Source organism: Bradyrhizobium sp. BRP19, from assembly GCF_020194195.1.
In the GTDB taxonomy this organism is placed as follows: Bacteria; Pseudomonadota; Alphaproteobacteria; order Rhizobiales; family Xanthobacteraceae; genus Bradyrhizobium; species Bradyrhizobium yuanmingense.
The window spans coordinates 114,560-169,577 of sequence record NZ_JADYVZ010000008.1 but is presented as its reverse complement, the minus strand read 5'-3'; the positions used below and the strand labels follow the sequence as shown (position 1 = coordinate 169,577).

The window sequence follows — 55,018 nt, the reverse complement described above, 5'->3', positions numbered from 1 at the left end:
CCGGTGACCAGGGACCGAAGTGCGGTCAAATCGAAGGGTGTCAGGCCGGATTGCATGCCGGCCCTCGAGAAGACGAGAAAGCCGGACCAGATGCAGAACACGCCGGCTGCGCTCAGGAGACCGAAAATCCGCTCGTTCGATTTGGCTACAGGTGTCAAGCCCGTGTCCGATTGCTTGAGATATCTTAGCGCACTTTAAAACACCTGCGAGTTTCAAGATGCTCTCCGCAACATGGCCCTCCAAGGTGCCGCCATGGTGAGCGATCCTTGGGAGTTTTTCTAGCCGAGAGTTCCGCAAGCCGCTGTAATCGGATCTCTGGGGTGCGGCCACGCTGTGCGATGACGGAATCAACGCCAGGAACACTTCCGGCGGCGCTCCGTTAGCGCAGCAAACGCCGGGAGTTGTCCATGACCAATTATCCAAAGCCGCCTTATCCTGCGCAGCAGCAGCTGATGCCGGGCTCGACGCGGGCCATGCAGCCGCGCCCGGATCATGGCGAGGAGAGTTACAAGGGCTCCGGCCGTCTTGCCGGAAAGAAGGCCATCATCACGGGCGGCGACAGCGGCATCGGCCGCGCGGTGGCGATCGCCTATGCGCGGGAAGGCGCGGATATCGTCATCTCCTATTTGAACGAGGAGGAGGATGCGGCCGAGGTCAAGGCGCTGGTCGAACGGGAGGGACGCAAGGCCGTCCTGATCCCGGGCGATATCAGCAATCCCGAACATTGCAGCGCCATCGTGCGTCGCACCGTCGAGGAGCTCGGCGGCATCGACATCCTCGTCAACAACGCTGCCCATCAGGCGACGTTCAAGGACATCGCGGATATCAGCGACGACGAATGGCGGCGGACGTTCGAGATCAACATCCACGCCATGTTCTATCTGGCCAAAGCCGCCGTCCCCCACATGCGGCCGGGCTCCGCGATCATCAACACGGCCTCGGTGAACTCCGACATGCCGAATCCGAGCCTGCTGGCCTACGCCACGACCAAGGGTGCGATCCAGAATTTCACCGGCGGGCTTGCGCAGATGCTGGCCGAGAAGGGCATTCGGGTCAATGCGGTGGCCCCGGGGCCGATCTGGACGCCGCTGATTCCCTCGACCATGTCGGAGGAACGGGTCAAGAACTTCGGCAAGCAGGTGCCGATGCAGCGCGCCGGCCAGCCGGCCGAGCTCGCAACCGCCTATGTCATGCTGGCCGATCCACTGTCGAGCTACACGTCGGGGGCGACGTTGCCCGTCACCGGTGGCAAGCCGTTCATCTGATCCGGGCGAGCACCGTGGCGGCACCGCACTACCGGCGTCGCCACTCTCAATCAGTAGCTTTCAATCACGCAGCGCTGGACGCCTTGGCGTTCACGCCTTTGCGCAGGGCCACCGTGTTCAGCTTGGTGTTGGCGGCCTTCTCTTCGTTCAGATTGGTGGTGAGGAAGCGCACGATGTCGTCGTGGCCGAGCTCTTCCGCCCAGGCGATCAGCGTGCCGTACCGGCACATTTCATAATGCTCCACCGCCTGTGCGTTGGCGACGATCGCGGCGTCCAGCACGGCCTTGTCCTCGATCTCGCCGGCGGTCTCGTCGGCTTCCTTGATCAGGCCGTCGATGGCCGGGCAATGCGTGCCGCTCGGCTCCTTGCCGAGCTTGGCGAAGACCTTGTCGAGGCGCTCGACCTGCTTGTTGGTCTCTTCCAGATGCGCCTTCAGCCCGGCGACGAGATCCCTGTTGGTGGCCTTGTCGATCATCTTCGGCAGCGCCTTCAGGATCTGCTGTTCCGCGTAGTGGATGTCTTGGAGCCCGTGCAGCAGCAGGTCTTCCATCGACTGGATGTCCTTGGTGAAGAATCCCATAAAAGACGTCTCCTTTTCACAATGATGGCAGTGGAACGCGGAGCGGCCGCCGCTGTTCCATTCCCGTGTGCAGATCGGGAGAGCCGAATGAGCGATGGAGTGGATCATTTTGTGGGCCTGCTCGGACGTGCGGCGATGGACGTATGGGGCGACATGCCTCGCGACATCCAGGAGGCACTGTTCGAGACCGCGATGAAGGGCCGCGACACCGAGCGTGAGGAGCTGGCGCGATTGCTGCACGAGCGGCATCCGCGCACGCTGCATCCGGCCCGGCCGGGCTGACGCCGGCGGGCTGGGAACGAACATGCGATCTCCTGATTGGTGAATCGGGTGGCGCCACACGGGCTCCAACGAGGACCGCGCGGGGCGCATCGCCCGAGCCTGTCAACCTGTGAGTCGACTGACGTGACTGAAAATATCGGCAAATGGTACGACCCGATTTCGGAGCGGTGGATCGTGCCTCGCCAACCCCACACCATCGCCGCGTTCGATCGGTCGAGCGCGGAGAACGTGCCGGAGGCGAACAAGAGAGAAGAGACGCAGCGGATCTGGAATCTGCTGGTCGATTGCTGCGCACGTGGATGATGCAGCGTCGGCGCCAAAACGAGCGACATGACGCGCTCGACGACGCTCGGGAGTGTCAACGGCCTTGAGGCTGGCATTGCGCGGGGCAGGTCAGCGTTCCCGTCAACCCTGATCTCGACGACGTCCGGAGCGGATCGGTATATTACCACCCCTGCCGACGCCGCCGGAACAAGGATCAGAGATGGACGATACGATTGGCTTCCCCGACCCCGGTCTTGACCTGTCGGACGGCTTCAAGCCGCACACCTCGCATTGGGGCGTATTCTCCGCGCGTCAGGGCGCGGCCGGGCTGGAGGTCAGGGCCTATGCAGGCGATCCCGATCCGAACGGCATCATCGACAATTTTCCCGGCGCGCTCCGCCACCAGGCGCGCATCGCCCAGCCGGCAATCCGCCGCGGCTGGCTCGAGCGCGGGCCGGGCCCCGACGATCGTCGCGGCCGTGACGAGTTCGTCTCCGTCAGCTGGGAGAAGGCACTGGATCTCCTCGGCGACGAGCTTGGCCGCATTCGCGACAATCGCGGACCCGGCGCCGTGTTCGGCGGCTCCTATGGCTGGTCAAGTGCCGGGCGCTTCCATCACGCCCAGAGCCAGGTGCATCGCTTCCTCAATATCGCGTTGGGCGGCTATGTGCGCTCGGTCAACACCTATTCGTCCGGTGCGTCCTCGATGCTGCTGCCGCAGATCCTGGCCGGCTACGAGGACATCACCAAGCGCAACGTCACCTGGGAGCAGATCGCGGCCGAGACCGACATCGTGCTGGCGTTCGGCGGCATGGCGCTGAAGAACTCCATGGTGGCCGGCGGCTCGATCAGCAAGCATGTCGAGCGCGGCGCCATGGCGGCGGCGCGGGCGCGCGGCTGCGAGTTCATCCTGGTCAGCCCGCTGCGCGACGATCTGCCGGTCGAGGCCGGCGCCGAATGGATGAGTTGCGTGCCCGGCACCGACACTGCCTTGATGCTCGGCATCGTCCATACGCTGGTCAGTGAGAAGCTGCACGACCAGGCCTTCCTCGATCGCTACACCGAGGGCTGGGCAATCTTCCTGCGATATCTCAACGGTGAGAGCGACGGGCAAGCCAAGCATGCCGAATGGGCCGCCGCGATCTCAGGCGTCAGTGCGGATGCGATCCGCAAGCTGGCGCGGCGTCTCGCCGGAAAGCGCGCGCTCGTCACCGTCTCCCATTCGCTGCAGCGCGCCGAGCATGGCGAGCAGCCGGTGTGGATGGGCATGGTGCTGGCGGCGGCCCTCGGCCAGATCGGCCTTCCCGGCGGCGGCTATGCCTATTCGCTGGGTGCGATCGGCTATTACGGGCGCCGCGTCAACGACGTGCCGGGACCGACGCTGGGGCAGGGCCGCAACGGCGTTGCCGATTTCATTCCGGTGGCGCGCATCGCCGACATGCTGCTCAATCCCGGCGCCACCTATCGCTACAACGGCGAGACGCGCACCTATCCGGATATTCGTCTGGTCTACTGGGCGGGCGGCAATCCCTTCCATCACCATCAGGATATCAACCGCCTGCGCAAGGCCTTCGCGAAGGTGGACACGCTGGTCGTGCACGAGCTCGCCTGGACCGCCACCGCCCGTCACGCCGATATCGTGCTGCCCGCGACGATGACGCTGGAGCGCGAGGACATCGGCTATTCCACCAACGATCCCCTGATGGTCGCGATGCACCGGATCGCCGAGCCGTTTGGGCTCGCGCGTGACGATTACGATATCTTCGCCGATCTCGCCGAGCGTCTCGGGGCGCGCGAGCCGTTCACCGAAGGGCGCACGTCGCGGCAATGGCTGGAGCATCTCTACGAGCCGACCCGCGCATCGCTCGCCAAGCGCGGCCTCGAAGCGCCGAGCTTCGAAGAATTCTGGGCGCGCGGCAGCCTGGTCGTGCCGCAGCAGCCCGATGACGGCGGCCGGCTGCGCCGCTTCCGCGAGGATCCCGTTAATCACGCTTTGCCGACGCCGAGCGGACGCATCGAGATCTACTCGGCCAAGATCGCGGGGCACGGTGATGCGGATTGTCCCGGACATCCGGTCTGGCTCGACAAGACCGATGTTCCCAAGCCGGGGGCACCGTGCTTCCTCGTCGCCAACCAGCCCGTGACGCGCCTGCACAGCCAGCTCGATTTCGGCGGACATTCGCTGGGCTCAAAGCATCGCGGCCGCGAGGTCGCGCGCATGAACCCGGTCGATGCACAGGCGCGCGGCATCAAGGACGGCGACATCATCCGCCTGTTCAACGAGCGCGGTGCCTGTCTCGCCGCGGTCCGCGTCACCGACGGCATCGTATCAGGCGTGGTTCAGCTGCCGACCGGCGCGTGGTACGATCCGATGGATCCGGAAGACGAGGCGCCGCTCTGCGTTCACGGCAATCCGAACGTGCTGACCCGCGACGTCGGCACCTCGTCCCTGGCGCAGGGCTGCACCGGCCAGTTGACGACCGTCGAGGTGGAGAAGTTCACCGGCAATCTACCGCCGATCCGCGCGTTCGATCCGGTTTAGGCAAACAAGGAGACCTTTAGATGATCCGCAAGGCAACAGCAGTCTGGAAGGGCACTGGTCGCGATGGCACAGGCCATCTGTCGAGCGAATCCGGCGTGCTTGCCGGGACGCCCTATTCATTCAAGACCCGCTTCGAGAACGAGAAGGGCACCAATCCCGAAGAGTTGATCGCCGCGGCCCATGCCGGCTGCTTCACCATGGCGCTCGCCTTCGGCCTGCAGATGGCGGGTTTCACGCCGGACGAGCTCTCGACCGAAGCCGCCGTCACGCTCGAGCCCGAGGGCAAGGGCTTCAAGATCAGCAAATCCGCCCTGACCCTGCGGGCGAAGGTGCCGAATCTAGATGATGCCGGCTTCGCCCGCTTCGCCGGCGAAGCCGAGAAGAACTGCCCGGTATCCAAGGTGCTCAACGCCGCCATCACGCTCGACGCCAAGCTGGTCTAGGGCGATGCACTGAGGTTAGATCGCTGCAAAGGCGGAGGTGCGCTCCCTCTCCCGCTTGCGGGAGAGGGTTGGGGAGAGGGTGTTTTCCGCAATGGGCGACCGGGTGGGCGTCAACGCGCGGCTTTCGGCCGGGCGGCCGAAAGCCTATATGATGGACAAGCTTTTGAGCGATCATTGGGAGCACATCACATGACGACGGAACGCGCAGTTTTGGCCGGCGGCTGCTTCTGGGGCATGCAGGATCTGATCCGCAAGCAGCCGGGCGTGATCTCCACCCGCGTCGGTTACACCGGTGGGCACGTCAAGAACGCCACCTACCGCAATCACGAAGGCCATGCCGAAGCGATCGAGATCGTGTTCGATCCGGCCAGGACCAGCTTCCGGACCATGCTGGAGTTCTTCTTCCAGATCCATGATCCGACCACGCTCAACCGTCAGGGCAACGATATCGGCACGAGCTACCGGTCGGCGATCTTCTACACCAGCGAGGAGCAGAAGCGGATCGCCGAAGACACCATCGCCGACGTCGAGGCGTCCGGCCTGTGGCCCGGCAAGGTGGTGACCGAGGTCGCGCCCGCGCGCGAGTTCTGGGAGGCCGAGCCCGAGCACCAGGATTATCTCGAACGTTATCCTGACGGCTACACCTGCCACTTCATCCGGCCGGGCTGGAAGCTGCCGCGGCGCGCTGCGGCAGTCGGAGGCTAGAGCCTGAAGAAGGTGGCTCGCCGGCTGTGGCGGTCCACCTCCTCATCGGTCAAAGCCGACGCGAGTCCGGTCACGCATCGACATGCAAGGTCCGGCGCTGCTCCGCGGTGACGGTCCGGGCGGTCAACGTGACGAGACCCATCAAGGCGGCCAGCAGCCAGAATGCCAGCGGCAGTCCGCCGAGCTGTGCGACGAAGCCGACGCCGGCAGGGCCCAGCAGGACGCCTGCATAACCGGCCGTCGTGATCGCCGCGACCGCAAGTCCCGTGGGCATCACCTTTTGTTGCGCCGCCCGGCGGAATAGCACGGGCACGAGGTTCGAGGCGCCGAGCCCGATCAGCAGGAATCCGGCGATGGCGACCGCCGCCACGGGCGCGGTGAGCAGCACCACGAAGCCGGCGATCGCGATGAGGCTGCCCCACAGCAATGTCGTGCGGTCTCCGATGCGCGCAACGATGGCGTCGCCGCTAAGCCGGCCGATCGTCATCGCGATCGAGAACACGATGTAGCCGATGCCGCCTTGGGCCTCGCTGACGAGCCCGGCGCCGATCACGAGCAGCGCGCCCCAATCGAGCATTGCGCCTTCGACCAGGAAGGTGATGGCGCCGAGCAGCGCCAGCAGCAGCACCGATCCATGCGGCAGCACGAACAATGGGCCTTCCTGCACCTGCACCGAGCGAAGCAGGCGCGGCCAGGTCACGAGCATCGCGATCAGCATCAGCACGGAGCAGATCAACGTCGAGGCGAGCGCGCCGAGCTGCAGAGAGAGCAGCGCCGTCATCAGCGCGGAACCGGCGAAGCCGCCGATGCTGAACAGGGCGTGGAAGCCGGACATCAGCGGGCGTCGCGCGGCGCGCTCCACTTCCACGGCGTGGATATTCATGGCGACGTCAATGGAGCCGAGTGCGGCCCCGAAGACGAACAGCGCCAGCGCGAGCGTCGCGGGCGACGCCGCGATGGCCAGCAATGGCAGCACCAACGTGAGACCAAGTCCGCCCGCGATGATAATCGGTTTGCTGCCATAGCGCGCGCTGAGCACGCCGGTCAGCAGCATCGCGATCACTGAGCCGATGCCGAGGCTGAGCAGTAGCAGCCCGAGAACGCCGTCATCGACCGCGAGCCGCGCCTTCGCGAACGGCACCAGGGGTGCCCAGCACGCGATGCCGAAGCCCGCAACGAGGAAGGCAAGCCGGGTGGCGAGGCGGGTCGCCGGCCGGTCGGCAGAAGACATGGGAACTCCGGGAAGCAGGGGAGGAGACGGTCGACAGGCCCGAGGATTGCCGCGGCTTTATGGCAGAGCCCTGCTCGAATGGTCGTGGCAGGCGCTCAACGGCTGCATGCCTCGACCTAGCCCCCGAGGATCCGCCGGCACGCCTCGACGAACACCTCTGCGCCCGTCACGATGTCGGCATCCGCCGTGTTCTCGGTCCAGTGATGGCTGATGCCGCCGATCGACGGCACGAACAGCATGCCGGCGGGCATGACGGTCGCCAGCATCTGCGCATCGTGGCCGGCCCCGCTCGGCATCCGGATGGAACGGCCGCCGGCGACGGCCTTGCTCGCGGCCTCGATCGCGTCCTGAAAGCCCGCGTTCATCATCGCGGGTGCGCCGGTGCGCAGCTTCGTCACCGTAACGGTGCAGGGGCCATTTGCGCTGGCTTCGTCCGCCATGGTCCGCAGCAGTTGCTCCAGCCGCGCGATGACAAACGGGTCGTCGTCGCGGATCTGGAACAACATCTCCGCGCCACCGGGAATGATGCTCGGTGCGCCCGGATCGAGCGTGATGCGGCCGGTGGTCCAGACCGTGCGCGGGCCGCAGGCGGCGGGGAAACGCTCGTCGATCGCCACGCAGAACTTGGCCAGCGCCAGGCCCGCATCCTTGCGCACCGCCATGCGCGTGGTGCCGGCATGGTTCTGCTCGCCGGCAAAGTTGATCTGGTACTGCCAGATGCCGACGATGGACGTCACGACGCCGATCGCCAGGCGCCCGCTTTCGAGCGTGTCGCCCTGCTCGATATGCGCCTCGAGATAACCGATGTGCCGTCCCGGCTCGGCGGTGATGCGCGGACGCTCCGCGAGCCCCATGTCGGCAAGGGCATCGCGCATGGTGCGCCCGCTTGTGCGGTCGCGCGCCGCGTCGATGTCGGCCTCCGTCACCTGTCCGACATAGGAGCGCGAGCCGAGGAAATGACCAAAATGTCCCTCCTCGTCGCACCAGGCGGCAACTTCCACCGCGCCGTTCACCGAAGCGTCGGCATTGAGCACGCGCGCCGCCTCGAGCGCATAGACGACGCCGAGCGGGCCGTCGAGCCAGCCGGCATAGTTCTGGCTTTCCAGGTGCGAGCCCGCCAGCAGTTTCGGTCCGGACTTCGAGCTCGTCCCGAACACATTGCCGATGCCGTCAATCGTCGCGGAGAGCTCGGCCTCGGGCAGCTTCTGGACGAGCCACTCCAGTGACAGCTTGTGCGGCTCGGAGAAGGTCGGCTTGTGCACGCCGGTCTTGTGGGCGCCAAAGGCGCGCAGTGCGTGGAGGTCGGCAAGAACGCGATGGCCGTCGGCGCGGGGCTGGGTGTCAGGCATGTTCGGCAACCTTGAGCGCCTCGGTCCGGATCTCCTCGACCAGCCGTTCCTTCAACTGGACGAATTCCGGCGTGGTCTTGATCTTGTAGGAGCGCGGATGCGGCAGGTCCACATTGATTTCGGCCTTGATGCGGCCGGGGCGCGCGCTCATGACGATGACGCGGCTGCCGAGGAAGATGGCTTCCTCGATATCGTGGGTCACGAACAGCACGGTCTTCTGGTCGCGTTCCCAGATCCCGAGCAGCATCTCCTGCATCAAGGCGCGGGTCTGGTTGTCGAGCGCGCCGAACGGCTCGTCGAGCAGCAGGATCTTCGGATCGTTGGCGAGCGCGCGTGCGATCGCGGTGCGCTGCTGCATGCCGCCGGAGAGCTGCTTGGGCCAATGGTTTTCGAAGCCGGACAGCCCGACCTGGCGGATGAAGGCATCGGCGATCTTGTGTCGCTCCGCCTCGGACACGCCGCGCTCGCGCAGGCCGAAGGCGATGTTCTCGCGCACCGTGAGCCAGGGGAACAGCGTGTAGGACTGGAACACCATGCCGCGATCGGCGCCTGGGCCGGTCACCTCGCGTCCATCGAGCGTGACGCGGCCGCCGGTCGGACGGTCGAGACCGGCGACGATACGCAGCAGCGTGGACTTGCCGCAGCCGGAGGGACCGAGGATGGTGACGAAGTCGTTGTTGCCGATGGTGAGATCGGTCGGCTCCAGCGCCCTGGTCGGCGCGTTGCCGTGACGCGCGGGGAAGGTGCGCGAGACCTGCTCAACCTTAAGAATGGTCATGCGAGCTTCCAGGGAAACAGCCAGGCATTGAACGCCTTGAACAGGAAGTCCGAGATCAGGCCGATCAAGCCGATCACGATGATGCCGAAGATGATCTGGCCGGTGTTGAGCAGCGCCTGGCGTCGGTGATCATATGACCGATGCCCGAGGACGAGCCGATCAGCTCGGCGACGATGACGTAGGTCCAGGCCCAGCCCAGCACCAGCCGCAGGATCTCTGCGATCTCCGGCGCGGAGGAAGGCAGCAGCACGCGGCGGATGATGCCGCGGTCGCTGGCGCCCAGCGTGTAGGCGGCCTCGACCAGATCGCGCCGCGTGGCGCCGACCGTCACCGCGACCATCAGGATGACCTGGAACACCGAGCCGATGAAGATGACGAGCAGCTTCTGCAGCTCGCCGATGCCGGCCCACAGGATCAGCAGCGGGATGAAGGCCGAGGCGGGCAAATAGCGTGCAAATGAGACGAAGGGTTCGAGGAAGGCTTCGACCGGCTTGTAGGCGCCCATCAGCACGCCGAGCGGCACCGCAATGACCGCCGCGAGTGCAAAGCCGCCGACGACGCGCCAGATCGTCATGCCGATGTCGAACAGGAAGCCGTGCTTGGTGAGCAGCTCGAGGCCTTCCTGCACCATGGTGAGCGGATTGGCGAGGAAGGTCTTCGACACATGGCCGCCGAACGTCGCCCACGACCAGAGGGCGACGAACAGCACGAAGAACGCCAGGCCATATGCCGCACGTTGCTTCGATGTCACGGGATCCAGGGGACGCATCAAACTGTATCCGAATGGTGCGCCGGCTCCGCTTGAGGCGGAACCGGCAGCTTGGAGAACGTTACTTGATGAAGCTCGCGTCGTAGAGGTCCTCGACCTTCGGCACGGCCTTGATGATGCCGATCTCGAGCAGGAGCTCGGCGGCCTCCTTGTTGAAGGTCAGGAACTCGCCTGCGAAGAACTTCTGGTTCGCCGCCTTGTCCTGCCAGCGCAGGTATTTCGCCGAGTTGCCGAACTGCTCGGCGGTCTGCTTCACGTCGGCGCCCATGATCTCGTAGGACTTGGCCTGGTCCTTGGCGATCATCTCGAGCGCCTCGAAATAGCTGTCGGCGAGCGCCTTGGCGGCCTTGGGATTGTCGGTGAGGAACTTCGGCGTGCAGCCGAACGTGTCCATGACCATCGGATAGTCCAGCGTGGTGGCGATGATCTTGCCCTTGTCCGGCGCGGCACGCACGGTCGACAAGTATGGCTCATAAGTCATCGCTGCATCGTTCTGGCCGGAGACGAAGGCCTGCGCGGCCGCCGCCGGCTCGAGGTTCACCACGGTCACGTCCTTGGTGGTGAGGCCGTTCTTCTTCAGCATCCAGGCCAGTGCAAAGTAGGGCGAGGTGCCCGGCGCGGAGGCGGCGACGGTCTTGCCCTTCAGGTCCTTGATCGCGGCGATGTCGTTGCGCACAGCCATCCCGTCGGCGCCATAGCTCTTGTCGAGCTGGAAGATCTGCTTGGTGGCGACGCCGTTGGCGTTCCAGGAGATCCAGGTCTCAACGGTGGTCGCCGCACACTGGATGTCGCCGGAGGCGATGGCGAGATGGCGGTCCTTCTGCGGGATCTTCTTGATGGTGACGTCGAGGCCGTTTTTCTTGAAGATGCCGGCCTCCTTCGCCAGCGTCAGCGGCGCGAAGCCGGTCCATCCGGAAATGCCGATGCCGACCTTGACGTCCTGGGCGAGCGCCGGAGTGGAGGCCGCGAGAGCAATGATTGTCGCAAATACTGTCGAATTACGCATGATTATCGTCCTCTTGCCGATCGATGGTTTGACGTCCTGTTGATCTCTGCCGGCCCATATGGGCGGTTCCGCGAAGCGTTGCACGATTTGTGCCGACATATCCTCTCAGCCTCCCTTGAATCGCGCGACAAGGCGGTGTGAGTCACCGGGATAGAGCAGGCGCACGGCGGTGATCGTGCGTGCGCTGCGCCAGGTATAGCGGTCGATCACGAGACAGGGGGCGCCGACGGCGATCGCGAGCGCTTCCGCCGCACGGTCGTCCGCAACGATGGCGCTGATCGTGTGCTCGGCCTCGGTCCATGGGACATGGTGAAGCAGCCAGGAGCCGGGCGGCTCGCGCGAGAAATCCGCGGTCGCGGCGTCAGGAACGGACGAGAGATCGATCAGCCTGTCCTCGACCGCGAACGGGACCTTGTCGGCGCTGTGCCGGCAGGTGATCGCGACCACCTTGTTGGCCTTCTTCACGCCGAGCCGGTCGCGGTCGGCGGCCGTCGCCGCGCGCAGCTTGCGGCCGATCAGCTCGTAGCCGTAAGAGCGCCCGAGCGCCGTGATCTCGGCGCGGATGTCAGCGATCTTGAGCACCGCCGACTGGTGCTGCGGCCGTCGCACGAACGAGCCGGCGCGCCGGCGCCGCTCGATCAGATCGGCCTGCGCCAGCTCAGACAGCGCCTTGTTCACGGTCATGCGCGAGCAGCCGTAGCGCGCCACCAGCTCATGCTCGAAGGGAATACGATGTCCGGGCGGCCATTCGCCGGTCAGGATGCGCTGCTCGATGTCGGCGCGGATGCGCTTGTAGAGCGTCGGCTTGTCGGCATCGGTGACGAGGCTCATGCAACGAGCCTCCGCATCGATGCGTTGAAGCGCTCGCGTGCGGCTTGGCGCAATCCATGCTGACCGCGCTCGACCACCTTGTTGCCCCCGGCCCAGACGCAATCGATGGCGGCGCCGCCGGCAGAAAAAATCCAGCCGTCGATGACGGCATCCTGCGCGCGTCCCGCCAGCGATGGATGCGCCGTGTCGAGCGTGATGATGTCGGCGCGCGCGCCGGGTGTGAGGCCGACCGTCGGCTGCGCCAGCGCCCGCGCGCCGCCGGCGAGCGCCCCGTCGAACAGCGAGCGTCCCGTAGAGCGACCTGCGCCGCCGGAGAGGACGTTGCGCTGGCGGTGCTTGAGCCGCTGGCCGTATTCGAGCTGGCGCAACTCGTCTGCGGCGCCGATCAACACGTTGGAATCGGTACCGATGCCGAAAGAGCCGCCGGCGTCGACGAACTCCCGCGCTGAAAAAGTGCCGTCGCCGAGGCTCGCCTCCGTGATCGGGCAAAGGCCGGCGACCGCGCCCGTCTTGGCGAAAGCCGTCACTTCCTCACTCGTCATGTGGGTCGCGTGAATGAGGCACCAGCGTTGATCGACGGGCGCATGCTCCAGCAGCCATTGAACCGGACGGCAACCCGACCAGGCGAGGCAATCCTCGACCTCCTTCACCTGCTCGGCGGCATGAATGTGCACCGGCCCGCCCTCGGCGAGCGGAAGAATCGCGGCGAGCTCGTCCGGCGTGACCGCGCGCAAACTGTGCGGCGCGATGCCGATATTGGCGCCGGGCAAGGCGCTGATCGCCTGGAGCGAGGCCGTGATCAATGCGGCGAACTGATCGACCGAGCAGATGAAGCGGCGCTGCCCGGCATGCGGCGCTGCGCCTCCAAACGAGCCATGCGCATAGAAAGTCGGCAACAACGTCAGCGCAATGCCCGTGGCTTCGGCGGCCTGTGCAATCCGCGTGGCCATCTCGGCGGGGTCAGCGTAGGGCGACCCGTCGCGGTCGTGGTGCAGATAGTGGAATTCGCCGACGCGGGTAAAACCCTGCTCGAGCATCTCGACATAGAGCAGCGTCGCCACAGCCGCGACCTCGTCAGGCGTCATCGCCAGCGCAAAGCGATACATCGTCTCGCGCCAGGTCCAGAACGTGTCGGTGGAATCGCCGCGCAATTCGGCAAGGCCTGCCATGCCGCGCTGGAAGGCGTGGCTGTGCAGGCTCGCAAGTCCGGGAAGCGCGATGGCATGGCGTTCGTCGCCGGCGGAGGGCGCCACGCCCGGCGTCACCGCGGCGATCGCGCCGGCGGCGATCACCACCTGCACGTCATTGGCCCAGCCGGAAGGCAGGAGCGCGGAAGCGAAATGCAGTCGGGTCATGATCTACACGCCGGCTGGACAGAACCGTCTTACGATTATATGTCTAGACATATAAGTCAAGCATCCCCAAGGCGAATGGATACCCGCATGGCAGAGCGCTTCGACCGGATCTGGCACAATGCCCGCCTCGCGACGATGCGGGTCGATCGTCCCGATCTTGGCGAGATCGAGCATGGTGTCATCGCCGCACGCGGCGGCCACATCGCCTATGCGGGCGCGAAAGCGGACTTTCCGCTCGACGCTGACGCGATCGAGCGGATCGATTGCGAGGGGCGCTGGATTACGCCCGGTCTCGTCGACTGCCATACCCATCTGGTCTATGGCGGCAACCGCGCGCATGAATTCGAGCTGCGCCTGAAAGGGGCGAGCTACGAGGAGATCGCGCGCGCCGGCGGCGGCATCGTCTCGACTGTGGCGGCAACGCGCAAGGCGAGCGAAGCCGAGCTCGTCGCAGGCGCGCTGCCGCGGCTCGACGCGTTGATCGGCGAGGGCGCCACCACCGTCGAGATCAAGTCCGGCTACGGCCTCGACACAGAAACCGAGATGCGCCAGCTCGCGGCTGGGCGCAGCCTCGGCCGTGAGCGGCCGGTTACGATCCGCACGTCGTTCTTGGGCGCGCATGCGCTGCCGGTCGAGGCGGGGGGCGACAAGGATGGTTACATCGATCTCGTCTGCAAGGAGATGCTGCCGGCGATCGCAAACGCGGGCCTCGCCGATGCCGTCGATGCCTTCATGGAGGGCATCGCATTCTCCGCCGAACAGACTGCGCGGGTGTTCGAAACGGCGAGGGGACTTGGACTGCCGGTCAAGCTCCATGCCGACCAGCTCTCGAATCTCGGCGGCGCCGCGCTTGCCGCGAAATTCTCGGCGCTCTCGGCCGATCATCTCGAGCACACCGACGAGGCCGGTGCCGCCGCCATGGCGAGGGCCGGCACGGTGGCGGTGTTGTTGCCCGGCGCGTTCTACTTCATTCGCGAGACGCAGAAGCCGCCGGTCGAAACGTTCCGCAAGCACAACGTTCCCATGGCGCTGGCGACCGACTGCAATCCCGGCAGCTCGCCACTGACCTCGCTGCTGCTCGCGATGAACATGGGCGCGACATTGTTCCGGATGAATGTGGCCGAGTGCCTCGCCGGCGTCACCCGTGAAGGCGCGCGGGCGCTCGGCCTGCTGCAAGAGACCGGCACACTGGATGCCGGAAAATGGTGCGATCTCGCGGTCTGGGACATCGACCGGCCGGCCGAGCTGGTCTACCGCATCGGCTTCAATCCGCTGCACCAGCGGGTATGGAGGGGGCAGTGACGGAGCAGGAGACAGCGATCGTCGTCAAGCCGGGAACAGTGAGCCTCGACGATCTCTCACGCGTGCTCGAAGGCGCCCCCGTCGTGCTCGATCCTTCGTTCTGGCCGCGTGTCGATACGGCTGCGCTGATCGTTGCGCAGGCCGCGCAGGCCGACGTCCCCGTCTACGGCATCAACACCGGCTTCGGGAAGCTCGCATCGAAGCGCATTCCGCCGGACCAGACCGCGCTGCTTCAGCGCAACCTGATCGTCTCGCACTGCTGCGGCGTCGGCCAGCCGACGCCGGAGCCCATCGTCCGCCTGATGATGGCGCTGAAGATCGTCTCGCTCGGCCGCGGCGCTTCCGGCGTGCGCCGCGTGGTGATCGAGCAGTTGCAGGACATGCTGGCCCGTGGCGTCTATCCGCTGGTGCCGCAGCAGGGCTCGGTCGGCGCCTCCGGCGATCTGGCACCGCTTGCGCATATGACGGCCGTGATGATCGGCCAAGGGCAGGCGATCATCGATGGCAAGACTGTATCCGGCAGCGAGGCACTCGCGGCCGCCGGCCTCACGCCGCTGACCCTTGGGCCCAAGGAAGGCCTCGCGCTGATCAACGGCACGCAATTCTCGACCGCCTACGCGCTATCGGGCGTGCTGCGCGCATATCGCCTCGCCCGCGCCGCACTCGTGACCGGCGCGCTGTCAGTGGATGCGGCGATGGCCTCAACGGCACCGTTCCGCCCCGAAATTCAGGCGCTGCGTGGTCATGCCGGCCAGATCGCGGCGGCCGCGACGCTGACCGCGCTGCTCGACGGCAGCGACATCCGCCTCTCTCACCTGGAAGGCGACGAGCGTGTGCAGGATCCCTATTGCCTGCGCTGCCAGCCACAGGTTGCCGGTGCCGCGCTCGATCTGATCACGCAGGCGGCGCGCACGCTGATCGTGGAGGCCAATGCCGTCACCGACAACCCGCTGGTGCTGGTCGAGACCGGGGAGATCGTCTCCGGCGGCAATTTCCACGCCGAGCCGGTGGCGTTTGCCGCAGATGCCATCGCGCTGGCGCTGTCGGAGATCGGCGCGATCAGCGAGCGGCGCATCGCGACGCTGGTCGATCCCGCGCTCAATTTCGGCCTGCCGCCGTTCCTCACCCCCGATCCCGGCATCAATTCCGGCTTCATGATCGCCGAGGTGACGGCGGCCGCACTCTATGCCGAGAACAAGCAGCGTGCGCTCGCCTGCTCGATCGATTCGACGCCGACCAGCGCCAATCAGGAAGATCATGTCTCGATGGCCGCGCATGCTGCGCGGCGCCTGTCCGACATGGCCGACAATCTCGCCGCCATCCTCGGCATCGAGCTTCTGGTCGCCGCTCAGGGCATCACGCTGCGCGCGCCGCACGCAACCAGTGCGCCGCTGGTCGCCGTCATTGACGCGTTGCGTGAGCAGGTGCCCGCACTGGGCGCCGATCGCTACATGGCCGGTGATCTGGCCAAGGCCGCTGCATTGATCGAGGCCGATGCGCTTCCAGCTGCTGCGCTCGCCCAGCTTCCCACCGATCCGTTTCCGAGACTCGTCTGAAGAGGCCCGCATGAACCGCCGTCTGGACAATGACCGTACCATCCGCGCTCCCCGCGGCAGCGACATCAGCGCCAAGAGCTGGCTCACGGAAGCGCCGCTGCGCATGCTGATGAACAATCTCGACCCTGACGTCGCGGAACGCCCGAGCGAGCTCGTCGTCTATGGCGGCATCGGCCGCGCCGCGCGCGACTGGGAGAGTTTTGACCGGATCGTTGCGGCCTTGCGCAAGCTCGAAGCCGACCAGACGCTGCTGGTGCAGTCCGGCAAGCCGGTCGGCGTGTTCCGCACCCATGCCGATGCACCGCGCGTGCTGATCGCGAATTCCAACATCGTGCCGCATTGGGCGACGCTCGATCATTTCAACGAGCTCGATCGCCAGGGCCTGATGATGTACGGCCAGATGACGGCGGGCTCCTGGATCTATATCGGCAGCCAGGGCATCGTGCAGGGCACCTATGAAACCTTCGTCGAGGTCGGTCGGCGTCATTACGGCGGCAGCCTCGCCGGTAAATGGATTCTCACGGCCGGCTTGGGAGGCATGGGCGGCGCGCAGCCGCTGGCGGCGACCATGGCCGGCGCTTCGATGCTTGCGGTCGAATGCCAGCCGAGCCGCATCGAGATGCGCCTGCGGACCGGTTATCTCGACCGGCAAGCCGCAACGCTTGATGAAGCGCTCGCGATCATGGCGGACGCCGCGAAGACGAACAAGGCGGTCTCGGTCGGCCTGCTCGGCAACGCCGCGGAGATCTTCCCTGAGCTGGTGCGCCGCGGCGTCAAACCCGACATCGTCACCGACCAGACCAGCGCGCACGATCCCATCAACGGCTATTTGCCGAAGGGCTGGACGCTTGCCGAATGGGAAGCCAAGCGCGCGTCCGATCCGAAGGCAGTGGAGCGCGCCTCGAAGACGTCGATGGTCGCGCATGTCCAGGCCATGCTGGATTTCCATGCGCAGGGCATTCCGACGCTCGACTACGGCAACAACATTCGCCAGATGGCGCAGGATATGGGCCTGAAGAACGCGTTCGATTTCCCCGGCTTCGTGCCCGCCTATATCCGCCCGCTGTTTTGCCGCGGCGTCGGGCCGTTCCGCTGGGCCGCGCTGTCGGGCGATCCCGAGGACATCTTCAAGACCGATGCCAAGGTCAAGGAGCTGATGCCTGACGACAAGCATCTGCACAATTGGCTCGACATGGCGAAGGCCCGCATCAAATTCCAGGGCCTGCCAGCACGCATCTGCTGGGTCGGCCTCGGCGACCGCCATCGCCTCGGTCTTGCCTTCAACGAGATGGTGGCGCGTGGCGAATTGAAAGCGCCGATCGTGATCGGCCGCGATCATCTCGACAGCGGCTCGGTGGCGAGCCCCAACCGCGAGACCGAGGCGATGAAGGACGGATCGGATGCGGTGTCCGATTGGCCGCTGCTCAATGCGCTGCTCAATTGCGCCAGCGGAGCGACCTGGGTGTCGCTGCATCATGGCGGCGGCGTCGGCATCGGCTATTCGCAGCACGCGGGCATGGTGATCGTCGCCGACGGCACGCCCGAGGCTGCGAAGCGGATCGAGCGCGTGCTGTGGAACGATCCCGCCACCGGCGTCATGCGCCACGCCGATGCAGGCTACGACATCGCGATCGAGTGCGCGCGCGACAAGGGGCTCGATCTGCCGAGCCTGGCGGAGTAGACGAGGCTTTAGAGCATGATCCGGAAAAGTGCGTAGCGGTTTTCCGAAAAGATTATGCTCAAACAATAACCTAAAGCGCGCATCGCGCTTTAGGCCACGACCTTGGTCCCGGTGCCGTCGAGGCGCCGGCTCTCCTTCGCAAGATGGTCGCCAATCGCATCGGCCGGCATGGGCTTGGCGAAATAGTAGCCCTGGATGAAGTCGCATCCCAGGCGGCGCAAGGTGTCGAGCTGAGCACGCGTCTCGACGCCCTCGACGACGCAGGCGATCTCCATGTCGTCGCAGAGACCGCTGAGCGATTTGATGATCTTGTGGCTGACGGGATTCTCGTTGATGTCGGAAACGAAGCTGCGGTCGACCTTGATCTTGTCGAGCGGCAACCGGTGCACGTGGCTCAACGACGAATAGCCGGTGCCGAAATCGTCCAGCGAAATGCCGCAGCCCATTGCCTTCAGCGTTGCGATCGATTGCTGTGCGCGGACGAAATCGAAGGTGACGGCGGTCTCGGTGATCTCGAAATCGATCCGGCGCGGCGGCAGCCCGCTCTTCTCGATGATCGAGATCAGCGGCAGGATGCCCTCCGCCGCACAGACATCGTGGGCTGAGAGATTGAACGACAGGCGGATGTGATCGGGCCATGTCCTGGCGATGGCGAGCGCGCGCACCAGCAGCGCTTGCGTCAGCGGCCGGATCAGTCCGATGCGCTCGGCGGCCGGAATGAAATCGGCCGGGGAGACCAGGCCGAGGCGGGCGCTGCGCCAGCGCGCCAGAACCTCGAAGCCGGCGGTGTGCTCGCTCATGGCATCGACGATCGGCTGGAACACCAGGTCCATCTCGGTGCCGAAATCGGCGGTGCGCAGCAGATTCTCGATGACTCCGCGACTGCGGATCTCGGCCTCGAGCTCGCTCGAGAAGATCACGGTGCGGCCGCGCAGATGGCGCTTGGCGTGATAAAGTGAATAGTCGGCGCACTCATAGAGTGCTTCCGCGGTCGTTGCCGATTGGGGAAACGAGGCAAAGCCGATCGAGCAGGACAGCCCGGTATGGGCGGTGTCGAGCTGGTAGGGAAGCCTGACCTGGTCGCCAATGCGCTGGCCCAGCCGCAGCAGGTCCGCATCGTCGGGGTCGCCGCAAACGACAAGGCCAAACTCGTCGCCGCCTAATCGGGCGAATTCGACCCGCTGCGGACCAAAGCCCTCGCAGACCTCGCGGATGCGCCGGCCGGCCTCGATCAGGACGCGGTCTCCGACCGAATGGCCGTAATTGTCGTTGATCGGCTTGAAACCGTCGAGATCGATGATGCCGACCGCGATCCGAACTTTCCTGCGTTCGGCATCGGTGAAGGCGCTCGACAGCTCGGCGAAGAAGCGGCGGCGGTTCGGCAGCTCGGTGAGTGAATCGAGATTGGCAAGGCGGAAGTTCTCGTCAGAGAGCGCCTGCGTCGCCGCCTGTTGCGCGAGCAGCGACTTGCGGCTGGCGACGAGATCGGCGAAGTCACGGTAGTAGATGAACAGCACCGTCACCATCGCGGCGGAAACCAGGAGGTTGTTGACCGCGATCGCCTTCAGCGTCGGCTCGCCCGTGGCAAAGAAGAACAGCACATAGGGCACGTCGACGATCAGCGTCACGATCAGCGCCGCCGAGCGCAGATGCATCAGCGAGAAGATGCAGCCGATCACGGTGACCGCCATGTAGAACGCGACCTGGCTCTTGGCGAAGGGATCGCCGTAGGGGTAGAGCGCGAAGGACCAGGCGGTGAAGCCGGCACCGATCGGCAGGGTCAGCCAGTTGGTGGCGCGCAGATTGCGCAGGATGTCGGCATCGCTGCGCACCAGCCGGCGCTGGCGTAGCCACCAGAAGGTCCGCAAGCCCGCGAGCACCGTCAGCACGGCCGGCACGATCATCGTCAGCCAGCCCGGCGCCACGTTCACATAGGTGTAGGCGACCGCAATCGTGTTGCTGATGAGGATGAAGTAGAGCAGCGGGATCTGCTTGGAGAAGGCGTCGAACTGCGCCCGCGTCAGGTCCGGATTGTCGGCGGGAACGCGAAACAATCGCATCGCGGCGGCAAGATGAGATTTCAAATCGGCAATAGGCATTGCAATACGAGCCCCAGATCCCCTGAAAAACGTGGGCAATCTTGCACGGCAGGGGTAAAGGGGCCGTTAGATCAATTCTGGCCCGGGCAGGCCAGCACTGGTTGCGCGCTGCCTTACGATTTTCCGATCGCGTGCATTGGTGAGGTCCCGTTAAGGATATCCGGCCGCAGCGTGCGCACGTCTCAGGCACAGGTCGCCCGAAATCGCTGCAGCTACCGCCTGCTATCGCCCATGCGCGACATCAGCCTAGCACATGGCCACGGTCGGATCAGGCGAGGACGGCCTGGCGCTCGCGCGCCGGTTCGCGGACGCGCTCGCTGGTCCGCGGCTCGGCAAGCTGCGTGAAGCTCCGATGGCTCGCCTGAACCGGTGCCTCGACGATCACGCCCTCACAGACGATCTGTCCGCCGAGCATCCTGAATTCCAGCTTGTCGTAGCGCGGCATTGTCTCGCCGGGTGCCGGGGGCAGCAGCCCGATGCTTCCCTGGATGTTCAGCGCGGCTTCGCCGGTGCCGTGCAGCCGCGGATTCCACATCCTGATTCCGCTCTCCGCCCAGCGCTGCCGGATCAGCGCCGCGCGGTCGGCGGGCTCTGCGGCTCTCGCGCGAACTTTCGGGACGTTGCGGATCTCTGGCGAAGGAGACGCGAGAGCCGGAGCCGGCTCGATATCGGTGACACCGCTCAAGGAGTCGTTAGTCGCCGCAGCGAGCGGAACATCGTTTGTAGGGACTTGCGGGCTTTCGACAACGAGCGCCGGTTCGCTGTCGGCGCTGGCTTCAGAGGCATCAGTCGTGACGCTATCGGCCTCGGCGCGGAGAAGCTCGACTTCTTCGACGGCGACCGGATCGACGGCAGCGGAAACGTCGGGCGAGGAGGCTGCCTCGATGATGACATCAGGGACATCAGTCAAGGCGGTCGCGACCTCCGCTGACGAAATCACAACCTCTTCTACGACGGCGGAGTCGACCTCTGTAGGAATCTCAGCAGGCGATGCATCATCATCAACGATGGCGAGATCAGAGGCTGCAACTGGCTCGCTCTCCGCACCGACCGATGCAGCCAGCACCTCCTCGGAGGCTGGCGGCGTCGCGGGCGCCTCGATTTCCGTCACGGTCTCCGGAGAGGAGTCCCCGCTGATACGGATTTCGTCGGACGGATTCTCCGCGACGACAGACACAGCCGCATCGTTCTCCGCGACCAGAGCCTGGGTGGCGGGGGCAGCGTCGTCGCGCACCGGGGCGGTGCTGATCTCGGCGCTTGGAGCTTGAGCCGGGACCGCGACGTCTTCGATGATGGCGGGCGCAGCGTCCGTGACGGTCGGCGCGACCTCAATGTTGCCGCTGTGCGGCATAGGCCGGAGTCGGGAAAACGCCCAGTTCACCGCAGGGATGCGGCGCAGCAACGATATCAGTCTCGAAAGCACTGGGAGTTGTCCAAGAGGTACTCGGCGTGAGGCAATCGCTGATTCGCCAGCAATGTGAAAACCTGCCCCGGCCGTCACATCCGTGTCAACGTAGGCAGGACCAATTGCAGAACATCCACGCATCCAGCGCGCATCCGCCCGAGTTACGCAACCCGCACAGCAGCCGATGACGCAATAATACCCCTGTTTTGCCCGACGCCGCAAGCGTGTCTTCGGCAACACCGAAATGCTCAAGCCTTTCAACCCCATCGCTACTATGCATGGGGTTGTTTTTTCACTTCTTGTTTTGCAGGCGTGCCTAGCGCGCCGGCGCGCTTTTTCTGCCAGACGAGGTGCACCGCCCGCATCAACTCTCGTTGCGATCCGAAGCTTGGGGTTCCCGCCATCCTCGCGAGCCGCTATTCAGAGCCGTCATTGTCTGGCCGAGGACGTCGCATGAGGAAGCTTGTCACCATCGCGGTTCTGCTCTGGTCCACCATCGCATCCGCACAGGATCGCACCATCACCGTGGCTTCGACCACCTCGACGGAACAGTCGGGGCTGTTCGGTCATCTGCTGCCGCTGTTCTCGAAGGCCGAAGGCATCGGCGTGAAGGTCGTCGCCGTCGGCACCGGCCAGGCGCTGGACATCGGGCGGCGCGGCGATGCCGACGTGGTGTTCGTCCACGACAGGCCTGCCGAGGACAGGTTCATGTCCGAAGGGCAGGGCGTGAAGCGCTTCGACGTCATGTACAACGACTTCGTCATCATCGGCCCCAAGAGCGATCCGGCGCAGATCTCGGGCAGCAAGGACGCGGCCGAGGCGTTGCGCAAGATTGCGACCGCAAAGGCGCCGTTCATCTCGCGCGGCGACAAGTCCGGCACGCATGCGGCCGAGCTGAGACTATGGAAGGAGGCTGGCGTCGACCTCAGTGCCGGCAAGGACATTTGGTACCGGGAGATCGGCCAGGGCATGGGTCCGGCGCTGAACATGGCCTCGTCGTCGAATGCCTACCTTCTGTCGGACCGCGGCACCTGGCTGTCGTTCAAGAACCGTGGCGAACTCGCCATCCTGACCGAGGGTGACAAGCGGCTCTTCAACCAGTACGGCGTCATGCTGGTCAATCCTGCAAAGCATCCGAACGTGAAGGCAAAGGAGGGACAGGCTTTCGTCGACTGGCTGGTTTCGCCGCAAGGGCAGCAAGCGATCGCCGGGTACAAGGTCGGTGGCGAGCAGCTATTTTTCCCCAACGCGCCCAACTAGGACGAAGGCGACGGTCGAGACCGCGACGCTGAGAGCGAGCAGGATCAGCCCGAGTCCGAGCGCCAGCGGCAGCTCGCCTTTGCTGGTTTCCAGCGCGATCGCCGTCGTCATCGTGCGGGTGAAGCCGCGGATGTTGCCACCGACGATGATGATGGCACCGACTTCCGCAATGGCGCGCCCGAACGCGGCGAGAAAGGCCGTCAGCAACGAGGTCCGGCCGAGCGCGAACAGCAGGGCCATGCTGCGCAGGGCCGACAGCCCGTCGATCCGCGCCAGGTCGCCATACTCCGCCCACAACAGGCTTGCCGGCCGGTGCACCAGCGCCACCACGATCGGCGTCGCCAGCAGCGTCTGCGCGATCACCATGGCGGCCGGCGTGAACAACAAGCCCGCCGCCCCGAACGGGCCGGACCGCGACAGCAAGAGATAGAGCGCGAGCCCGACCACGACCGGCGGAAGCCCGAGCAGGGCATTGGTCAGAATGATGATGATTTGGCGTCCCCGGAAGCGGGTGATCGCAAGCAGGGCTCCAAAGGGGGCGCCGATCAGGAGCGCCAGGATGCTGGCGGTCAGGCTGACCCGCAACGACAGGGCGACGATGCCCAATAGCTCGGTGTCGGCGTCGCCGATCAGCGCAAAGGCGGCACCGATGGATCGTGCGAAATCGTTCATCCGGTCTCGGGCAAGCCCCTGTTCCGCGGTAGCCCCGCGCCGCCCTTCTCGCTGCTGCCGCTGCCATAATCAAGGGGCCAGGGGGTGGGCAACCCCGCCGGAGCCGTTGGAGAAGGGCTCAGGATGATCGATAGACGCGGCCGGGGACCGACAATCGAGGCGCCTGGCGGCCCCGCGGGCGGCTTTCTTCCGGCCTCGGATGCGCTAAGGAACAGGATCGGGTCGCGCCGGCCCAATGGCGGTGCTAGACCCTAATGCAGGAACAATGGAGCCGGGCTGCGACTGGCGCGCCCGCAAGGATGAAGGATGTGACGCAATGATCCAGACCGTTGGCATCATCGGGGCAGGGACCATGGGGAACGGCATCGCGCAGGTCTGCGCGGCCGCCGGCCTCTCGGTCGTAATGGTCGATATTTCCGATGCGGCGGTGAACCGCGGCCTTTCGACCGTCGGCGGAAGCCTCGAGCGGCTGGTCAAAAAAGAGAAGATGTCGGCGGCCGACCGCGAGGCGACGCTCAAGCGCATCACCGGCACCACGGACCGGGCGAAGCTGTCGGATTGCGACCTCGTCATCGAGGCCGCGACCGAGAACGAGGAGCTCAAGGTCAAGATCCTGAAGGATCTCTGCGCCACCCTGTCGCCGCGCACGCTGGTCGCGACCAACACCTCCTCGATCTCAATCACCAAGCTCGCCGCCGCGACCGACCGTCCCGACCGCTTCATCGGCATGCACTTCTTCAACCCGGTGCCGGTGATGGCGCTGCTCGAACTCATCCGCGGCCTGCAGACCTCGGACGACACCCATGCCAAGGCGCTGGATTTCGCCAAGCGCGTCGGCAAAGTGGCGATCACGGCCAAGAACAGCCCGGGCTTCGCCGTCAACCGCATCCTGTGCCCGATGATCAACGAGGCGATCTTCGCGCTCCAGGAGGGCATCGCGACGGCGGAAGAGATCGACGCGGGCATGAAGCTCGGCTGCAACCATCCGATCGGGCCGCTCGCACTTGCCGATCTCGTCGGGCTCGACACCATGCTTTCGGTGATGGAGGTCTTTTACAAGGGCTTCAACGATCCTAAATATCGGCCAGCGCCGCTGCTGAAAGAGATGGTCGATGCCGGCCATCTCGGCCGCAAGACCGGGCAGGGCTTTTACACTTATTCCGCCTGACGAAGGCATTGGCGGCGGGCGCCTTAGCGTCCGCCGCCAGATCCCGCAATTTGCGCTGCGACAAAGACGCCGCGTGCGATAGGCCCGACAATGTCGAACGGGCGCCCTGCGGGGATAACGGAACGGATAGCAAAGACATGTCGGATCGACTGAAGGCCGAGCGGGAAGCTGCGGCCGCGCGCCGGAGCCTGTTGACCCAGGATGCGATCGAGCGAACCGGGATCACCGAGGAGATGATTGGAGAACTCGTCACCCGCTTCTACGGACGCGTGCGCGAGGACGCGCTGTTGGGGCCCGTCTTCGGCGTCGTGCAGAATTGGGACGAGCATCTCGCCAAGCTCAGGGATTTCTGGTCGTCGGTCGTGCTGATGAGCGGCCGCTATCATGGCTCACCGATGCGGGCACACCTGCCGCTCAGCCTGGCCTGCGGCCATTTCGATCGCTGGCTCGACCTGTTCGAGCAGACCGCGCGCGAGGTCTGCCCGCCGGCGGCGGCTGCACTCTTCATCGACAAGGCGCGTCGTATCGCCGACAGCTTTGAGATGGCGTCGGCAACACTTGCGGGCCGCATCGCTTCGCCGCGTCACGTGCTCAGGTCGTGAAGGACACGATGCCTGCGTGGGATTCCGCATCGCATCGTGGCGTCGCAGCAATCATCGGATCTGATCTGCGAAATCATCATGCCATTCGCGCAACGTGATGTAGAAATCGCGAAAACGCGCTTGAACGCATTTACTCCAACGCAATCAACGCGAGCAAAGCCATATTGATGCACTGCGGCGCCAAGTCTTCGCCTTGTTTTCGGCAGAGTTCCAGCGCCTGCTAGCGGGCATGGCTCGCGCATCGTTCGATACCCATTCATCATCTTCCGAAAATGCTACGGAACCCGACGTCCAAGCGGGCACCGAACAGACACGGCGATCCCTGCTGCTCGGTGCGATGGCGACGACGGCGTGTCTCGGCTGTTCAACCAGGGCCCGCGCAGGTGAGGATCCGCCCGGCTCGGATGAGCGGCCGCAGAAAGGCGATCTGCTCGTCTTCTCCGAAGGTGACCAGGAGGGAAAGCTCATCACTGTGGCTGATCTACGGGTCGGTGGACCGCCGATCCATGCCTGGCCGAAGGACCCCACCACATCGGTGGTGCGCAGCGCCTCGCGGCTCAACGAAATCCTGATCATCAAGCTCGATCCCGCCGACCTCGACGAGAAGACTCGCGCGCGCGCCGTCGACGGCATCATCGCCTATTCGGCGATCTGCTCGCATGCCGGCTGTCCCGTCACCGCCTGGGTGAAGAGCGATGTCGGCGACAAGGAGGTTTTCAAGTGCATGTGCCACAACTCCGAATTCGATCCCCGCGCGGGCGCGCAGGTCGTGTTCGGGCCGGCGCCGCGGCGGCTAGCAGCGCTGCCGCTGGCGCTCGCTGATGGTTCGCTCAGCGTCGCCGGCAATTTCATGGGAAAGGTAGGTGGCACACAGCCAGGATGATGGACGGTTGCGGGCTGGGCCCGCCTCACGACTAGCCGCCACCGCCGAAGGGCGGAAGACGGGACGAACGACAAGAATTCACAACAAGAATTCACAACAAGAATTCAAGCGGATGAAAAGGGGAACGTCCATGAAAACTTCCATGATCAGGAAGCAATGGTTACTGTCCGGCTTGGTCGCCTTCACGTGTCTTGCCTCAACCGCCGCTCTATCGGGGCCGATCGAGAGTTATTCTCCGGTCACCGCGCAGCGGCTGGAAAACCCCGAGCCCCACAACTGGATGCTTTACCGGCGCACCTATGACGGGCACGGCTATAGCCCGCTCGATCAGATCAACACCTCCAACGTGAAGAACCTCACACCGGTCTGGACCTTTTCCACTGGCGTGGTCGAAGGCCATCAGGCCCCGCCGATCGTCAACAATGGCGTGATGTTCGTGACGACCCCAATGGGCCAGGTGATCGCGCTGAATGCGAAGACCGGCGACGAATACTGGCGCTACAAGCGGCAGCTTCCTGACGATCTGTTCCAGCTGCATCCGACCAACCGCGGCGTTGGTCTGTGGGAGGACAAGCTCTACCTCGCCACCACGGACGACCACGTGGTCGCGCTCGATGCCAAGACCGGCAAGGTGCTGTGGGACACGAAGGTGCAGGACTACAGGAAGGGGCAGTACCTCACCCTGATGCCCTTGATCGTCGACGGTAAGGTCATTGTCGGCGGCTCCGGCGGCGAGTTCGGCGTGCGTGGCTATATCGTTGCTTATGATGCCAAGGAGGGCAAAGAGTTGTGGCGGACCTACACCATCCCCGGTGAAGGCGAGCCCGGTCATGACACCTGGCAAGGCGACGACTGGAAGAACGGCGGCGGGTCGGCCTGGATGACAGGCAATTACGACAAGGAGACCAGGACGATCTATTGGGGTGTCGGCAATGCCGCGCCATGGCCCGGCGACTCGCATCCCGGCGACAATCTCTACACAGCCTCGGTGCTCGCGCTCGATCCCGACACTGGCAAGATCAAGGCCTATCACCAATACCACCAGAACGATTCCTGGGATTGGGATGAGGTCGACGCGCCGATGCTGATCGATTTGCAACGCAACGGCCGCACCATCAAGAGCCTGGTCCATCCCGGCCGCGACGCGATCTTCTGGGTGCTGGAGCGGACTCCGACCAAGATCAATTACGTCGCCGGATGGCCGTTCGTCTTCACTGACGTCTGGAAGGGCATCGACGAGACCGGCAAGCCGATCGTGGATCCAGCGCACAAGCCGGTGATCGGCAAGCGCGTCGAGTTCTGTCCCTCGCTGTGGGGCGGCAAGGATTGGCCATCGGCGGCCTACAGCCAGAGGACCGGCCTCGTCTACGTGCCTGCCAACGAGAATTTCTGCGGCGGCTTTACCGGCGAGAAAGTGCCACTCAAGCCGGGCGAGCTCTGGCTCGGCACCAAGCCGGAAGACATCGGCCTGAAGACAAAGCCGGGCGCGGATCATTTTGGCGAGCTCCAGGCCTGGGATCCCGCAACCGGAAAGAAGGTCTGGCAGCACAACTTCCCCAAGTCGCATCTGTTCGGATCGGTCACCGCGACCGCTGGCGATCTCGTCTTCGTCGGCGGGACCAACGACCGCTATTTCCGCGCCTTCCACGCCAAGACGGGCGAACTGTTGTGGGAGCAGAAGACCAACTCCGGCATCGTCGGCATGCCGGTGTCATATGAGATCGACGGCACGCAATACATCGCGATCCAGTCGGGCTGGGGCGTCGACGCGCAGCGCATCCAGGATGCACTCGTGACCAACAATATCGGCATTGAAGCCAACGTGCCGCAGGGCGGCGTCGTCTGGGTCTTCGCGCTGAAGAAATAGCTCCGCGGGCGGATCGAAAGAAGCGGAGCAGCGGGGGGTGGCGAATGCGGCGGATGGCAACATCCGCCGCATTTGTTTGCGCAGCGCCAGATAGCTACTTCCCCTCGCGCTCGACCTTATCCTTCTCCTTCTGGTTCATCTCGCGAATCTTGGGATCCGGATTGTGCTGCCCGGTGGTCTGGTTGGTGGTGGCGGGCGGGGCATTGGCGTTCGGCAGCGAAGTCTGGTCGGGGCCGGTGGGGCGCGTCGCGGTGGTCGGCGGCGTCGTGTTGCTCTGGGCGAATGCGCCCGCGGCGGTCAAAAGAAAGGCGCCCGACAGCGAGACCGCGAGCGCCCTTGAGATGTTGGTCATCGATCTGTCTCCTGTCAGATCGATGGAAACGGCGCGAGGCGGCTTGTGTTCCGCCTCGCACTTCGGTTCCGTCTCACGCCTCCAATTGCTTGCCGATCGGAAGCGCGCGGATGCGTTTTCCCGTCGCTGCGAAGATCGCGTTGATCAGGGCTGGCGCGAACGGAGGGACGCCGGGCTCGCCGACGCCGCTCGGCGGCGTGTCGGGTCCGGGCGGCACGATGTAGACATTGGTCACCACAGGCGAGTCGTCCATCCTGACGACCTGGAAGTCGTCAAAATTCTTCTGCTGCACCTTGCCGTCCTTGAAGGTGATCTCGCCGTATTTGGCGAGACTAAGCCCCATGATCGCCGCGCCCTCGATCTGCGAAGCGATGCGCTCGGGGTTGACATAGGTGCCGCAATCGATCGCCGTGTCGACCCGCGGCACCGTCAGCTTGCCCTTGTCGTCGACGGCGACCTCGACGATGGTCGCGATGTAGCTGACGAAGCTGCGGTGCACGGCGATGCCGAGACCGTGGCCCTTCGGCACCTTTCGTCCCCATTCGCCCTTCTCGGCGACCAGCTCGACCACCTTGCGCAGGCGCGCGGTGTCGATCGGGTAGCTGTCCTGGGGCTCGCCGTAATTCCATAGGTCCTTCACGTTGGGCTTGACGATGCGAGGCGAGCCGATCAGCTCGAGCAGCATCTCTTTCTGGTCGCGGCCCGTTGCCTGCGCGATCTCGCCGACCATCGACTGGACGGCGAAGGCGCGCGGGATGTTCGAGACCGCGCGGAACCAGCCGATGCGGGTGAACGCCGCGGCTTCCGGGTTCTCGCACGAGATGTTCGCGATCTCGAACGGCATATCGACCAGGCCCATGCCGATCTCGAACGGCGCCTGATGCACCGTGCCGGCGGCAAAGGTCGAGGCGATGCTGGGAGCCACGCTGCGGTGGCGCCAGGCGATCACCTTGCCGCTCTTGTCGAGGCCGGCCTCGATCCGCTCGACCGAGACGGTGTGCAGGAAGCCGTTGTGGATGTCGTCCTCCCGCGTCCACTGCACCTTCACCGGAGCACCGAGCTCCTTCGAGAGCAGCGCGGCTTCGAGCGCAAAGTCGCATTTCGACTTGCGTCCGAACCCGCCGCCGAGCAGCGTCACGTTGACCGTGACGTTGGCCTCGGGAATGCCGAGCGTCTTGGCGACGTCCTCGCGGGTGCCGCCGGGGCTCTGCACCGGCGCCCAGATCTCGGCCCTGTCGCCCTTGACGTCCGCGACCGCCACCGGCGTCTCCATGGCGACATGGGCGAGATGCGGAAGGTAATATTCGCCGACGATCACCTTGTCGGCGCTCTTCAGGGCAGCGTCCGCATCGCCCTCCTTGCGCAGCACGAGCCCCGGCTTGCGCGAGGCCTCCTCGAGCTCCTTGCGGTAGGCGACGGAGTCGTACTTGCCGTTGGGACCGTCGTCCCAGGTCAGCTTCAGCGCGTCGCGGCCCTTGATCGCCGCGCCTGTGTTGCGCGCGATCACCGCGACGCCGCCGAGCGGCTGGAATTTCGAGGGCCACGGCCAGCCGCGCACCTGCATCACCTTCTCGACACCGGGGACCTTCAGCGCCTCCGCCGGCTCGAACTTGACCAGTTTGCCGCCGGTCACCGGCGGACGGGCGATCACGGCATATTTCATGCCGGGCAGCCGCACGTCGGCGCCGTAGTTCGCCTTGCCGGTGGTGATGTCGTGGAGATCGACGATGCCGATCTGGCCCTTGCCGAGATAGCGGAAGTTCTTGGGGTCCTTCAGCTTGAGGCCCTCGACGCTCGGCACCGATTCCTTGGCGGCGTCGGCAGCGAGCTCGCCGAAGCCGAGCTTGCGCCCGCTGGCGCTGTGCACGACCTCGTGGTTGACCGCCTTGACCTCGGTCGCCGGCACGCCCCAGCGCTTGGCCGCGGCCTGCTCCAGCATCGTGCGGGCGGAGGCGCCGATCTGGCGCATTGGGATCAGATAATGCCGCGTGCTGCGCGAGCCGTCGGTGTCCTGGTTGCCGAACTTGACCTCGTCGCCATGGGCTTGCTGCACCTTGACCCTGGACCAGTCGGCCTCCATCTCCTCGGCCACGATCAGCGGCAGGCTGGTGCGCACGCCGGTGCCCATTTCCGAACGATGCCCGACGATGGTGACGATGCCATCCGCGCCTACCGAAACGAACACGCGCGGATCGACCACGACGCCGTGCGGCATCTTGCCGGCGCCGGTCTCATAGGCGAGCGCCTGGCGCGACATCACGGGGGCGGCGAGCACGAAGCCGCCGGTGACGCCGAGCCCCTTCAGGATGCTGCGGCGCGACACCTTCTCGACCTTGATGTGCTTTTCGAAGCCGCGAAGCTTGCGGGGATTGTCGATGAAGTTCATGTCACACTCCCGTCGATGCGAGATGGACGGCATTCTCGATGCGCTGATAGCAGCCGCAACGGCAGATGTTGCCGGACATCGCCTCGCGGATCTGGTCGTGCGAGGGTTTGGGATTCTCCATCAGAAGCGCCGCGGCCTGCATGATCTGGCCGGCCTGGCAGAAGCCGCATTGGGGCACGTTGACCTGACGCCACGCCTTCTGCACCGGGTGATCGCCGTTCGGATGCAGGCCTTCGATCGTGGTGACCTCGCGTCCGGCGACGTCGTTGACGGACGTGATGCAGGCGCGCACCGCTTGCTTGTCGACGATGACCGTGCAGGAGCCGCACAGGGCCTGGCCGCAGCCGTATTTGGTGCCGGTGAGACCGGCCTCGTCACGCAGGAACCAGAGTAGCGGGAGATCCGGGTCACCGTCCCAGCTCTGTTCCTGGCCGTTGATCTTCACCTTGATCATGATCGTGCCTCGCTCTTCATAAGCATGCCAAATTCAAAGTCCGCCGACGCCGGTCGGCGACCGCTCGTGCGTCGTCTCGCCACATCCCGCCGTAGTCCCGCGCGGGCAAATCCCGGAGGGAGGCAGGAACGCAGGTAGCGATGTCTGGATGTGCTCGATACCTCCCGTTTTCTTCTTAATTGATTGTACGTCGTGCGGCATCGTGACGGCGCGACCCTAGCAGAGATCGCGCCGACCCGGCGTTCACAGCCGAGTGTTCTCACCGGGAAAAGATTGCATCGACGGTTTGTCAAAAGCAGGGCGCGTCATCCGCCACGTTGCGCATCAAATGGGCGCAACGAAAAAAGCTTCGTCCGCCGGCTGCACCGAACGGACGAAGCAGTAGGCCTCAGTCGAGGGAGGGAGAACGCAGAGCACCGCGAACTTCAAGCAGGAAGCGGACGGTCCTGCGCAGTCATTCAGAGACCAGGACTGAGGAGCCGATGGTCCTCACCCACGCGTGGTGCAGAAGCGGCGGTATCGCGCCGCGGTGGTCCCGGCAGCGGGGACCCGTGAGGCTCGCTGGCGGCAACGAACGCCAGCGAGCTCCAGATGGTGTAGCCAAGATCCGGCGGCCGGCCAGTTCAGGCGGGCGTCCAGGCAGTCTTCCTAAGCGGCTTTGGCCTTCGCGACATGGGTCGCGATCGCGTCCATCAGGGGCGGGGACAGGCAGTCATAGGGCTCGAGGCCGATCTCCTTCAGCCGCGAACGGATGCCGGCCATCTGCTCGGGCTTCACACCCGATTCGATCACGGAGGAAACGAAGGCGGCGAATTGCGGCGCCTGCGAGCCCTGCTCCTGGAACAGTTCGGGATGGATGAAGTCGAGGCCGTAGAACGGATGGTTCTTGTTCTCGATCCGGCCGTACATGTGCGTGCCGCAGACCTTGCAGGCGTAACGCTGGATCACCGCGGAGGGGTCGACGATCTGGAGCTTGTCGCCGTTCTCGAGCACGGTGACGTTCTGTCGCGGCACGACGGCGACGACGGAGAAGGTCGCGCCCTGCGGCTTCCAGCACTTGGTGCAGCCACAGGCGTGATTGTGGGCGACGTCGCCCTTGATGCCGACCTTCACCGGGTGGTCGCTGCATTTGCAGGCCAGCGTGCCGCCGGCGAAGCTGCCGCTGCCTTGCTTGATGCCGTTGTCGATCGAGGGATGGAGTGCAACAGTCATGGTCGATCCTCCTTGGTGTGACGTTTTCGAGCTAGAACACGACGACTGAACGGATGGATTTGCCCTCGTGCATGAGGTCAAAGCCCTTGTTGATCTCCTCGAGCTTGAGCACGTGGGTGATCATCGGATCGATCTGGATCTTTCCGTTCATGTACCAGTCGACGATCTTCGGCACGTCGGTGCGCCCGCGCGCGCCGCCGAAGGCCGTGCCGCGCCAGTTGCGGCCGGTGACGAGCTGGAACGGGCGGGTGGCGATCTCCTTGCCGGCCTCGGCGACGCCGATGATGATCGAGGTGCCCCAGCCGCGATGGCAGGCCTCCAGTGCCTGGCGCATCACGGTGGTGTTGCCGGTGCAGTCGAAGGTGTAGTCGGCGCCGCCGTCGGTGAGGCCGACGAGGTGCTGAACGATGTCGCCGGTGATCTTCTTCGGGTTGACGAAGTCGGTCATGCCGAACCTGCGACCCCATTCCTCCTTGGAATCGTTGATGTCGACGCCGATGATCTTGTCGGCGCCGGCCATCTTGGCACCCTGGATGACGTTGAGGCCGATGCCGCCGAGGCCGAACACGACCACGTTGGAGCCCGGCGTCACCTTGGCGGTGTTGACGACGGCGCCGACGCCGGTGGTGACGCCGCAGCCGATGTAGCAGCTCTTGTCGAACGGCGCGTCCTCGCGGATCTTGGCGACCGCGATCTCGGGCAGCACGGTGAAGTTCGAGAAGGTCGAGCAACCCATGTAGTGGTAGATCGGCTTGCCCTTGTAGGAGAAACGGCTGGTGCCGTCGGGCATCACGCCCTTGCCCTGCGTCGCGCGGATCGCGGTGCAGAGATTGGTTTTCTGGCTGAGGCAGCTTTTGCACTGCCGGCATTCCGGCGTGTAGAGCGGGATGACGTGATCGCCCGGTTTCACCGAGGTCACGCCGGGGCCGATCTCGCGGATGATGCCGGCTCCCTCATGTCCCAGGATCGACGGGAAGATTCCCTCGCTGTCGAAGCCGTCGAGCGTGTAGGCGTCGGTATGGCAGATGCCCGTCGCCTTGATCTCGACTAGGACTTCGCCGGCCTTCGGGCCTTCCAGATCGACCTCGACGATCTCGAGCGGCTTCTTGGCTTCGAAAGCAACGGCGGCACGTGTCTTCATCGGTAGCTCCTCAAGTTCTCATCAGGCGCCAAGAAGTAGTCCTGGCAGCCCTCGTAACGTTCATTTCTTGCCCATGCAGGCGTCTTCAGCCTGGGTATAGGCCTCCGTCTTCTCCTCCTTTTTCGCAGGACGCTGCCGGCCCAAGGCGTCGGTGGAGCGCGCGCGGAGATAGACGTAGAGATCGTCCATGTAGCAGGCGACGTTCGGGTTGTCGCCGAAGGCCGGCATGACGTTCTCCTGCGCGGCCGAGATGTTCTTGCGGCCGGAGGCGACCACGCCGAGGAAGTCGCCGTAGCTCATCGACTTCACGGAATCCCTCAGCGCCGGCGCGTATGTCGATCCCATGCCGTCGGGGCCGTGACACACGTGACAGTCCGAATGATAGCGGCGGTATCCGGAATAGGTGAACCAGTCCACGGTGCCGTCGGCCGAAATCTTGTAGGTCGGGTTTCCGTCCTTATCGAGCCACTTTCCGTCGTCTTCCTTCTTCACGGCGGTCGGGTCACCCGGACCCTCTGCGACCGCGCTTCCTCCGGACACAACGAAGATCATCATCACAGCAATGACAGAGCAGATTTGACGCAAGAGATTGTTCCTCGGTCGGCATTCGGTGGAGACGAGCCGGCGCGTGGAGCGATCCACGCGCCGGAGCGATGCTGACGGGTTTAGTTCGGCAGCGAGAACACGGTCAGGGTACCGCCGAGCGCCGTGTAGTTGCTGAGGGCCGCGTAGCCGCCGACCGCACCGAGGCCTGCGGTCGGGTCGGTCAGGCCTGCCGCGAGACCAATGCCGGCCCAGCCACCCACGCCGGAGAGAATGGCAATGTATTGCTTGCCATTGTTCTCATAGGTGGTGACGTTGCCGATGATGCCGGAGGGAGTCTTGAACTTGTAGAGCTCCTTGCCGGTCTTGGCGTCGACCGCCTTCAGGTAGCCTTCGAGCGTGCCGTAGAACACCACGCCCCCGGCGGTTGCGAGCGCACCCGACCAGACCGAGAACTGCTCTTTGTTCGACCAGACGATCTTGCCGGTCTTGTTGTCCCAGGCGATGAAGTTGCCCATGTGGCTTTCGCCCTGCGGCGGATACATCGAGAGCGTCGCACCCACATAGGGCTGACCCGCGGTGTAGCTCACCTTGAACGGCTCATAGTCCATGCAGACGTGGTTGGTCGGAACGTAGAACAGCTGCGTGTCCGGCGAGTAGGCTGCCGGCTGCTGGTCCTTGGTGCCGAGCGCGGCCGGGCAGATGCCCTTTGTGTTCTTGTCCTCTCCGCCGTGCTCGGTCGAGTATTGTGCGACGACCTTGGGACGGCCGTAGGTCGGCGAGTTCTTGTCCATGTCGACGCCGCTGGTCCAGTTCACCTTCGGGTCGTACTTCTCGGCGACCAGCAGTTCGCCGCTCTCGCGGTCCATCGTGTAGGCGAGGCCGTTGCGGTCGAAGTGCGTCAGCAGCTTGCGGTTCTGACCGTTGATCTGCTGATCGCTGAGGATCATTTCGTTGACGCCGTCATAGTCCCATTCGTCGTGGGGCGTCATCTGGTAGACCCACTTCGCCATGCCGGTGTCGGCATCGCGGGCGAAGATCGCCATCGACCATTTGTTGTCGCCGGGACGCTGCTTCGGGTTCCAGGTCGAGGGATTGCCCGACCCGTAATAGACAAGGTTCAGAGCGGGATCGTAGGAGAGCCAGCCCCAGGTGCAGCCGCCGCCGATTTTCCACTGATCGCCCTGCCAGGACTTCAGCGAAGAGTCCGGGCCGACGGGCTTGCCGAGCGAGGTCGTCTTCGCCGGATCGACCTTGATCTGATCGTCCGGGCCCGTGGAATAGGCGCGCCAGACCTGCTTGCCGGATTTGAGGTCGTATGCGGTGACATGGCACTGCACGCCGAACTCGCCGCCGGAGATGCCGACCAGGACCTTGTCCTTGACGACCAGCGCGGCCGACGTGCCGGTCTCGCCCTTCGCGGGATTGCCGTTGGTCGCCGACCAGGCCACCTGGCCGGTCTTGGCGTCGAGCGCGACGAGGTTGGTGTCGGCCTGATGCAGGATGATCTTGCCGTCGCCATAGGACAGGCCGCGGTTGACGGTGTCGCAGCACATAACGGGGATGACGTTGGGATCCTGCTTCGGCTCGTATTTCCAAACGATCTTGTTCTCTTGCGAAAGGTCAATGGCGTAGACCTTGTTCGGGAACGGCGTATGGACGTACATCATGTTGCCGATGATCAGCGGGCCGCCTTCGTGGCCACGCAGTACGCCGGTCGAGAAGGTCCAGGCAACTTGGAGTTTCCCGACATTCTGTGCGTTGATCTGGTTTAGCTTCGAATAGCGGGTATTGGCGTAGTCGCCCGCCGGCATCACCCAGTCTTTCGGGTTTTGCGACATCTTGATCAGCTCGTCATTTGCTGAAGCGCTGCCGACGGCGAGAGCCGCCGCCGAACCAAGACAGGTCGCCAGAAGCACCTTGCGCATAGTCATTCCTCCGTTGGTCTCGTTTATTATTTCCGAAGCATTGCTCAATCGCCGGGCTTCTCGTCCGGCGTCTGCTCGTGCAGGGCGGTCGCGTGGGGACCAGAAACGATGCTGTGCTGTTTCCTCCTCCTGATGAGAGCCACGGGTCCACGTGCAGGAGCGGCCCGTTCTTGTTGTTCCTGCCGCAATCCCTAACGGCTTCGCCATCGGGAAACTTGCCCAAGAGCGAAGGCGGTTTGCTCGACAGCGCACGGAGGTGAAGATTTTGATTTTGCAGTAGCGAATTCAGCGGCTTCGGTGCGCCCTCGAGGCCGCCTCGGCGCTCAGGTTCCCCTTGACGGCGCTGCAACTAAGGCGGAGGATTAAGTTTCAAGAGTGGCAATGGAACGATGGCGCTCGTTGCAAGAGACCGCTCAAATGCGAGGTAAACGTCACGCAATCACGGCTGAGGGCTCCGGCAGCGCTGGTTGCGATTCGCGCCGAACCTCCGGATCAAATCAGTGGCTGGATTAATGTCCGACACCATTCACACGCTCTCGACGACCGGGATGACGCCGAAGCGGCAGATCCAGAGCTGGATCGACGGGCTCACGAGCCTGTGCGGGCATTTCGACGTCGATCCGCTGGAAGCGTCCTCGCTCGAAGGTCGCATCGATTACACCACGGTCTCGCGCCTGAAGCTCTGCCAGATCGAGGTCAGCCAGCATCGCATCGCGCACACGCTGGCGCGCGCCAAGGCCAATGAACACCCGTACATAAAAATCCACTTCCAGACCTACGGCGTGTCTTATTTCGAACAAGAAGGCCGTCACATCGAGATCAATCCGGGCGACATCATCGCCTATGACGTCTCCTGTCCGCATTCGATCATCAGTCCTGCCTTTACCCGTCATGACGTGGTGATCGTGCCGAAGGCGCTGCTGCGCGACCGCGGATTCCCGTCGCAGCGGATGCCGGCGTGCAAATTGACGGCGAAGACGGGGACCGGGCGGATCGCCCACGATTTCGTCCATGCCACCTTCGACGAGGCGGCAAAGCTGTCGGCCAACAGCGCGGTCGGCGTCGCCGATTCGCTGATCGACCTGTTGCTGCTGCCGCTGCGCGAAGCCGACACGATGTTCGATCGTGTCGGGCCCGAAGCGATGTATGTGCGCGCGCAGTTCTTCATCCGGGAGCACTTGCGCGACCCGGATCTGTGCATCGACCAGATCTCGGCCGAGCTCGGTTGCTCCAAGCGCTATCTGCACATGCTGTTCTCGGAGCGCGGCACCACGGTGAGCGACTACATCTGGCAGGCGCGGCTGCAGAACTGCCGCCAGGAGCTCGAGGCCCACGCCGGCAAGACCATTACCGACGTCGCCTTCTCCTGGGGGTTCTCCAGCTCATCGCATTTCAGCCGGGTGTTCCGAAAATACTTCGGCGTGGTGCCGTCCTCGATCCACAAGGCACAGCAGGGCGCGGCGAGCTCGGGCGAGCATTAGACGCGGTTTTTCCAGAAGCGGCGAGGCCGTCCTCCTGATGCGCCCAACTTTCTGATCAGGCCGGCTCGAGGCCCAACGACTTCGCGCTCTCGATCCAGATCGGCAGCTCGCGCTGGTACAGCGCATTAGTCTCCTTGAAGCCGATTGCGGGCTCGAGCACGAAAGTCGAGAGAACCTCCTTCACTTTCGGATCGGTGTTGGCGGCGACGCAGAGCTCGGCCAGGCGGTCGACGACGGCTTGCGGCGTCGCCTTGGGCACGGCCCAGCCGGTAAATCCGCTCACGGTGAAGAATTTCGACGTCGCGCCCTGCTCGGGAAGGGTCTTGATCGCGGGGATCGCATCGACCTTCTTCGAATGCACGGCGAACACCGTGCCGCGGTCGCTTTGCAGGACCGACTGCGCGGCCGTGTAGCTGCCCATCGCGGCATCGAGGGTGCCTTCCAGCATTCCCGTCCACATCGGCGCCTCGCCGCGATAATGCACCGGCTCGATGTTGAGACCATACTGCTTGTTGAGCTCGTTGACGGTCATGTGCGGGGCCGAGCCCGCGCTGTAGGTGCCGAAATTCACCTTGCCGCTCTTGCGCGCGAAGGCGACGAAATCCTCCAGCGTCTTGACCCCGGTTTTCGGGTTCGCGACCAGCAACAGGCCCGCGCCGGGAATGACGCTGACGAGCGTCAGATCCTTGTCCATGTCGTAGCCGGGATTTTTCATCACCACCCGGTTCATGATGTAGGTGGTCGAGATCGAGCACAGGATGGTGTGGCCGTCGGGCTCGGCGCGGGCGACTTCCGCCGTCCCGATCGCGCCGGAGGCGCCGGGCTTGTTCTCGATGACGACGGTCTTGCCGACCTGCTTGGAGATGAACTCGCCATAGGCGCGCGCGAGCAGGTCGGTCTGGCCGCCGGCGGGATAGCTGCAGATCATGCGAATTTGCCGCGCCGGCCAGCCGCCCTGCGCCGATGCGCCGCGCGCGACGAACGGCATCGCCAGTGCACTGGTACCGGTGGCGATGAAGTGGCGGCGATCGAGCTTGGCGGACATGATTCTCTCCCTGATTTTTGCCGAACCTACTGCATCAGGCCGTCGCTGCCATGGGCCGCAGGCGAGACAGATTGGCGCATTGGCTCGCACTGCGTTCGGGCCGCGGGAGCCTCACCGCTGGATGATCTTCGTCCAGACATCGCCGAGGATCGCGGGCTCGCGCGGCGGCAGATAGGTGAGGCCGGCCTGCTTGCCGAATTCGGCGATCTTGCCCGAAGCCGTGAGCTCAGTCAGCGCCTTGTTGACGGCCGCGATCAGCGCGCCATCGCTGGCGAGCCCGACATAGCCGCGATTGGCTCCGATCGGATAATAGTAGCCGGACGCCGTGATCGCCGTGTCCGGGTGCGCGGCGCGATGGGCGTCGAAGCGGGCAAGATCGATCAGCGTCGCGTCATGGTCGCCGCGCTCGAGTCCGCCGAGGAGATCGTCGCGGCCGGGGACGAGATGGGTGATGTTGTCGATCAGGCGCCCCTTGTCGAAGGTCATCAGGATGGCGTCGCCGAGCGATCCGCTTTCGATGGCGAGACGAAGGCCGGCGAGATCGCCGATGTCGCCGACCTTGCGCCCGCGGGCCTTTGGCCCCAGCACCACCGTCATCGGCGAATAGATGTAGGGCTGGCTCGGCGCGAGCACGCCGAGCGGTACGCGGCGCCGCCGATCGTCGCGCGTGGCGCCGGCGAAACCCGGCAAGCGCGCCGTCTTCATCCCGGGTGCGACAAGCGAATCCTGCGTCAGCGCGTAGCCGCCGACCAGCGAGCAGCGCCCGTCCGAGAGCAACGCATTGGCCTCGAGCTGCGGGCTCGAATCCTCATCCAGCCTGCTCTCGAACCACTGGATCTTCAGCGGGCGTCCCATCCGCTCGGCGATCGCCTGCGCCAGCAGCACGTCGAAGCCGGCATCCGGCTTGTCGCGGCGATGCACCGAGAGCGGCGGCCGGTCCTCGTCGAGACAGACCTTCAGAGGATCGTCGGCTGCGAGAGCGACCGACGCCATCGCGGACAGAACGGCCGCAACGCTCCAGGCAACGCGCCGGCCCCTCATGGCTTCCTCCGGCTGGAGACGAACGCCCAGAGGTTTCCGATCTCGTCGTCGCTGAGAATGTCGGCCCAGGGTGGCATCTTGTTGTTCTTGCCGTTCTTCACCGTGGTGACGAAGCGCGTCTTGTCGTCGGGAATGGCACGCAGATCCGGCGTGACGGTGCCGGAATTCATCAGATTGGGGCCGTGGCAGTGGGAGCATTTCGAGGCGTAGGTCGACTTACCATGGTCGATCTGCGCCTGCATGGTATTGCCGGTGGTGTCATCGGCGCGGGCGGTCGCCGCATGCGCGACCGAGAGCACCGCGACGGCGGCGATCATCGCCGCCGTCTTGTGAGAGATCACTTTCAGCATCGTACCCGTGTTTACTGCTTGACCGCAAAGACCCACAGCGAGCCGCCGGGCGGCACGTTGGCAAGCCGCTCGTCGCCGGAGAACAGCGAGTAGACGCCGCCATAGCCGCTCGTCACGGCGACATACTGCACGCCGTCCTGCTGCCAAGTCACCGGCTGTCCCTCGATGCCGGAGCCGGTCTGGAACTGCCAGAGCTTCTTGCCGGTGTCGGCGTCGAAGGCCTCGAACTCGCCGGTCAGCGCGCCAGAGAATACGACGCCTCCGGCCGTCGAGAGCACGCCGGAGAAGCGCGGAATGTCGCTCGGCGCTTCCCATTTCGATTTGCCGGTCATGGGATCGATAGCCTTGAGATGGCCGCGCGGCCCGTCGCCGTATTCCCAGAGGTCGGTCAGGTCCATGCCGAGGTACCATTCGCCCTGCTTGTAGGTGACGGGCTCGGTCTTGTACCTGCCGCCGAACGCGAGCGTGTTGGCATAGGCAAGGCCGGTCTGCGGATTGAACGACATCGGCTCCCAGTTCTTGCCGCCGAGGATCGAGGGATAGACCGTCACCTTCTTGCCCTCGCGTGCGTCCTTCGAGATGTCGGTCTCGATCGGACGTCCGGTCTTCATGTCGATGCCGGTCGCCCAATTCACCTTCACGTAAGGATTAGCCGCGAGCAGCTTCCCGTTGGTGCGGTCGAGCACGTAGAAGAAGCCGTTGCGGTTGGCATTCATCAGCGTCTTGGTCGGCTTGCCCTCGATGTTCACGTCGGCGAGCACCATCTCGGCCACGGCGTCGTAGTCGAACGGATTGTTCGGCGAGAACTGGTAGTGCCACTTGATCTTGCCGGTCTTGGGATCCAGCGCCAGCACGGAGCAGGTGTAGAGATTGTCGCCGGGGCGCACCGCCGAGTTGAACGGGCCGGGATTGCCGGTGCCCCAATACACCGTGTTCAGCTCGGCGTCATAAGAGCCCGTGATCCAGGTCGAGCCGCCGCCGAGCTTCCAGGTGTCGCCCTTCCAGGTGTCGCCGCCGGGCTCGTCCGGCGAGGGGATCGAGTGGGTTCGCCAGAGATGCTTGCCAGTCGCCGGATCCCAGCCGTCGATGAAGCCGCGGGTGCCGAATTCGGCGCCGGAAATGCCGGTGATGACGACGCCGTCGGCAACGAGCGGGGCCACCGTCATCGAATAGCCTTCCTTGATGTCGGCTGCCTTCTGCCGCCACAGCTCCTTGCCGTTCTTGGCGTCGATGGCAACCACGTGGGCATCGAGCGTCGTACGGAACAGCTTGCCCTCGTGAATCGCGACGCCGCGGTTAATGATGCCGCAGCAGACGATTCGCGGCGTCTCCGCCGGATATTCGATCTTGCTCTTCCAGATCTGCTTGCCGGTCTTGGCATCGACCGCCATCGTGGCATTGTGCGAGGTGACGTAGATGACGCCCTGATAGACGATTGGCTGTGATTCCTCGCTCCGATCGTCATTGAAGCTGTAATTCCAGATTGGGACGAGATTCTTGACCGTATCCTTGTTGATCTGCTTCAGCGTCGAGAAGCGCTGGAGATTGTAGCCCATTCCGTAATTGAGAACGTTCGATGTGTCGGTCGCACCCTTGACCAGCTGCTCGGTGGTTTGTGCATTTGCACAGGTTGACGCAAGCATGACGAGGCTCGCGGCCATCGCAAAGCGTTTCATCCGTTCCTCCCAAAATGCGCGCCTTTTGACGCTGCGGCTGCAACACTCCGTCGGAAACCAAAACGCGTCAATACGAAAGTCGTAACTGCCGTGCCGATATCGTCGGCGGTCACCTGACGGAAACCTGACAAAGGCAACTCCAACTTGTGCGCAGACGCTGAGAAATTCCGCGACGCGAAGCACTATTGGGAGCAGGGCAATGCATCTCTACCGGTTGTGGCGCGCGCAAGTTGCAGGTCCGGACTTGAACCGAGAGCCGCTTGCGGGTTTATCTCGGCTCTGCCCCATTGATCTGGGGGCTATGTCAGGGAGGTCTCGATGATTTCGGCTCGCTCGATTGCCCTTGCACTTGTGATTGCACTTTCGGCCGGTCCGGCGTGGTCGGCCTCCGGCAATGCGGTCAAGTTGTTCGACACCGACAATGACGGCACGCTCGATCTTGCCGAGGTGAAGAAGGTGGCCGCCGCCTCGTTCGCAAAGCTCGATCCCGATCGCGACGGCACGCTCGATGCGCGCGAATTGCGTGGACGGTTGAGCGCGAAAGAACTCGCCGCGGCAGACCCCGACCGCGACGGGACCCTCACCCTCGACGAATATCTGTCGGTGGTCGAGCAGCGTTTCAACGCAGCCAATCCCGACAAGGATGGAACGCTGGATGCGAAGGAGCTGAATTCGCGTGCCGGGCGCGCGCTCGTACGATTGCTCCGGTGAAGCGCCGCAAGCGGAACGGGCATGACGGGCGTAACGTTTGCGATCATTCCGGCCTGACGCTCGGGAACATCGGGCTGCTCGGCCTGTTTCTCCGCATGTCCTGCCGGCGCCGGGGCTGCGCTGCGGGAGAAAAGGAGATGCAAATGAATACGAAGCGTTCCCTTCTTGCTGCCTGCGCAATCCTGACGCTGAGCGCCGGGGTTGCGGTCGCCGGTCCCTGCAACACCGGCAGCGCCAGCACCGACAAGACCGACAAGGATGCCGGTTCTGGCCCTGTCACCGTGGGCTCCGCGCAATCGCACACGTCCGGTTCGGCGAGCGATAGCAGCCAGCATCCGCCGACCAGCACGATGAACCGGGCCAGCGGTGAATCGCCGGCGTCGTCCGAGGATGCGCAGCGGCAAATGCAGAGCGAGCCGACGGCGGCTCAGCGCGCCGCGGGCGCCAAGCCGAATGCCGAAATGGCCGACAAGGACTGCTGACGGCACCGTTGTCGATTGGACGCGCGGTGCATTGCACAAGGCGGTGTCTCGCTGGTCGTGTTTGACCAGGAGGGAACTTGCTTTGTCCGAGAGAGAAATTGCGGCCGCGAAGTATCGGCACAGACGTGACGGCAGTCGAATCGAGGCTTGAACTGCACTCGACGCAGCCCTAGGTTTTTCGCCGCGCGATGTCGCGCTCAATACCTTGGGAGACCCGAATGGCTTGGAAAGCTCCGAAGATCGTGGAAGTGCCGGTCGGCATGGAAATCAACATGTACGCCTGCGCCTCGCGCAAGTAAGACCGACGACCTGCCGCGGCTTCGATGGCAAACGCCGTCGGAGCCGTGGCAGTGTCGGATCTGCGCCTCGCCGTGCTCCATGCTTTGCGGATCGCGCGAAAGCCGCACGTGGAGGGGCTTCAATTCTTTCCCCGCAAAATTTCGACCGTGCTCTGCGGCAGTGTGTTACGCTGACGCCCGGTCAGCGCTGCTGCCGCATCACAGCGGCGCGCGCCTTTGGGGCACGGGATGGGCGGCAGAGCCTGCAAGTTCTGGACGGTGATCGTGTGCGCGATCGTGCTGGCGCCGGCGCGCAGCAGCGCCGAGGCAGGTTTTGATACCGAGCACATCTTCGGCTTCATGATCGGCACCGATATCGGCAATGTCGGCGAGCGCGAATTCCAGACCCAGACGACGGGGCGCTTCGGCAAAGGCGGGGGCGCTTATCGCGCCCTTGAACATGAGGTCGAGATCGAGGTCGTGCCGCTGCCGAATTTTCGTGTCGAGGTCGGCGGCACCGCCAGCTTGCACCACATCACCGGCGTCCCTGATATAGACGACCGCCGCCAGTTCAACTTCCAGGGCATCTCGCTTGACCTGCGCTATCGCCTGCTCGACCGCGAGCGCGCACCATTCGGCTTCACGATTGCGGCCGAGCTCCACGGCGACCGCATCGACGAGACCAGCGGCGCGAAAGGGCGGATGTACGGCACCGAATTCACGCTCGCCTTCGACCGCGAACTCATTCCGAACTTCGCGATCGGCGCCCTCAACCTGATCTACCAGCCGGAATGGGCGCGCTTCGAGATTGGAGGGGCATCCGAGAAGAGCTCGACGATCGGGGCCGCGTTTGCCGGCCTGGTTCGCGTGCGGCCCAATGTGCTGCTTGGCGGCGAGATGCGCTACTTCCGGCAATATGAGGGCATCGGCCTTAGCGAGTTCTCAGGCCAGGCCCTGTTTGTCGGCCCCACCGCCTATTTCCAGCTCTCCGAGCGTTCCCGGCTCACCGCAAGCTGGAGCATGCAGGCCTGGGGGCGCCCGGCCGGCTCAGGCGGCAATCTCGACCTCGTCAATTTCGAGCGGCATCAGGCGCGATTGGTGTTTGGCGTGAACTTCTAGCACGGAAGGTCGTCATGCTCGGGCTTCTCCCGGCTACGCGGCCGAAGCCGCTTCGGCGAGGCGACGGCCCGGGCATCCACGTTCTTTGTTCCACGAGGCAAGGCGTGGATGGCCGAGCCCGGCCATGACGAGGCTTCGGCGCTATGAAACTTCCCCCTCCTTCGCGCGTAGCTTCATGTGCTAATCTCTCCATCGCCCCCTTGCGAGAGGATCCCGGCATGAACCCGATTGACCTGGTGGTGACTGTGTGCGCGGTGCTCTCGCCTGCGACCTGCGAGGAGCGGCATCTGGTGTTCCACTATTCCGGGTCGCCGCGGCAATGCGCGATGGCCGCGCCGCCCTATATCGCGCAATGGGTCGGTGAGCATCCGAAGTGGCACGCGGTGAAGTGGCGCTGCGAATATCCGCACCCGAACGACAAGGCGTGAGCTGCCAGAATCGGTTCGAACGCTACTTGGTGCAGTCCTTCAGATCCTTGTCCGCAATCGAGAACACTGCATCCGCCTTGATCTCGATATCGCGGACGACGCACTGCCGTGCATTGGGGTAGCTGACCCTGGCGTCGTAGCGGCCGGGCTCGACGCCGGTGATACGCAACCGCTCGTCGTGGTCGACCTCCTTGTCCTTGTCATTCAGGCACTGGTTCGGACCCCAGTCGGTCTTGCCGGCGGGTGCGAGCTGGAAGCCGGAGATGGTCTCCGTCGTGAGATTCCAGAGCCTGATGCCCTTGCCCTTGGTCTGCGCGGCGGCTTCGCCGGCAAGCGTCAACAACGCGATCAAAGCAAGAACCCCACGCATCAGCCAGTCCTCCCAAAGGGCGCCGTCATTCCCTGATCAGGCGCTCGCGGTTCTTTGCCTTGTCGAAATTCTTGGCGCGGTCAAGGCCGTTTGGTGCGATCAGCTTTGCCGAGACGAGATCGGCGCCGTCGAAATCGGCGTCGATGACGATGGCGCCGGTCAGATCGGCTCCGCCGAGCTGGGCGTTTTTCAGTGATGCGCCGCTCAGATCGGCGCCCCTGAGGACTGCGAATTCGAGGTCGACGCGCGACAAATCGGCGTTGCGCGCGTTCAGCCGTTCCAGCTTGGCGGATCTCAGCACCGCGCGCATCAGTCCCATCGACTGGTTGCGCATATCGGCGCCGAGATTCGCGTCCGCGATCGAGGCGCCGACCAGGCTTGCGCCGGTGAGGTCGGCAGCGATGCGCGCTCCTGACAGGTTCGCACCGTCGAGACGCGCGCGGGCCATTTGCGAGGCGAACAGATTGGCGCCCTTCAGGCTTGCGCCGGTAAGATCCGCATCCAGCAGCCACGCCTGATCGAGGATCGCACCGTCCAGCCGGGCGTCTCGAAGTATTGTCTTGTTGAGCCGCGCGGCGCGGAGAACCGTGTTGGACAGGTCCAGCCCCGAGAGATCGAGACCCGACAGGCGTTTGCCGGTGAAATCGGCAGGCTGCTTTGGGCTCGCTTTGGCCAACATGGCCTCGACCTCCGGCCTCGTCATTTCAGCCGAGACCATCGCGGGGGAGGTGAGGTCGACGCCACGCATCATGTCCTGCGCGCCCGCCGTCACCGCAACGAGTGCGAGGCTAAGCGCTGCAAGACCAAGCGTTGCGAAGGCGACTGTTCGTGTCATCATCAGCTCCGCCGCCCGCTAATCTAGCACGTCCGCCAGGCGACCGGCTATGAGGCATCTCGCTCAGTGCGGTCGCCTTGAGTTCGTTGCGCGAGGCCGGCCTTTATCGCCGCAATTTCGGCTTCGCCGCGTGTGTCGCGCGGGATGCCGATAGGCACCTCGGCCACGATCCGCGCTGGTCGCGGCGATAGGAAGAACAGCCGGTCGCCCAGGCGCACGGCATCGTCCAGGCTGTGTGTCACCAAAAGCGTCATCACCGGCCGGCTCGCGACGAGCGTTGCAATTTCATCGCGCAAGCGTCCGGCGAGAGCGTCATCGAGCGATGCCAGCGGTTCGTCGAGCACCAGAATATCCGGCTCGACGGCAAAGGCGCGGGCGAGCGCCACGCGCCGGGCCAAACCCAGCGAGAGCTCACCGGGATAGTGGTCGCGATGCGCTTCCAGCTCCAAAATCCTGAAGAGCTCGGCGAGCTTGGCATCAGCGACATCGGGCGCAGCCAGCCGCACATTCTGCTCGACCGAGCGCCACGGCAGCAGGCGCGGCTCCTGGAACACCATGCCGATCCGTGCCTCCGGCGGTCGCGCGACGTGGCCCGCAAAGTCGTGGTCCAGTCCCAGGATGATACGCAGCATCGTGCTCTTGCCGCAGCCCGAGGGGCCGATCAGCACGCCGACCTCGCCGGATTGCAGCGCGAACGTGACGGGCGCCAGCACCTCGTGCGTTCCGCCCGCGGCACTCCTGAAAGTCTTGCCCGTGATATCGACCTCAAGCCGCACGGGGCCGCCACCTGTTTGCGCGGGCTTCGAACGGCTGCACCAGCAAGGTTTCTATGACGAGCACGACGGCGGCGAAGGTGAGGGAATAGGCCAGCAGCCGCGGCGTGTCGAACAGCTGGAAGGCGACGCCGATCTCGAAGCCGACGCCGTTCGGCCGCCCCAGCAGCTCGGCGACGAGCACGATCTTCCACACCAGCGACAGGCCGGAGCGGGCCGAGGCCGCGATATAGGGCGCCAGTTGCGGCAGCACGACGTGGCGGAAGGCGCGCCAGCGCGGCATTGCGAACACGCTCGCCATCTCGTCGAGCGAACGGTCGAGCGCGCGCGTGCCCTCGCGCAGGGTGACGATGGCGGTCGGCAACTTGTTGATGGCAATCGCCGCGATCGCGGCGGCCTCGGTGAGGCCAGCCCAGATATAGGCCAGCACGATCACGACCAAGGCGGGCAGGTTGAGCAGCAGGATCAGCCAGGGATCGCCGAGCCGGTCGGCGAGCTTCACCCGGCCCATCAAATAGCCGATGGCACTGCCGAGCGACATCGCGAGTGTGAAGGCGAGCGCGACGCGCGCCAGCGTGGCGCCGAGATGCAGGAACAGCGCGCCGCTTGATGCTTCCGCGATCATCACCTGAAGCACCGCCGGCGGGGAGGGCAGCTTTGCGCCGCCGACCGCGAGCGCGGCAATCCACCAGATCGCGAGGAACAGGGCGAACGACAGCAGGCGCAGCACCTCAGTCTCCGGGGACTGCATGATAGAAGGTGCCGGGGTCGAGCTCGGCTGCGGGGCCGACGAGGTCGCGGCCGCCGATCTCGGCCAGCACGCGGTAGAGTACGCGCGCGTCCTTTTCCTCGTCATCGATGCTCCGGCGCGGAATGCCGTCGCGGTAGCGCTCGCGGTAGGTCCTGAGCAGGGCGGGATCCGTCGTGCCGGTGAGCGGCGCGACCTTGTCCCAGGCCGCATCCGAGGTCGCCAGCAACTCCTTGGCCTTGCGGGTCATCGCGATGAAGCGCGCGACGGCCTCCTTATGGCTCGCGGCCCAGCTCTCATCGAAGACATAGCCGACCGCGGCGACCGCGCCTTTGGCACCCAGCTTCGGCAAGATGTCCTCGATGCCGGTCAGGCGCCTGAAACCCTTGGCCTCGAGCTGGGCGCAGAAATTCCAGAAGTTGAGGCTCGCATCCATCTCGCCGTCCAGCGCCTTGGCGGCGATCAGCGGCGGGGCACCGTAGACGATGGTTGCTTCCGACTTGAGGTCGATGCCGTCCTGCTTCATCCGCGCCTGCAGCAGCAGCCAGCTCTTGTCGATCGCCCCGCCGGCGACCGCGAGCTTGCGGCCCTTGAGGTCGGCGAGCGTCTTGATCGGCGATGAGGCCGGCACCATCACGGCGCCGAGCGCGCTGGAATAGGGATAGAAGGTGAGCTTCGCACCGAGCGTGCGCTCGCGCGACACCCACAGCCAGTCCGACAGGATGATGTCGGCGCTGCCGGCGCGCATCGCGATCTTGCCGGCCTCGGTGCTCGCGAGCTCGGTGACCTCCAGCGCCAGGCCGGCCTCCTTGTCGAGGCCGGCGCTTCGGATCGCGGCCAGCTCCCACGAGAATGTTCCGGTCTTCTGCACCGCAAGGCGGATTGTGTCCGCAGCGCCGGCAGGTGCGGCTAGCGCCAGCACCGTTGCGAGCGCCCAAATTCGCGCCAAAACTGTCATCACCTTGTGAGCCGTTTCCTCTGACAGAGTGCTTTTCAGCACAATACGCATAGCATAGCCTTGGTCGCAACCAGCGGGAGGACGCGCATGGATCTGGCCGGACGGCTACGACCGATTGTCGCCGCATTGACGGCGCTCGCTGCCAGCGTATGCGTGGCACGGGCCGAAGAGGCCAATGATTATCCCACCGCGGCGCGCGCGGAATACGTCTATGGCTGCATGAAGGCCAACGGCGAGACGCGCTCCGCGATCGAGCAATGTTCCTGCTCCATCGACGTGGTCGCCTCGATCATACCCTACGAGCGCTATGTTACCGCCGAGACCGCGCTCAGCATGTCGCAAGTGCGCGGCGATCTCGGCGTGCAGTTTCGCACCTCGGAGCAGGCCAACTCGGCGGTGAATGACTTAAGGCGCGCGCAGGCGGAAGCCGAGGTGAGGTGTTTTTAGCTATCGCGGCACAGACGGTGCGATCTTCCTTCTCCCCTTGTGGGAGAAGGTGGCGCGAAGCGCCGGATGAGGGTTCTATCGGCATATTCCAGCATGAGAGGCAGGTGGGCGCGGAAACATACCCCTCACCCGTCTCGCCGCTACGCGGCGATCCACCCTCTCCCGCAAGGGGAGAGGGGGCTTCAGCGCAAGTCTGACGAAACTAAGTCCCCGGTTTCTCCACATCCCATTCATTGCGGAACACATGCCCGTCCGTATCCCGGGCCTCCGCACGAAAGCGCTTGGCGCCGTTGGAGACATAGGTGAAGCGCAGGTTGGGATCTTCCGAGATCGAGATGCCGCCTTCCATCGACAGCACGGGGCTGTCGTCCTGCGTCAATCTGAGCTGGTTGATGAAGAAGGCGGGGATATAGAGCTGCGTGACCTGGTCCATCTGCAGGCCGGAATTGTTGGGATGGCCGATCATGATCTGCGCTTCGCGCAGCCGGCTTGCCGGACCCTCTTCACGGGCGAATTGCCGGTAGCGCATTTGGCCGAGCCGGTTCTTGGCTTCCTCCACGTTCTTTGCAGCCGGCGCCGAGCAGCCGCCGGAGGCCTTCACATAGACTTTGGAGACGTAGAGCTGGCCGTCGCTGAGCTCGGCCACCGCATGCACGTCGGTGTAGTTGTTGACGCGCACACGGGTCGAGATCTCCGTGACATTGGCGTCCGGGCCGAGTTCGAACTTCGCGGCCATCGGCGCGGGATTGCGGTCGATCACCAGCGTGATCGAACGGATGCGTCTGCTGTCGCCGGGCGACAGCTTGCTGCGCAGCGTCACCGGCACGATGGCGGCATCCTCGGCGCGATAGGGCATCTCGATGCCGATGACCTCGGCGCCGTCGTTCATCGGCCGGTTGCTGAAGATGTCCTGCACCAGGCCCGGCCAGGGATCGTAGGCCTCGTCCGCCTGCGCCGGCACGGCAAAGGCGATGCCGAGGAGCAGGGCAATCAGGGGCAGGCGGCGTGTGCATGCCGTCATGGTCATGCTCCTCGGTTTAGGTGAAGCTGATCTCCTGCCAGCGTAGCGCGCCCGCTATTCCCATTCAATTTCCGAAAATGCTGCAGTTGCGTTGCGGGCGTTGTAGTCCTCGAACAGCTGCCAGTGCGGCCGCTCGTCCGCCGCCGCCTTGTCCGCAGCGGCGCGGATCGGCGCGCCCCTCTTGTTCAGGGCGCGGACGTCGGACAGCAGCGTTGACAGGTAACGTCGTTGATCGCTCAGCGCCGCTGGCCAGTCGCTCACAGGACCGTGACCGGGAACAACGCGCAGCGCCGGGATCGTCTCCAACTCTTTCAGCGTGGCGAGCCAGCCGCGAATGCTGCCGTCCATCACCGGAATGTGGCCGAGAAAGACGAGATCGCCGGCAAGCAGGGTTTTGGTGCTCTCGTCGAACACGGTCAGATCGTTGTCGCTGTGCCCGGCCGGCCAAGCGCGCAAGGTCAAGCGGCGCGAGCCCAGATCGAGCGTGAGCGTGTCCGTTACGAGCAGGGTCGGCGGTACGATCTTCACGGGATCGATCAGCTCGGGGCCCATGAGGCGCCTGAAATTGTCGAGATAGAAGGGCCCGCGGCTCGCCAGCGCCTGCGGCAGCTTGCTGTGGCCGACGAAGCTGGTTCCCTCCCCCATGAAGGCAGCATTGCCGAAGACATGGTCGGGATGGCCATGGGTGTTGATGACATAGCGGATCGGCTTTTGCGTGCGCGCTCGTACCGCCGCCAGCAGCGCCTCGCCTTCGCGCAGGCTGCCGCCAGTGTCGATCACGGCCACCGCGTCGTCTCCCACGATGAAGCCGACATTGGCGATGCCGCCTTCATTCTCGCGGCTCATCAGCGCGATGGCCCCGGAGTGTACGAAGATTCCCGGCGCGACTTCGCTCACAGGCAATTCGGCCGCCCCGGCGCGTGCTAGCGTAGCTGCTACCAGGGACAAGGCTGCGATCACGAGAGCGATGCGAGACACTTTTCCGCCTCAGTTCAAAGGATTGGCCTCATTGCACTGCAACAAAGCAAAGCCGGCAAAAGTTGGCACACGTGGCGCGTCATGCGTTGCATGGATAACATTCAAACAAAACGAGGAGGAAGCGCGATGACGCAGGCCGGACGACATCGTCGCTGGTGGTTTTCACTCTGGATCGTGATCGCATCGTGTGCCTATGGCGATCTCGCCATCGCGCAGACCAACGAGACCGGAGATCTCTCATTCGAGCTGGTCGACCCGAAGGTGCTGCGCGTCTGCGCCGACCCGCGCAACCTGCCGTTCTCGAACGAGAAGGGCGAGGGCTTCGAGAACAAGCTCGCCGAGTTTCTGGCGGACAAGCTGCAGAAGAAGCTGGACTACGTGTTCTTCCCGCAGGCCGCCGGCTTCGTGCGCATGACGCTGGGTGCGCATCGCTGCGACGTCATCATGGGCTACCCGCAGGGCGACGACCTCGTGCAGGGCACCAATCCCTACTACCGCACGACCTATGCACTGGTTGCGAAGACTGGCAGCGGGCTCGAGGACGTCGACACGCTGCAGGACGCACGCCTGAAAGGTAAGCATATCGGCATCGTCGCCGGCACGCCGCCGGCGACCAATATGGCGTTGGCAGGCCTGATGGGCGATGCAAAGCCCTATCAGCTGATGATCGACACGCGCTTCGACAATTCCGCGCAGGCGATGATCGACGACCTCGCTGCCGGCAAGATCGACGCCGGCGTGCTCTGGGGACCGATGGCCGGCTATTATGCGAAGAAAGCCGGCCCCTCGCTGCACGTCATGCCGCTGGTCAAGGAGACCACCGGGTCCAAGCTGGTCTATCGCATCGGCATGGGCGTGCGACCCGCCGACCAGAACTGGAAGCGGCAGCTCAACCGGGTGATCCAGGAGAACCAGGGCGAGATCAACAAGATCCTGCTCGATTTCGGCGTGCCGCTGCTGGACGAGAACAACCGGCCGCTCGGCGCGGAGACGGCCAAGAAGGCGCCATGAGCCGGCCGCTTGCCGCTGCGTTCGTCGTTGCCTTGCTCGTGGCCCCGGCGTCCGCGCAGCAGCAGGAGCCGTTCGAGCCCGAGGGATATCGTACCGACAATTATCGCGCGCCGGTGCCGGCGACGCTCGCTGGCGCGCGCGTGCTCACGACCGGCGAGGCGGAGGCGATCTGGCGTGCGAACAGCGGCACCTTCGTTGACGTGATGCCGCGCGCGCCGAAACCAAAGAACCTTCCTGTGAGCACGGTGTGGCGTGACGCGCCGCGCAGGAACATTCCGGGCAGCTTCTGGCTGCCGGACACCGGCTACGGCAACTTGCCGCCCGCCATGGACGATTATCTTCAGCGTGGCCTTGCGCGCGCCTCACGCGGCGACAAGGCCGCGCTGCTGGTGATCTATTGCCTCGCCGATTGCTGGATGTCCTGGAACGCGGCGAAGCGTGCGCTCGCTTACGGCTATGCCAACATCGCCTGGTATCCTGACGGCACCGACGGCTGGGAGGGCGCGAAGCTGCCGACGGAAGAGGCGCAGCCGGAGCCGCGGCCGGAGCAACATTGATGCAAGCAGGAGAGATCAGGCGCCAGCGCCGTTACTTCTGCTTCTGCAGCTTCGTCAAGGTGCCCGTACCGTTGGTCTCGGTCGCAGAATAGCTCACCCTGTCGCCGGCATGGACGGCATCCAGCATCGCCGCATCCTTGGCCTTGTACTCCTGGAGCGCGCCGGCGCTGCCTGTGCTGGCGCCGACCGTGCCCTTCTGGGTCTGCTGGATCGAAATCGTGCCGTTGAGCCGATCGATCCGCGTGATCATCCCGGTCATGTCGTCAGCAAAGGCGCTGGTTGCGAGCATGCTGAGGACCGCAGCGCCCGCAAACATGATTCTTGTGGTTCCCATCGAGGCCTCCCGACGTCTTGAGTTCACGTCGACAAGCCATCATAAATCGATTTGGTTCCGGCACATAGCGCGGCGAAAGGTTAACGTTGCCGGGGCGATTGCGGGAACTTTTCGTGAGCGGTCAGCGTAACTGACGCTATTCCATTTCCTGCTGGATGACGCGTCCGAGCGCGAACAGGCGCTGGTCGAGCGAGGTTGGAACCTCGCAGACGAAGCGCACCACCTTGTTACGGTCCTCGAAGATCCGGGTCTTCCAGATCAGCTCGTTGCTGAGCGCCTGGACCTTGGCCTCGTCACGCGGTGTGGCCCCTTGCAGGGCCTGGAGCTGAATTGCCTCCTCGCGGATCTTGTCGGCGGCATCGCGCTGCTTGCGACTGACTCGCTCGAGTCCGTTCATGACCTGGGAGCGCTGGGCGTTGAGCGTGTCGAACAGGCCGGCGAACAGCAGCTTTGCGTTCGCGGTCTTGTCGGCAGCGGAACCCGCGAGAAACTCCTTCACCAGCTTTTCCGCCTCATCCAGCGGCGTCTTGCGCGCCGCCAGTTTCGCAACGAGCGCGCTGATCCTGGCGTCGTCCTTCCATCTGTTCTGGAGGTCGTCGAGCGGCGGACCGCCCCACACGGCCGCCAGCGAGATCTCGGGCACCTTCGCCTGGGTGCACGGCCAGTCCGGATAGCGCGGATCGGCGGCGTGCGCCGTCGTGCTCGCGACAGCGAGCACCAGTACAGAGGTGACCAGAACCCGAACAATCATCCTTCGCCTCCCGCAGGCCCGCGTCGCGCCAGCCCGCGCGAGGGATCATAGGCCAGGATCGCGCCGATCATGAAGACGATTGTGCAAGCAGCGACCGCCGCCAGCGAGATCCAGTTGATCTGGCCATACAGCGCGAAACGGATCAGCTCGACCGCATGGGTGAACGGATTGGCCTCGCACAGATAATAGAGATAGGGGTTGCCCTCCTGCACGCGCCAGAGCGGGTAGAGCGCGGAGGAGGCGAAGAACATCGGGAAGATCACGAAGTTCATGACACCGGCGAAGTTCTCCAGCTGTTTGATGCCCGACGAGATCAGCATGCCGAGCGAGCCCAGCATCAGCCCCGACAGGATCAGCGCCGGCAGCACGGTGAGATAGCCCTGGGGCGGCGGGGTGATGTCCCAGAGCCAGGCGATCAGCAGGAACGCATAGACCTGGAGCAGCGATACCGCGGTGCCCGCGAGCAGCTTGCAGAACAACAGGAACCCCCGCGGCAGCGGGCTCACCAGGAGCGTGCGCATGTTGCCCATCTCGCGGTCATAAACCATCGAGAGCGAGGACTGCATGCCGTTGAAGAGCTGGATCATCGCCATCAGCCCGGGCGCGATATAGACCTCGTAGAGGATGTAGGTCTCGTAGGGCGGGATGATGGAGATGCCGAGCACCTGGCGGAAGCCGGCGGCGAAGATGAACAGCCACACCAGAGGCCGCACCAGCGCCGAGACGAAGCGTTCGCGCTGATGCAGGAAGCGCAGGCCCTCGCGCCAGACGATGCCGCTGAGGCAGGTCATGTACTCGGCGAACGAGAAGCCGCGCGGCGCCTCGCGCGTCGTGATGCTGCTCATGCGCCGCCTCCAGGCATGGTTTGTGCGCCGGTCAGGCGCATGAAGGCGGTGTTGACGTCCTGCGCGCCTGTTGCGGCGATGACGCGGCTCATCGGCCCCTGCGCCAGCACCTTGCCCTGGTGCAGCACCACGAGATCGTCGCCGGGCATGATCTCGTCGAACAGGTGCGTGGCCCAGAGCACGCCAATGCCTTGCTCGGTCACGAGCTGGCGGACGTGGCTGATGATGTCGGCACGCGCCTTGACGTCGAGGCCGACGGTCGGCTCGTCGAGCAGCAAGAGGCGCGGCTGGTGCAGCAGCGCCCGGGCGATCTCCAGCCGCCGCATCTGTCCGCCCGAGAGGTCGCGCACCTTGCTTGCAGCGCGATCGGCAAGGCCGATGCGGCCGAGCAGCTCGGCGCTGCGCGCCGAGGCCTCGCGGCGGCCAATGCCGTGCAGGGCGGCGTGGTAGAGCAGGTTCTGCGTCAGCGACAGATCAAGATCGAGCGTGCGCGGCTGGAATACGACCCCGAGCAGCCGCAGCGCCTCGCCGGGGCTCTTGCTGACGTCGTGCCCGAAAATGCCGACGCGGCCGGACTGGATGCCGAACAGCCGCGTGATCAGCGAGAACAGCGTGCTCTTGCCGGCGCCGTTGAGTCCCAGCAGCGCCGTGAAGCTCGCGGGCTGCACATTGAAAGACACGTTCGTCAATGCGCGCCGCGGACCATAGGCATGGCTGACACCGTCGATCGACAATGCCGGCACCGCGGCCTCTTCGGGTCTCGGCGTCTCCTGGGCTTCGGCGATCGGGGCGGGGCTGGTCATGGCGCGATCGCGACGCCCCAGGGCAGCTCGCCGACCTGAATGGTCTTGATCACCTTCTGCGCGGC

General features: G+C 64.7%; 56 protein-coding genes and 1 pseudogene (2 of these 57 cut by a window edge). 22 read left to right on the top strand and 35 right to left on the bottom strand.

Going from position 1 to position 55,018, the window contains the following annotated elements:
- Positions 1–158, bottom strand: the 5' portion of a protein-coding gene (locus I6F36_RS23985; RefSeq protein WP_157784018.1) for a hypothetical protein. 34 nt of this gene lie to the left of the window's left edge; only the first 158 of its 192 coding nucleotides appear in the window; it begins with the start codon at positions 156–158; the stop codon falls past the left edge of the window.
- A 249-nt stretch (positions 159–407) separates the two neighbouring features.
- On the opposite strand from I6F36_RS23985, the gene I6F36_RS23980 reads away from it, so the two are divergent.
- Positions 408–1,265, top strand: a complete 858-nt coding sequence (locus I6F36_RS23980) for an SDR family oxidoreductase (protein WP_225172304.1) — start codon at positions 408–410, stop codon at positions 1,263–1,265.
- A 64-nt stretch (positions 1,266–1,329) separates the two neighbouring features.
- Here the strand turns inward: I6F36_RS23980 and I6F36_RS23975 are convergent, their stop codons facing one another.
- Positions 1,330–1,845, bottom strand: a complete 516-nt coding sequence (locus tag I6F36_RS23975; RefSeq protein ID WP_036008066.1) for a ferritin-like domain-containing protein — start codon at positions 1,843–1,845, stop codon at positions 1,330–1,332.
- A gap of 87 nt (positions 1,846–1,932) precedes the next feature.
- On the opposite strand from I6F36_RS23975, the gene I6F36_RS23970 reads away from it, so the two are divergent.
- The 4 genes from I6F36_RS23970 to msrA all read left to right on the top strand — a co-directional run bounded on the left by I6F36_RS23970 (position 1,933) and on the right by msrA (position 6,081).
- Positions 1,933–2,127 (top strand): hypothetical protein, encoded by a 195-nt coding sequence (locus I6F36_RS23970; RefSeq protein WP_036029310.1) that lies wholly within the window; start codon positions 1,933–1,935, stop codon positions 2,125–2,127.
- 484 nt (positions 2,128–2,611) lie between these two features.
- The gene (locus I6F36_RS23965; protein WP_225172303.1) at positions 2,612–4,933 is read left to right on the top strand and encodes a molybdopterin guanine dinucleotide-containing S/N-oxide reductase; all 2,322 of its coding nucleotides are present in this window, start codon (positions 2,612–2,614) and stop codon (positions 4,931–4,933) included.
- 20 nt (positions 4,934–4,953) lie between these two features.
- Positions 4,954–5,376 carry an OsmC family protein gene (locus I6F36_RS23960; RefSeq protein ID WP_225133244.1) on the top strand — a complete coding sequence of 141 codons (423 nt, stop codon included), beginning with the start codon at positions 4,954–4,956 and terminating at the stop codon, positions 5,374–5,376.
- A 189-nt stretch (positions 5,377–5,565) separates the two neighbouring features.
- A complete protein-coding gene (msrA, locus tag I6F36_RS23955) occupies positions 5,566–6,081 on the top strand; it encodes a peptide-methionine (S)-S-oxide reductase MsrA (RefSeq protein ID WP_036008049.1) in 516 nt (171 codons plus the stop codon).
- Between the two features lie 70 nt (positions 6,082–6,151).
- Here msrA and I6F36_RS23950 read toward each other — a convergent pair whose 3' ends face one another.
- The 7 genes and pseudogenes from I6F36_RS23950 to I6F36_RS23920 all read right to left on the bottom strand — a co-directional run bounded on the left by I6F36_RS23950 (position 6,152) and on the right by I6F36_RS23920 (position 13,400).
- Positions 6,152–7,312, bottom strand: coding sequence for an MFS transporter (locus tag I6F36_RS23950; protein ID WP_225114627.1), 1,161 nt, complete (start codon positions 7,310–7,312; stop codon positions 6,152–6,154).
- 116 nt (positions 7,313–7,428) lie between these two features.
- A complete protein-coding gene (locus I6F36_RS23945) occupies positions 7,429–8,661 on the bottom strand; it encodes a Zn-dependent hydrolase (protein ID WP_225172302.1) in 1,233 nt (410 codons plus the stop codon).
- The gene (locus I6F36_RS23940) at positions 8,654–9,439 is read right to left on the bottom strand and encodes an ABC transporter ATP-binding protein (protein ID WP_192893118.1); all 786 of its coding nucleotides are present in this window, start codon (positions 9,437–9,439) and stop codon (positions 8,654–8,656) included. The genes I6F36_RS23945 and I6F36_RS23940 overlap by 8 nt, the downstream gene beginning before the upstream one ends.
- A pseudogene (locus I6F36_RS23935) lies at positions 9,436–10,208 on the bottom strand (ABC transporter permease). The gene I6F36_RS23940 and the pseudogene I6F36_RS23935 overlap by 4 nt, the downstream one beginning before the upstream one ends.
- Positions 10,209–10,269: 61 nt before the next feature.
- On the bottom strand, positions 10,270–11,214 hold the full coding sequence (locus I6F36_RS23930; RefSeq protein WP_036008040.1) for an ABC transporter substrate-binding protein: 945 nt from the start codon (positions 11,212–11,214) through the stop codon (positions 10,270–10,272).
- Between the two features lie 105 nt (positions 11,215–11,319).
- Positions 11,320–12,045, bottom strand: a complete 726-nt coding sequence (gene hutC / locus I6F36_RS23925) for a histidine utilization repressor (protein ID WP_225172301.1) — start codon at positions 12,043–12,045, stop codon at positions 11,320–11,322.
- Entirely contained in the window at positions 12,042–13,400 is a 1,359-nt protein-coding gene (locus I6F36_RS23920) for a formimidoylglutamate deiminase (RefSeq protein ID WP_225172300.1), read from the bottom strand. The genes hutC and I6F36_RS23920 overlap by 4 nt, the downstream gene beginning before the upstream one ends.
- Before the next feature lie 87 nt (positions 13,401–13,487).
- Here I6F36_RS23920 and hutI point away from each other — a divergent pair, with 87 nt between their 5' ends.
- From hutI to hutU, 3 genes are read left to right on the top strand one after another with little or no spacing between them, the layout of a single operon-like run.
- Positions 13,488–14,702 carry an imidazolonepropionase gene (gene hutI / locus I6F36_RS23915; RefSeq protein ID WP_225172299.1) on the top strand — a complete coding sequence of 405 codons (1,215 nt, stop codon included), beginning with the start codon at positions 13,488–13,490 and terminating at the stop codon, positions 14,700–14,702.
- Positions 14,699–16,258, top strand: a complete 1,560-nt coding sequence (gene hutH / locus I6F36_RS23910; RefSeq protein ID WP_225172298.1) for a histidine ammonia-lyase — start codon at positions 14,699–14,701, stop codon at positions 16,256–16,258. Before hutI ends, hutH begins: the two co-directional genes overlap by 4 nt.
- Before the next feature lie 10 nt (positions 16,259–16,268).
- Complete coding sequence (gene hutU, locus I6F36_RS23905; protein WP_225172297.1) at positions 16,269–17,939, top strand: urocanate hydratase; 1,671 nt, start codon at positions 16,269–16,271, stop codon at positions 17,937–17,939.
- Between the two features lie 89 nt (positions 17,940–18,028).
- On the opposite strand, the gene I6F36_RS23900 is transcribed toward hutU, so the two are convergent.
- Together I6F36_RS23900 and I6F36_RS23895 are read right to left on the bottom strand one after the other, a co-directional pair.
- On the bottom strand, positions 18,029–20,038 hold the full coding sequence (locus I6F36_RS23900) for a bifunctional diguanylate cyclase/phosphodiesterase (protein ID WP_225172296.1): 2,010 nt from the start codon (positions 20,036–20,038) through the stop codon (positions 18,029–18,031).
- A gap of 268 nt (positions 20,039–20,306) precedes the next feature.
- A complete protein-coding gene (locus I6F36_RS23895) occupies positions 20,307–21,440 on the bottom strand; it encodes a hypothetical protein (RefSeq protein WP_225114638.1) in 1,134 nt (377 codons plus the stop codon).
- Positions 21,441–21,896: 456 nt separating this feature from the next.
- Between I6F36_RS23895 and I6F36_RS23890 the strand changes: the two genes are divergently transcribed.
- Complete coding sequence (locus I6F36_RS23890; protein WP_225150386.1) at positions 21,897–22,703, top strand: substrate-binding domain-containing protein; 807 nt, start codon at positions 21,897–21,899, stop codon at positions 22,701–22,703.
- Here the strand turns inward: I6F36_RS23890 and I6F36_RS23885 are convergent.
- Positions 22,677–23,375, bottom strand: coding sequence for an ABC transporter permease (locus I6F36_RS23885; RefSeq protein ID WP_036007971.1), 699 nt, complete (start codon positions 23,373–23,375; stop codon positions 22,677–22,679). The two genes, I6F36_RS23890 and I6F36_RS23885, sit on opposite strands and share 27 nt — an antisense overlap.
- Before the next feature lie 316 nt (positions 23,376–23,691).
- On the opposite strand from I6F36_RS23885, the gene I6F36_RS23880 reads away from it, so the two are divergent.
- The 4 genes from I6F36_RS23880 (at position 23,692) to I6F36_RS23865 (ending at position 27,895) form a co-directional block, all read left to right on the top strand.
- Positions 23,692–24,543 carry a 3-hydroxybutyryl-CoA dehydrogenase gene (locus I6F36_RS23880; RefSeq protein ID WP_036007996.1) on the top strand — a complete coding sequence of 284 codons (852 nt, stop codon included), beginning with the start codon at positions 23,692–23,694 and terminating at the stop codon, positions 24,541–24,543.
- Between the two features lie 137 nt (positions 24,544–24,680).
- Positions 24,681–25,145, top strand: coding sequence for a group III truncated hemoglobin (locus tag I6F36_RS23875; RefSeq protein ID WP_225172295.1), 465 nt, complete (start codon positions 24,681–24,683; stop codon positions 25,143–25,145).
- Positions 25,146–25,374: 229 nt separating this feature from the next.
- Complete coding sequence (locus tag I6F36_RS23870; RefSeq protein WP_225172294.1) at positions 25,375–26,028, top strand: ubiquinol-cytochrome c reductase iron-sulfur subunit; 654 nt, start codon at positions 25,375–25,377, stop codon at positions 26,026–26,028.
- Between the two features lie 142 nt (positions 26,029–26,170).
- Entirely contained in the window at positions 26,171–27,895 is a 1,725-nt protein-coding gene (locus I6F36_RS23865) for a methanol/ethanol family PQQ-dependent dehydrogenase (RefSeq protein WP_085969009.1), read from the top strand.
- Positions 27,896–27,989: 94 nt separating this feature from the next.
- On the opposite strand, the gene I6F36_RS23860 is transcribed toward I6F36_RS23865, so the two are convergent.
- From I6F36_RS23860 to xoxF5, 7 genes are all read right to left on the bottom strand, one after another.
- Positions 27,990–28,247, bottom strand: coding sequence for a hypothetical protein (locus tag I6F36_RS23860; RefSeq protein ID WP_036029352.1), 258 nt, complete (start codon positions 28,245–28,247; stop codon positions 27,990–27,992).
- A gap of 73 nt (positions 28,248–28,320) precedes the next feature.
- Positions 28,321–30,633 carry a molybdopterin cofactor-binding domain-containing protein gene (locus tag I6F36_RS23855; RefSeq protein ID WP_225172293.1) on the bottom strand — a complete coding sequence of 771 codons (2,313 nt, stop codon included), beginning with the start codon at positions 30,631–30,633 and terminating at the stop codon, positions 28,321–28,323.
- A gap of 1 nt (position 30,634) precedes the next feature.
- On the bottom strand, positions 30,635–31,087 hold the full coding sequence (locus tag I6F36_RS23850) for a (2Fe-2S)-binding protein (RefSeq protein WP_024342565.1): 453 nt from the start codon (positions 31,085–31,087) through the stop codon (positions 30,635–30,637).
- Between the two features lie 648 nt (positions 31,088–31,735).
- Positions 31,736–32,299, bottom strand: coding sequence for an S-(hydroxymethyl)glutathione synthase (gfa, locus tag I6F36_RS23845; RefSeq protein WP_225172292.1), 564 nt, complete (start codon positions 32,297–32,299; stop codon positions 31,736–31,738).
- Positions 32,300–32,330: 31 nt separating this feature from the next.
- Positions 32,331–33,440, bottom strand: a complete 1,110-nt coding sequence (locus I6F36_RS23840; protein WP_027574628.1) for an S-(hydroxymethyl)glutathione dehydrogenase/class III alcohol dehydrogenase — start codon at positions 33,438–33,440, stop codon at positions 32,331–32,333.
- Between the two features lie 60 nt (positions 33,441–33,500).
- On the bottom strand, positions 33,501–33,992 hold the full coding sequence (locus tag I6F36_RS23835; RefSeq protein ID WP_036007993.1) for a c-type cytochrome, methanol metabolism-related: 492 nt from the start codon (positions 33,990–33,992) through the stop codon (positions 33,501–33,503).
- Between the two features lie 113 nt (positions 33,993–34,105).
- Positions 34,106–35,911, bottom strand: coding sequence for a lanthanide-dependent methanol dehydrogenase XoxF5 (gene xoxF5 / locus I6F36_RS23830; RefSeq protein ID WP_036007949.1), 1,806 nt, complete (start codon positions 35,909–35,911; stop codon positions 34,106–34,108).
- Positions 35,912–36,423: 512 nt separating this feature from the next.
- Between xoxF5 and I6F36_RS23825 the strand changes: the two genes are divergently transcribed.
- The gene (locus I6F36_RS23825) at positions 36,424–37,392 is read left to right on the top strand and encodes a helix-turn-helix domain-containing protein (protein WP_025037738.1); all 969 of its coding nucleotides are present in this window, start codon (positions 36,424–36,426) and stop codon (positions 37,390–37,392) included.
- A gap of 55 nt (positions 37,393–37,447) precedes the next feature.
- Here I6F36_RS23825 and I6F36_RS23820 read toward each other — a convergent pair whose 3' ends face one another.
- The 4 genes from I6F36_RS23820 to I6F36_RS23805 all read right to left on the bottom strand — a co-directional run bounded on the left by I6F36_RS23820 (position 37,448) and on the right by I6F36_RS23805 (position 41,504).
- Positions 37,448–38,437: a tripartite tricarboxylate transporter substrate binding protein gene (locus tag I6F36_RS23820; protein WP_225150390.1), complete on the bottom strand. Its 990-nt coding sequence runs from the start codon at positions 38,435–38,437 to the stop codon at positions 37,448–37,450.
- A gap of 111 nt (positions 38,438–38,548) precedes the next feature.
- Positions 38,549–39,478, bottom strand: a complete 930-nt coding sequence (locus tag I6F36_RS23815; protein ID WP_036007940.1) for an ABC transporter substrate-binding protein — start codon at positions 39,476–39,478, stop codon at positions 38,549–38,551.
- Positions 39,475–39,828: a cytochrome c gene (locus tag I6F36_RS23810; protein WP_036007938.1), complete on the bottom strand. Its 354-nt coding sequence runs from the start codon at positions 39,826–39,828 to the stop codon at positions 39,475–39,477. Before I6F36_RS23810 ends, I6F36_RS23815 begins: the two co-directional genes overlap by 4 nt.
- Positions 39,829–39,839: 11 nt before the next feature.
- A complete protein-coding gene (locus I6F36_RS23805; RefSeq protein WP_109142933.1) occupies positions 39,840–41,504 on the bottom strand; it encodes a methanol/ethanol family PQQ-dependent dehydrogenase in 1,665 nt (554 codons plus the stop codon).
- 318 nt (positions 41,505–41,822) lie between these two features.
- On the opposite strand from I6F36_RS23805, the gene I6F36_RS23800 reads away from it, so the two are divergent.
- The 5 genes from I6F36_RS23800 (at position 41,823) to I6F36_RS23780 (ending at position 44,522) form a co-directional block, all read left to right on the top strand.
- Positions 41,823–42,215: an EF-hand domain-containing protein gene (locus I6F36_RS23800; RefSeq protein ID WP_036007934.1), complete on the top strand. Its 393-nt coding sequence runs from the start codon at positions 41,823–41,825 to the stop codon at positions 42,213–42,215.
- Positions 42,212–42,697: a hypothetical protein gene (locus I6F36_RS23795; RefSeq protein ID WP_225127670.1), complete on the top strand. Its 486-nt coding sequence runs from the start codon at positions 42,212–42,214 to the stop codon at positions 42,695–42,697. The genes I6F36_RS23800 and I6F36_RS23795 overlap by 4 nt, the downstream gene beginning before the upstream one ends.
- A 218-nt stretch (positions 42,698–42,915) precedes the next feature.
- Complete coding sequence (gene pqqA, locus I6F36_RS23790; protein ID WP_008562446.1) at positions 42,916–42,996, top strand: pyrroloquinoline quinone precursor peptide PqqA; 81 nt, start codon at positions 42,916–42,918, stop codon at positions 42,994–42,996.
- 228 nt (positions 42,997–43,224) lie between these two features.
- A complete protein-coding gene (locus tag I6F36_RS23785) occupies positions 43,225–44,094 on the top strand; it encodes a hypothetical protein (protein ID WP_051056922.1) in 870 nt (289 codons plus the stop codon).
- Positions 44,095–44,312: 218 nt separating this feature from the next.
- On the top strand, positions 44,313–44,522 hold the full coding sequence (locus I6F36_RS23780; protein WP_036007926.1) for a hypothetical protein: 210 nt from the start codon (positions 44,313–44,315) through the stop codon (positions 44,520–44,522).
- Positions 44,523–44,544: 22 nt separating this feature from the next.
- On the opposite strand, the gene I6F36_RS23775 is transcribed toward I6F36_RS23780, so the two are convergent.
- From I6F36_RS23775 to I6F36_RS23755, 5 genes are read right to left on the bottom strand one after another with little or no spacing between them, the layout of a single operon-like run.
- Entirely contained in the window at positions 44,545–44,892 is a 348-nt protein-coding gene (locus tag I6F36_RS23775) for a hypothetical protein (protein ID WP_225131824.1), read from the bottom strand.
- Positions 44,893–44,917: 25 nt separating this feature from the next.
- On the bottom strand, positions 44,918–45,727 hold the full coding sequence (locus tag I6F36_RS23770) for a pentapeptide repeat-containing protein (protein ID WP_036007988.1): 810 nt from the start codon (positions 45,725–45,727) through the stop codon (positions 44,918–44,920).
- Between the two features lie 47 nt (positions 45,728–45,774).
- Positions 45,775–46,503, bottom strand: a complete 729-nt coding sequence (locus I6F36_RS23765) for an ABC transporter ATP-binding protein (RefSeq protein ID WP_109142936.1) — start codon at positions 46,501–46,503, stop codon at positions 45,775–45,777.
- Positions 46,493–47,230: an ABC transporter permease gene (locus I6F36_RS23760; protein ID WP_036007920.1), complete on the bottom strand. Its 738-nt coding sequence runs from the start codon at positions 47,228–47,230 to the stop codon at positions 46,493–46,495. The genes I6F36_RS23765 and I6F36_RS23760 overlap by 11 nt, the downstream gene beginning before the upstream one ends.
- A gap of 1 nt (position 47,231) precedes the next feature.
- A complete protein-coding gene (locus tag I6F36_RS23755; RefSeq protein ID WP_109142937.1) occupies positions 47,232–48,206 on the bottom strand; it encodes an ABC transporter substrate-binding protein in 975 nt (324 codons plus the stop codon).
- Positions 48,207–48,293: 87 nt separating this feature from the next.
- Between I6F36_RS23755 and I6F36_RS23750 the strand changes: the two genes are divergently transcribed.
- Positions 48,294–48,653: a hypothetical protein gene (locus tag I6F36_RS23750; protein WP_109142938.1), complete on the top strand. Its 360-nt coding sequence runs from the start codon at positions 48,294–48,296 to the stop codon at positions 48,651–48,653.
- Positions 48,654–48,855: 202 nt separating this feature from the next.
- On the opposite strand, the gene I6F36_RS23745 is transcribed toward I6F36_RS23750, so the two are convergent.
- On the bottom strand, positions 48,856–49,674 hold the full coding sequence (locus I6F36_RS23745) for a quinoprotein dehydrogenase-associated SoxYZ-like carrier (protein WP_225112026.1): 819 nt from the start codon (positions 49,672–49,674) through the stop codon (positions 48,856–48,858).
- 54 nt (positions 49,675–49,728) lie between these two features.
- Positions 49,729–50,652: a quinoprotein relay system zinc metallohydrolase 2 gene (locus I6F36_RS23740; RefSeq protein WP_225127662.1), complete on the bottom strand. Its 924-nt coding sequence runs from the start codon at positions 50,650–50,652 to the stop codon at positions 49,729–49,731.
- Positions 50,653–50,778: 126 nt separating this feature from the next.
- Here I6F36_RS23740 and I6F36_RS23735 point away from each other — a divergent pair, with 126 nt between their 5' ends.
- A complete protein-coding gene (locus tag I6F36_RS23735) occupies positions 50,779–51,663 on the top strand; it encodes a substrate-binding domain-containing protein (RefSeq protein WP_225112024.1) in 885 nt (294 codons plus the stop codon).
- Positions 51,660–52,220 carry a PQQ-dependent catabolism-associated CXXCW motif protein gene (locus I6F36_RS23730; protein WP_036029396.1) on the top strand — a complete coding sequence of 187 codons (561 nt, stop codon included), beginning with the start codon at positions 51,660–51,662 and terminating at the stop codon, positions 52,218–52,220. Before I6F36_RS23735 ends, I6F36_RS23730 begins: the two co-directional genes overlap by 4 nt.
- Positions 52,221–52,251: 31 nt before the next feature.
- On the opposite strand, the gene I6F36_RS23725 is transcribed toward I6F36_RS23730, so the two are convergent.
- The 5 genes from I6F36_RS23725 to I6F36_RS23705 all read right to left on the bottom strand — a co-directional run.
- Positions 52,252–52,554, bottom strand: a complete 303-nt coding sequence (locus I6F36_RS23725) for a copper-binding protein (protein WP_036007909.1) — start codon at positions 52,552–52,554, stop codon at positions 52,252–52,254.
- A 136-nt stretch (positions 52,555–52,690) separates the two neighbouring features.
- Positions 52,691–53,305, bottom strand: a complete 615-nt coding sequence (locus I6F36_RS23720) for a hypothetical protein (RefSeq protein WP_109142943.1) — start codon at positions 53,303–53,305, stop codon at positions 52,691–52,693.
- Positions 53,302–54,150 (bottom strand): ABC transporter permease, encoded by an 849-nt coding sequence (locus I6F36_RS23715; RefSeq protein WP_225172291.1) that lies wholly within the window; start codon positions 54,148–54,150, stop codon positions 53,302–53,304. The genes I6F36_RS23720 and I6F36_RS23715 overlap by 4 nt, the downstream gene beginning before the upstream one ends.
- The gene (locus I6F36_RS23710; protein WP_225172290.1) at positions 54,147–54,953 is read right to left on the bottom strand and encodes an ABC transporter ATP-binding protein; all 807 of its coding nucleotides are present in this window, start codon (positions 54,951–54,953) and stop codon (positions 54,147–54,149) included. The genes I6F36_RS23715 and I6F36_RS23710 overlap by 4 nt, the downstream gene beginning before the upstream one ends.
- Positions 54,950–55,018 carry the 3' portion of a YVTN family beta-propeller repeat protein gene (locus I6F36_RS23705; protein ID WP_057026749.1) on the bottom strand. It continues 900 nt past the right edge of the window, so only the last 69 of its 969 coding nucleotides appear in the window; its start codon lies beyond the right edge, outside the window; its stop codon occupies positions 54,950–54,952. The genes I6F36_RS23710 and I6F36_RS23705 overlap by 4 nt, the downstream gene beginning before the upstream one ends.

Excerpts from the sequence above, each read along its gene's own strand:
- I6F36_RS23980 (WP_225172304.1), top strand. The coding sequence starts at position 408 with ATGACCAATTATCCAAAGCCGCCTTATCCTGCGCAGCAGCAGCTGATG.
- I6F36_RS23975 (WP_036008066.1), bottom strand. The coding sequence starts at position 1,845 with ATGGGATTCTTCACCAAGGACATCCAGTCGATGGAAGACCTGCTGCTG.
- I6F36_RS23970 (WP_036029310.1), top strand. The coding sequence starts at position 1,933 with ATGAGCGATGGAGTGGATCATTTTGTGGGCCTGCTCGGACGTGCGGCG.
- I6F36_RS23965 (WP_225172303.1), top strand. The coding sequence starts at position 2,612 with ATGGACGATACGATTGGCTTCCCCGACCCCGGTCTTGACCTGTCGGAC.
- I6F36_RS23960 (WP_225133244.1), top strand. The coding sequence starts at position 4,954 with ATGATCCGCAAGGCAACAGCAGTCTGGAAGGGCACTGGTCGCGATGGC.
- msrA (WP_036008049.1), top strand. The coding sequence starts at position 5,566 with ATGACGACGGAACGCGCAGTTTTGGCCGGCGGCTGCTTCTGGGGCATG.
- I6F36_RS23950 (WP_225114627.1), bottom strand. The coding sequence starts at position 7,312 with ATGTCTTCTGCCGACCGGCCGGCGACCCGCCTCGCCACCCGGCTTGCC.
- I6F36_RS23945 (WP_225172302.1), bottom strand. The coding sequence starts at position 8,661 with ATGCCTGACACCCAGCCCCGCGCCGACGGCCATCGCGTTCTTGCCGAC.
- I6F36_RS23940 (WP_192893118.1), bottom strand. The coding sequence starts at position 9,439 with ATGACCATTCTTAAGGTTGAGCAGGTCTCGCGCACCTTCCCCGCGCGT.
- I6F36_RS23930 (WP_036008040.1), bottom strand. The coding sequence starts at position 11,214 with ATGCGTAATTCGACAGTATTTGCGACAATCATTGCTCTCGCGGCCTCC.
- hutC (WP_225172301.1), bottom strand. The coding sequence starts at position 12,045 with ATGAGCCTCGTCACCGATGCCGACAAGCCGACGCTCTACAAGCGCATC.
- I6F36_RS23920 (WP_225172300.1), bottom strand. The coding sequence starts at position 13,400 with ATGACCCGACTGCATTTCGCTTCCGCGCTCCTGCCTTCCGGCTGGGCC.
- hutI (WP_225172299.1), top strand. The coding sequence starts at position 13,488 with ATGGCAGAGCGCTTCGACCGGATCTGGCACAATGCCCGCCTCGCGACG.
- hutU (WP_225172297.1), top strand. The coding sequence starts at position 16,269 with ATGAACCGCCGTCTGGACAATGACCGTACCATCCGCGCTCCCCGCGGC.
- I6F36_RS23900 (WP_225172296.1), bottom strand. The coding sequence starts at position 20,038 with ATGCCTATTGCCGATTTGAAATCTCATCTTGCCGCCGCGATGCGATTG.
- I6F36_RS23890 (WP_225150386.1), top strand. The coding sequence starts at position 21,897 with ATGAGGAAGCTTGTCACCATCGCGGTTCTGCTCTGGTCCACCATCGCA.
- I6F36_RS23885 (WP_036007971.1), bottom strand. The coding sequence starts at position 23,375 with ATGAACGATTTCGCACGATCCATCGGTGCCGCCTTTGCGCTGATCGGC.
- I6F36_RS23880 (WP_036007996.1), top strand. The coding sequence starts at position 23,692 with ATGATCCAGACCGTTGGCATCATCGGGGCAGGGACCATGGGGAACGGC.
- I6F36_RS23875 (WP_225172295.1), top strand. The coding sequence starts at position 24,681 with ATGTCGGATCGACTGAAGGCCGAGCGGGAAGCTGCGGCCGCGCGCCGG.
- I6F36_RS23870 (WP_225172294.1), top strand. The coding sequence starts at position 25,375 with ATGGCTCGCGCATCGTTCGATACCCATTCATCATCTTCCGAAAATGCT.
- I6F36_RS23865 (WP_085969009.1), top strand. The coding sequence starts at position 26,171 with ATGATCAGGAAGCAATGGTTACTGTCCGGCTTGGTCGCCTTCACGTGT.
- I6F36_RS23860 (WP_036029352.1), bottom strand. The coding sequence starts at position 28,247 with ATGACCAACATCTCAAGGGCGCTCGCGGTCTCGCTGTCGGGCGCCTTT.
- I6F36_RS23855 (WP_225172293.1), bottom strand. The coding sequence starts at position 30,633 with ATGAACTTCATCGACAATCCCCGCAAGCTTCGCGGCTTCGAAAAGCAC.
- I6F36_RS23850 (WP_024342565.1), bottom strand. The coding sequence starts at position 31,087 with ATGATCAAGGTGAAGATCAACGGCCAGGAACAGAGCTGGGACGGTGAC.
- gfa (WP_225172292.1), bottom strand. The coding sequence starts at position 32,299 with ATGACTGTTGCACTCCATCCCTCGATCGACAACGGCATCAAGCAAGGC.
- I6F36_RS23840 (WP_027574628.1), bottom strand. The coding sequence starts at position 33,440 with ATGAAGACACGTGCCGCCGTTGCTTTCGAAGCCAAGAAGCCGCTCGAG.
- I6F36_RS23835 (WP_036007993.1), bottom strand. The coding sequence starts at position 33,992 with ATGATCTTCGTTGTGTCCGGAGGAAGCGCGGTCGCAGAGGGTCCGGGT.
- xoxF5 (WP_036007949.1), bottom strand. The coding sequence starts at position 35,911 with ATGCGCAAGGTGCTTCTGGCGACCTGTCTTGGTTCGGCGGCGGCTCTC.
- I6F36_RS23825 (WP_025037738.1), top strand. The coding sequence starts at position 36,424 with ATGTCCGACACCATTCACACGCTCTCGACGACCGGGATGACGCCGAAG.
- I6F36_RS23820 (WP_225150390.1), bottom strand. The coding sequence starts at position 38,437 with ATGTCCGCCAAGCTCGATCGCCGCCACTTCATCGCCACCGGTACCAGT.
- I6F36_RS23815 (WP_036007940.1), bottom strand. The coding sequence starts at position 39,478 with ATGAGGGGCCGGCGCGTTGCCTGGAGCGTTGCGGCCGTTCTGTCCGCG.
- I6F36_RS23810 (WP_036007938.1), bottom strand. The coding sequence starts at position 39,828 with ATGCTGAAAGTGATCTCTCACAAGACGGCGGCGATGATCGCCGCCGTC.
- I6F36_RS23805 (WP_109142933.1), bottom strand. The coding sequence starts at position 41,504 with ATGAAACGCTTTGCGATGGCCGCGAGCCTCGTCATGCTTGCGTCAACC.
- I6F36_RS23800 (WP_036007934.1), top strand. The coding sequence starts at position 41,823 with ATGATTTCGGCTCGCTCGATTGCCCTTGCACTTGTGATTGCACTTTCG.
- pqqA (WP_008562446.1), top strand. The coding sequence starts at position 42,916 with ATGGCTTGGAAAGCTCCGAAGATCGTGGAAGTGCCGGTCGGCATGGAA.
- I6F36_RS23785 (WP_051056922.1), top strand. The coding sequence starts at position 43,225 with ATGGGCGGCAGAGCCTGCAAGTTCTGGACGGTGATCGTGTGCGCGATC.
- I6F36_RS23780 (WP_036007926.1), top strand. The coding sequence starts at position 44,313 with ATGAACCCGATTGACCTGGTGGTGACTGTGTGCGCGGTGCTCTCGCCT.
- I6F36_RS23775 (WP_225131824.1), bottom strand. The coding sequence starts at position 44,892 with ATGCGTGGGGTTCTTGCTTTGATCGCGTTGTTGACGCTTGCCGGCGAA.
- I6F36_RS23770 (WP_036007988.1), bottom strand. The coding sequence starts at position 45,727 with ATGACACGAACAGTCGCCTTCGCAACGCTTGGTCTTGCAGCGCTTAGC.
- I6F36_RS23755 (WP_109142937.1), bottom strand. The coding sequence starts at position 48,206 with ATGACAGTTTTGGCGCGAATTTGGGCGCTCGCAACGGTGCTGGCGCTA.
- I6F36_RS23750 (WP_109142938.1), top strand. The coding sequence starts at position 48,294 with ATGGATCTGGCCGGACGGCTACGACCGATTGTCGCCGCATTGACGGCG.
- I6F36_RS23745 (WP_225112026.1), bottom strand. The coding sequence starts at position 49,674 with ATGACGGCATGCACACGCCGCCTGCCCCTGATTGCCCTGCTCCTCGGC.
- I6F36_RS23735 (WP_225112024.1), top strand. The coding sequence starts at position 50,779 with ATGACGCAGGCCGGACGACATCGTCGCTGGTGGTTTTCACTCTGGATC.
- I6F36_RS23730 (WP_036029396.1), top strand. The coding sequence starts at position 51,660 with ATGAGCCGGCCGCTTGCCGCTGCGTTCGTCGTTGCCTTGCTCGTGGCC.
- I6F36_RS23725 (WP_036007909.1), bottom strand. The coding sequence starts at position 52,554 with ATGGGAACCACAAGAATCATGTTTGCGGGCGCTGCGGTCCTCAGCATG.
- I6F36_RS23720 (WP_109142943.1), bottom strand. The coding sequence starts at position 53,305 with ATGATTGTTCGGGTTCTGGTCACCTCTGTACTGGTGCTCGCTGTCGCG.
- I6F36_RS23715 (WP_225172291.1), bottom strand. The coding sequence starts at position 54,150 with ATGAGCAGCATCACGACGCGCGAGGCGCCGCGCGGCTTCTCGTTCGCC.
- I6F36_RS23710 (WP_225172290.1), bottom strand. The coding sequence starts at position 54,953 with ATGACCAGCCCCGCCCCGATCGCCGAAGCCCAGGAGACGCCGAGACCC.